The 45,849-nt window shown below is 62.7% G+C and carries 37 protein-coding genes, 1 tRNA gene and 1 pseudogene; 24 read left to right on the top strand and 15 right to left on the bottom strand.

The window, feature by feature from the left end; translation table 11 throughout:
• The first annotated feature begins 506 nt into the window (after positions 1 to 506).
• The gene (locus tag QZY44_RS17520) at positions 507 to 1,172 is read left to right on the top strand and encodes a response regulator transcription factor (protein WP_295449029.1); all 666 of its coding nucleotides are present in this window, start codon (positions 507 to 509) and stop codon (positions 1,170 to 1,172) included.
• On the opposite strand, the gene QZY44_RS17515 is transcribed toward QZY44_RS17520, so the two are convergent.
• From QZY44_RS17515 to QZY44_RS17505, 3 genes are all read right to left on the bottom strand, one after another.
• Positions 1,134 to 6,272 (bottom strand): AAA family ATPase, encoded by a 5,139-nt coding sequence (locus QZY44_RS17515; RefSeq protein WP_295449026.1) that lies wholly within the window; start codon positions 6,270 to 6,272, stop codon positions 1,134 to 1,136. The two genes, QZY44_RS17520 and QZY44_RS17515, sit on opposite strands and share 39 nt — an antisense overlap.
• A gap of 49 nt (positions 6,273 to 6,321) precedes the next feature.
• Entirely contained in the window at positions 6,322 to 7,392 is a 1,071-nt protein-coding gene (locus tag QZY44_RS17510) for a linear amide C-N hydrolase (RefSeq protein ID WP_295449023.1), read from the bottom strand.
• A gap of 935 nt (positions 7,393 to 8,327) precedes the next feature.
• Positions 8,328 to 8,415 (bottom strand) — tRNA-Ser (locus tag QZY44_RS17505).
• Positions 8,416 to 8,645: 230 nt separating this feature from the next.
• Between QZY44_RS17505 and QZY44_RS17500 the strand changes: the two genes are divergently transcribed.
• Together QZY44_RS17500 and QZY44_RS17495 are read left to right on the top strand one after the other, a co-directional pair.
• Entirely contained in the window at positions 8,646 to 9,314 is a 669-nt protein-coding gene (locus QZY44_RS17500; RefSeq protein WP_295449020.1) for a Bax inhibitor-1/YccA family protein, read from the top strand.
• A gap of 250 nt (positions 9,315 to 9,564) precedes the next feature.
• A complete protein-coding gene (locus tag QZY44_RS17495; protein WP_295449017.1) occupies positions 9,565 to 10,488 on the top strand; it encodes an NAD(P)H-binding protein in 924 nt (307 codons plus the stop codon).
• A 116-nt stretch (positions 10,489 to 10,604) separates the two neighbouring features.
• On the opposite strand, the gene sbcB is transcribed toward QZY44_RS17495, so the two are convergent.
• The 7 genes from sbcB to gvpA form a co-directional block, all read right to left on the bottom strand.
• Entirely contained in the window at positions 10,605 to 12,047 is a 1,443-nt protein-coding gene (gene sbcB / locus QZY44_RS17490) for an exodeoxyribonuclease I (protein WP_295449014.1), read from the bottom strand.
• A gap of 167 nt (positions 12,048 to 12,214) precedes the next feature.
• A complete protein-coding gene (gene rplS, locus QZY44_RS17485) occupies positions 12,215 to 12,559 on the bottom strand; it encodes a 50S ribosomal protein L19 (protein WP_295449011.1) in 345 nt (114 codons plus the stop codon).
• A gap of 24 nt (positions 12,560 to 12,583) precedes the next feature.
• Positions 12,584 to 13,327, bottom strand: a complete 744-nt coding sequence (trmD, locus tag QZY44_RS17480; protein WP_295449008.1) for a tRNA (guanosine(37)-N1)-methyltransferase TrmD — start codon at positions 13,325 to 13,327, stop codon at positions 12,584 to 12,586.
• A gap of 57 nt (positions 13,328 to 13,384) precedes the next feature.
• Positions 13,385 to 13,912, bottom strand: a complete 528-nt coding sequence (gene rimM / locus QZY44_RS17475) for a ribosome maturation factor RimM (protein WP_295449004.1) — start codon at positions 13,910 to 13,912, stop codon at positions 13,385 to 13,387.
• A 98-nt stretch (positions 13,913 to 14,010) separates the two neighbouring features.
• Entirely contained in the window at positions 14,011 to 14,283 is a 273-nt protein-coding gene (rpsP, locus tag QZY44_RS17470) for a 30S ribosomal protein S16 (RefSeq protein WP_295449001.1), read from the bottom strand.
• 406 nt (positions 14,284 to 14,689) lie between these two features.
• On the bottom strand, positions 14,690 to 15,124 hold the full coding sequence (locus QZY44_RS17465; RefSeq protein WP_295448998.1) for a hypothetical protein: 435 nt from the start codon (positions 15,122 to 15,124) through the stop codon (positions 14,690 to 14,692).
• 186 nt (positions 15,125 to 15,310) lie between these two features.
• Positions 15,311 to 15,529 (bottom strand): gas vesicle structural protein GvpA, encoded by a 219-nt coding sequence (gene gvpA, locus QZY44_RS17460; RefSeq protein WP_020503491.1) that lies wholly within the window; start codon positions 15,527 to 15,529, stop codon positions 15,311 to 15,313.
• A gap of 636 nt (positions 15,530 to 16,165) precedes the next feature.
• Here gvpA and QZY44_RS17455 point away from each other — a divergent pair.
• Entirely contained in the window at positions 16,166 to 16,729 is a 564-nt protein-coding gene (locus QZY44_RS17455) for a phosphate-starvation-inducible PsiE family protein (RefSeq protein WP_295448996.1), read from the top strand.
• 166 nt (positions 16,730 to 16,895) lie between these two features.
• Here QZY44_RS17455 and QZY44_RS17450 read toward each other — a convergent pair whose 3' ends face one another.
• From QZY44_RS17450 to QZY44_RS17435, 4 genes are read right to left on the bottom strand one after another with little or no spacing between them, the layout of a single operon-like run.
• Positions 16,896 to 17,306, bottom strand: a complete 411-nt coding sequence (locus QZY44_RS17450; protein ID WP_295448993.1) for a hypothetical protein — start codon at positions 17,304 to 17,306, stop codon at positions 16,896 to 16,898.
• Between the two features lie 21 nt (positions 17,307 to 17,327).
• Complete coding sequence (locus QZY44_RS17445) at positions 17,328 to 19,037, bottom strand: VWA domain-containing protein (RefSeq protein WP_295448989.1); 1,710 nt, start codon at positions 19,035 to 19,037, stop codon at positions 17,328 to 17,330.
• Positions 19,038 to 19,094: 57 nt separating this feature from the next.
• The gene (locus QZY44_RS17440) at positions 19,095 to 20,300 is read right to left on the bottom strand and encodes a toxic anion resistance protein (protein WP_295448986.1); all 1,206 of its coding nucleotides are present in this window, start codon (positions 20,298 to 20,300) and stop codon (positions 19,095 to 19,097) included.
• A gap of 38 nt (positions 20,301 to 20,338) precedes the next feature.
• Positions 20,339 to 21,097 (bottom strand): hypothetical protein, encoded by a 759-nt coding sequence (locus QZY44_RS17435; protein ID WP_295448984.1) that lies wholly within the window; start codon positions 21,095 to 21,097, stop codon positions 20,339 to 20,341.
• 359 nt (positions 21,098 to 21,456) lie between these two features.
• Between QZY44_RS17435 and QZY44_RS17430 the strand changes: the two genes are divergently transcribed.
• The 3 genes from QZY44_RS17430 to QZY44_RS17420 are packed head-to-tail and all read left to right on the top strand — an operon-like array spanning position 21,457 to position 25,021.
• Positions 21,457 to 21,858 (top strand): hypothetical protein, encoded by a 402-nt coding sequence (locus tag QZY44_RS17430; protein ID WP_295448982.1) that lies wholly within the window; start codon positions 21,457 to 21,459, stop codon positions 21,856 to 21,858.
• On the top strand, positions 21,840 to 23,024 hold the full coding sequence (locus tag QZY44_RS17425) for a hypothetical protein (protein ID WP_295448980.1): 1,185 nt from the start codon (positions 21,840 to 21,842) through the stop codon (positions 23,022 to 23,024). Before QZY44_RS17430 ends, QZY44_RS17425 begins: the two co-directional genes overlap by 19 nt.
• Positions 23,021 to 25,021 carry a serine/threonine-protein kinase gene (locus QZY44_RS17420; protein WP_295448978.1) on the top strand — a complete coding sequence of 667 codons (2,001 nt, stop codon included), beginning with the start codon at positions 23,021 to 23,023 and terminating at the stop codon, positions 25,019 to 25,021. Before QZY44_RS17425 ends, QZY44_RS17420 begins: the two co-directional genes overlap by 4 nt.
• Here the strand turns inward: QZY44_RS17420 and QZY44_RS17415 are convergent.
• Positions 24,963 to 25,370 (bottom strand): hypothetical protein, encoded by a 408-nt coding sequence (locus QZY44_RS17415; protein WP_295448975.1) that lies wholly within the window; start codon positions 25,368 to 25,370, stop codon positions 24,963 to 24,965. The genes QZY44_RS17420 and QZY44_RS17415 overlap by 59 nt on opposite strands.
• Positions 25,371 to 25,474: 104 nt before the next feature.
• Here QZY44_RS17415 and QZY44_RS17410 point away from each other — a divergent pair.
• The 17 genes and pseudogenes from QZY44_RS17410 to QZY44_RS17330 all read left to right on the top strand — a co-directional run bounded on the left by QZY44_RS17410 (position 25,475) and on the right by QZY44_RS17330 (position 45,325).
• A pseudogene (locus QZY44_RS17410) lies at positions 25,475 to 28,687 on the top strand (sensor domain-containing phosphodiesterase).
• A gap of 162 nt (positions 28,688 to 28,849) precedes the next feature.
• On the top strand, positions 28,850 to 29,737 hold the full coding sequence (locus QZY44_RS17405; RefSeq protein WP_295448972.1) for a glycosyltransferase family 2 protein: 888 nt from the start codon (positions 28,850 to 28,852) through the stop codon (positions 29,735 to 29,737).
• 467 nt (positions 29,738 to 30,204) lie between these two features.
• On the top strand, positions 30,205 to 31,311 hold the full coding sequence (locus QZY44_RS17400; protein ID WP_295448968.1) for a DegT/DnrJ/EryC1/StrS family aminotransferase: 1,107 nt from the start codon (positions 30,205 to 30,207) through the stop codon (positions 31,309 to 31,311).
• 231 nt (positions 31,312 to 31,542) lie between these two features.
• On the top strand, positions 31,543 to 31,884 hold the full coding sequence (locus QZY44_RS17395) for a hypothetical protein (RefSeq protein ID WP_295448966.1): 342 nt from the start codon (positions 31,543 to 31,545) through the stop codon (positions 31,882 to 31,884).
• Positions 31,885 to 32,030: 146 nt separating this feature from the next.
• Positions 32,031 to 33,374, top strand: a complete 1,344-nt coding sequence (locus QZY44_RS17390) for an oligosaccharide flippase family protein (protein ID WP_295448964.1) — start codon at positions 32,031 to 32,033, stop codon at positions 33,372 to 33,374.
• 3 nt (positions 33,375 to 33,377) lie between these two features.
• On the top strand, positions 33,378 to 34,337 hold the full coding sequence (locus tag QZY44_RS17385) for a glycosyltransferase (RefSeq protein ID WP_295448961.1): 960 nt from the start codon (positions 33,378 to 33,380) through the stop codon (positions 34,335 to 34,337).
• Between the two features lie 154 nt (positions 34,338 to 34,491).
• On the top strand, positions 34,492 to 35,124 hold the full coding sequence (locus QZY44_RS17380) for a class I SAM-dependent methyltransferase (protein WP_295448958.1): 633 nt from the start codon (positions 34,492 to 34,494) through the stop codon (positions 35,122 to 35,124).
• 850 nt (positions 35,125 to 35,974) lie between these two features.
• The gene (locus QZY44_RS17375; protein ID WP_295448955.1) at positions 35,975 to 36,133 is read left to right on the top strand and encodes a hypothetical protein; all 159 of its coding nucleotides are present in this window, start codon (positions 35,975 to 35,977) and stop codon (positions 36,131 to 36,133) included.
• 531 nt (positions 36,134 to 36,664) lie between these two features.
• The gene (locus tag QZY44_RS17370; RefSeq protein WP_295448952.1) at positions 36,665 to 37,432 is read left to right on the top strand and encodes an SDR family NAD(P)-dependent oxidoreductase; all 768 of its coding nucleotides are present in this window, start codon (positions 36,665 to 36,667) and stop codon (positions 37,430 to 37,432) included.
• Positions 37,432 to 38,187: an SDR family oxidoreductase gene (locus QZY44_RS17365; RefSeq protein WP_295448949.1), complete on the top strand. Its 756-nt coding sequence runs from the start codon at positions 37,432 to 37,434 to the stop codon at positions 38,185 to 38,187. Before QZY44_RS17370 ends, QZY44_RS17365 begins: the two co-directional genes overlap by 1 nt.
• Positions 38,184 to 39,023 carry a transketolase gene (locus QZY44_RS17360; protein WP_295448946.1) on the top strand — a complete coding sequence of 280 codons (840 nt, stop codon included), beginning with the start codon at positions 38,184 to 38,186 and terminating at the stop codon, positions 39,021 to 39,023. The genes QZY44_RS17365 and QZY44_RS17360 overlap by 4 nt, the downstream gene beginning before the upstream one ends.
• Positions 39,020 to 39,988: a transketolase C-terminal domain-containing protein gene (locus QZY44_RS17355; RefSeq protein WP_295448943.1), complete on the top strand. Its 969-nt coding sequence runs from the start codon at positions 39,020 to 39,022 to the stop codon at positions 39,986 to 39,988. The genes QZY44_RS17360 and QZY44_RS17355 overlap by 4 nt, the downstream gene beginning before the upstream one ends.
• A gap of 45 nt (positions 39,989 to 40,033) precedes the next feature.
• On the top strand, positions 40,034 to 40,279 hold the full coding sequence (locus QZY44_RS17350) for a hypothetical protein (protein WP_295448940.1): 246 nt from the start codon (positions 40,034 to 40,036) through the stop codon (positions 40,277 to 40,279).
• A gap of 3 nt (positions 40,280 to 40,282) precedes the next feature.
• Positions 40,283 to 41,722 (top strand): AMP-binding protein, encoded by a 1,440-nt coding sequence (locus QZY44_RS17345; RefSeq protein WP_295448937.1) that lies wholly within the window; start codon positions 40,283 to 40,285, stop codon positions 41,720 to 41,722.
• Positions 41,719 to 42,870, top strand: coding sequence for an acyl-protein synthetase (locus tag QZY44_RS17340; RefSeq protein ID WP_295448934.1), 1,152 nt, complete (start codon positions 41,719 to 41,721; stop codon positions 42,868 to 42,870). Before QZY44_RS17345 ends, QZY44_RS17340 begins: the two co-directional genes overlap by 4 nt.
• A complete protein-coding gene (locus tag QZY44_RS17335; RefSeq protein WP_295448930.1) occupies positions 42,867 to 44,156 on the top strand; it encodes an acyl-CoA reductase in 1,290 nt (429 codons plus the stop codon). Before QZY44_RS17340 ends, QZY44_RS17335 begins: the two co-directional genes overlap by 4 nt.
• A 497-nt stretch (positions 44,157 to 44,653) precedes the next feature.
• Complete coding sequence (locus QZY44_RS17330; RefSeq protein ID WP_295448927.1) at positions 44,654 to 45,325, top strand: acetyltransferase; 672 nt, start codon at positions 44,654 to 44,656, stop codon at positions 45,323 to 45,325.
• Positions 45,326 to 45,849: the final 524 nt, after the last annotated feature.

The following is a 45,849-nucleotide window of genomic DNA, read 5'->3' as shown; positions in this document are numbered from 1 at the left end:
TAATACGAGTCGCTCTCACTTGGCAGACGCGTTTGGTATTAATTGCAGATACGCGCGTCGTCCGGGACGGCTCGACCAAGGATTTCCCGGCCGTCACGAATAGACGGTGCTGGAAAATGCGAGTTTCCTGTCAGGCACTAGGTAAACAGTTTCCTTGAGTTCCCGACGCCTGTAAATCGCATATTCATGGGGGGCGGCACCCGTCAACCAGCGCTTAAGGAAAAGTGATGGGTGAGGCCGGTAACGGCCATGGCGCCCGCGCCACCCCGGAAGATGAAAGTGGCGGGCGTCTTGGCCGTTCCCCTCCCCGGCCCTCCCCCAATAGGGGAGGGAGAATTGGAGCGCGCTCCCGGCGCGACTTTCACGGCAAAAGCAAGGCGCTTGCCAGGGCGATCACCGTCGCCCTATGATTCCCGCGGCGGAAACGCCACCCCTGATGAGGAGAAAACCCGCCTCCAGGGGCCATCGAGACAGTATCTGGTGAGCAAGTAACCATGGTGTCAACTGTGTCCCTCCCCGCGGTGCGACAGGTGTTGGTCGTCGAGGACGATCCTTCATTTCAGCGCTCCATCGCAGAGGCAGTGATTCAATTGGGGAACCAGTGGCTGGTGCATGGCTTTAAGACCGGGGCTGAGGCCCTGGCCTGCTGTAACGATCCCGCCGCGTGTCTGGATTTGGCCCTGGTTGATCTCGGGCTGCCGGATCTCGACGGTATTGAGGTCATCCGCGCCATCCATGACCGTTTCCCCGCGGTGCCGATCCTGGTGATTTCGGTCGTTTCCACTGAAACACGGGTGCTGGCGGCCATTCGCGCGGGCGCGCTGGGCTATATCTTGAAGGGCGATTCGAGTATTTCGATGACGCGCGCGATCGAGCAAATCATGCAGGGTAACTATCCGATCAGTCCGAAGTTGGCGCGCTATCTATTTAAACTGGCCGGGCGTGGGCCGGCGGCGGGCGTTCCCGAGCTGCCCCGGCTGACGAGCAAGGAGGCCGAGCTACTGCAACATCTGGCCAGCGGAAAGTCATACGGTCAGGCTGGGGAGGCGATGGGCGTGGCGCTGTCAACCGTCCAGTCCTATATCCGCAATCTCTATCGCAAGCTCGATGTCCACTCCCAGACGCAGGCCGTGTCACGGGCCCGGGAGCACGGGCTCCTGGTCAAAGGATAGGCTCAGGGAGATACAGGTGCCCGGTGCACGACGGCTGAAGTGGAGTCGGGCGCCAATGTCCCGTGCGCGGTGTTGCATATTGCCCATGCCGCGTCCTTGCTCGACCGCTTCCGGGATACCGATGCCGTCGTCCGCCACGGTGATGTGCAATTGCCCGTCCGCCTGATAGATCGCGTGTAAGTCGATCTGGCTGGCCTGGGCATGTTTGAGTGCGTTGTTCAGGGCCTCCTGCACGATGCGCAGGATTTGCAGGATCAGCCGCTGATCGATCGGCGGGCAGGCATCCAATACGATGTGCCAGTCGACCCGGACCGGTTGCTCGGACAACCGGTTCGCGCAGCGATAGCGATAATCGACGATGGCGTCGCGCAGGCTTTTCTCCTCATTGCTCATGGTGTCGACGACCAGATAGAGGTCGTCGAGGCATTCGTGCAACAAGACCTGGATTTGGGCTTGGGTGAGCTCACTGTGCGCAATGCGCAGCCGGGCGCTGGCCAGTTGGGAACCAAAGCCGTCGTGCATGTCCTGCAACAGCCGTTCGCGTTCGTCCGTGCGCGAACGTTCGACCTCAATGGCGGTGAGTTGCTCATAGGCGTGGCGCAGTGCCTGTTCGCGATCCGCAACCTGGCGTTCGAGTGACCCGTAGAGTCGGGCGTTTTCGATTGAAATCGCCAGCTGTCCGCACAGCATGGATACGGCCTCAATGCGTGCGGCGGTGAAGGCGGCGCGAAACAGCCGATTCTCCAGGACCAGAAAAGCCGTGAGCCGCCCATGGCCGAAGACCGGCAGGCCCAGCAGTGAGCATAGTGGCAGATCAGCGAAGTGTGGATCACCGGCAAAGCGGCGGTCGATCACCGCATCGTCGGAGACCACGGAGGTGAGCGTTGTCAGTGCCAACCGCAGCCCTTTGGCGGAGATGATTGCGCGTTGCGCGGCCTCCTCTACCGCCATGCGCCCCAACGATTCCCCGTGGTGTAGCCCACCTTCCAGGTGCCAGCGCCCCGCCTCATCGGCCATCAGTATTCGCACATCGGTGGCGCCGGTCAGTTGGCTCAGCAGTTCCACCACCCGCTCGACCAGTCGCGGCAGCGACCGTTCAGACGCCAGTGCCTGGGATGCGCGCAGCAGGGCCACCTGGTCGAGGGCATCGGCACCCATACTGCCGCTGCTGCCATACTCGCCCGAGTCCAGAAACGGTAGACTCATGCGCATCGCTCGCGCCTTGCCCGTCGCGCCCCACTGCCGATAGAGTGCATGCGCCCTGGTCAGCAGCGCGCGACCGGCGTGCTCCAACCCGTGCCGCATGAAGCAGTGTCCGGCGCGTTCGGTGATCAGCGCCTGGTGCCAGGGCCGCGCCTGCGCCTGGCGCATGGCCTGCTCGAACGCCTGGAATGCGTCAGCGGATTGGCCCAGGGCGTCCAGCCGCTGCGCCTCCACCAAGGTGGCGAGATGACCAAAGTTCATGGGCGCCGCTGCGGCGCGGTCCCCAAGCCAGGTTTGGTGGATGGCGAGTCGTTCCCCGAGCGCGGTGCGGCTGGCTTGCGGTGTGACGCGGATTTGCGCGATGAGCACCAGTGACTGCAGCACGCTGATCAATGCCGTTGCGTAATGACCGTGGATCGCTAGACTGAGCTTTACGGCCGGCTCGACATGGCAGGCCAGCGCCTGTTCATCGTGAAACAGACAGGCCGCCAGCGCACGGTAGAGGTGGAAGTAGCACAGCGCCTTCGGATTCTCCCGGGCGGCAAGCTGATACGTCGATTCGTCGAAGTCGGCGTCGGTGAAACTTCCCGGCCCGGCGGTCTTACCTTCCAGTGAGCGGATCAATTGTCGATAAGGCAAGTACGACTGCTCGGCATGCAAATTCCCGACCTTGTGCGCAAAGCTGAGTGCGGACGCGTTCTCTGCTTGTATGTCGGTAAGCCGGGCGCAGGTATCCAGTAGGGCGGCCTGCGTTGGGTAGAAGACGAAAGAGGCAAATTCCTCGTCGCCGGCACGCAATAATTCACGGAACGCCTGGCGCGCATGAGCGACATCCTCCTCAAGCGGGTGCAGCCAATGACTGATATAATTGGCATAAAAGAACAGGGCATGCGCGGTCTCGCGGCTGTGTTCCCGTACCCGGCCCACAGCGAGTACGATCCGTGCCAAGCGTTCTGCGGTGGCGAAATCGCGGCACATTCCAATCAGGGGCGAGCCCACGCAGGCCATTGGAAAGAGGGCTGCCGCACAATAGCCTTCTTCGATCCAAAGTCGACCCAGGCGCAGCACCAACCAAGCCGAGAGGATCGGATGACAGGCGTTGGCCGCGAGCAGCATGTTGTTCATGAGTTTGGCGGCACCCGCTAGGCGTGGGTCAGTCAGCTCCGCACGCTCCCCCAGGTGTTCAAGCGCGCCAACTGCGACATGACGATAGAAGGCCCCCAGTTCTTGTCCCAGGGCGGTCTCCGGCTGGATGGATGCAGTGGTTTCCCGGTTCGCCATACCATGCAGCACAAAGACGTCGGAAAACTCTGCGAATAACGTCTTGAGGCTGCGATCGAGGTCGTCCAGCGGGATCGTCAGGCCGTGTCGGGCGACGCGTTCGCATCCCAGCGCGATGGCCTCTCGGTAGCGGTTGCGATTGACTAGATTTGCAATTTGTATGCACGTGGGGTCAACCAGCAGTTCGGGGCCTGCGCTGTTCGCCAGGAGTTGTGCATAGACGGCGTCCGCCTCGCCTTGGCGTGCCTGGCTGTGGAGCGTGAGGTGCAACTCGGCATGCAGATCGAAAGCGGTCTGGTGTTCGCTGTGCCAGGCGTCCGTCGGCAACAGGTCCAGACTCAAGCGCACGAAGCGTTCGGCGGTGGTAAAGTCGCCGGCCCGGCGGGCCCGGACGGCGGCGGTGAGAAACAGGTCGCGGGCGAGTGCCCGTTCGGTCGTTGCAATAATCAAGGGGGCCGCGGCGGCATAGTGGCGGGCGGTGTGCATGCGCAGGCTTGGGTCGCCGCCGGGCTGGGCGAACCTTCTGGCCATGGCCAGATGGAGGCGATGCCGCCACGCGTCGTCGCGTAGCCCGTAGGCCGCCTGCTGCATCCGGTCGTGACAGAATCGCAGCGTAACGCCTCGATCGGCCTGATGAAACGCAAGCGCATTGGGCGTGATGAGAACCCCGCGCTCCAAGGCTGGCAGGAGTCGCCTGGTGAGCGTGTCCGGTGTCTGCGCGGTGGCGAGCGCCAGCAACGCCAGTGTGCATTCGTTGCCCAGGCAGGCGGCGGCGACCAGCGACTCCGCGGTCTCAGTGGCGAATTCGCCCAACCCTGCGGCGAGGAAGTCAACCACATTGTCACTGGCCCGGTGGGCCAGGATGGTCGCGATGTCCCAGTGCCATCGCCCCTGCTCCGGGTCGGGACGCAATGCGCCCTGCCGGTAGAGGGCATCTAAGAATGCAATGGTAAAAAATGGGTTGCCGTGGGTTTTGGCGAACAGGGCCCCGGTGAGCAGGGGCAACGCGGCGGCTGGCGTTTGCAGCATGTCGGCGAGTAGTGCGTTGAGATCGCTCACCGTCAGGCTGGTCAGCGTCAGCACCGGGGCAGGACTCCCGTTAGCGGTTGGCCGGTGCAGCAGCCGCAGGAGCGGATGGCCTTGCGCGGTTTCGTTGTCACGGTAGGCGCCGATCAGCAGCAGGCCATGGAGTCCGGGGTCCTCCAGCAGCGCCCCGATGAAGTCCAGAGACGGCTGATCGGCCCATTGCAGGTCGTCGAGAAACAACACCAACGGATGTTCGGGTGTGGCGATCTGGCGCAGCAGGGCGACCAGCAGGGCCCGCAGGCGCACCTGCGATTCCAGCGGTCCGAGCGGCGGCGGCGGCGTTTGCGCGCCGAGCAGCGCCTCCAGTTCCGGTATCACCTCGAACAGTGCGCCGGCGTCCGGGCCCAGGCCCGCCAGCATCCGCTCGCGCCGCCGTATGACTGCCGTCTCGGGTTCGGCCAACAGCAACTGGCACAATTGACGCAGGCTTTGTGCGGGCGCCAGAAAGGGGCGATCCCGTTGAAACTGCTCGAACTTGCCGCTGATGAACAGACCGTCGCCGAGTGTGACCGGGCGGTCCAGTTCGTGGATCAGTGCCGTCTTGCCGACCCCCGAATAACCGGCGATAAACAGTGCCTGAGTGCCGCCCCCTTGATCGTCAGTGCGGGTGACGCTCGCAAAGGCCGCTCGCAGTGCCGCCAGTTCCTGGCTGCGTCCATACAGGGCATGGGGCGGGCGGGGCCGCAGTGGCAGGTCGCGCGCCTGCAACTGCACCCGCGTGAGCGGTGCCTGTTCCGCGAGCGCTTGGCGTAATGCCCGCAGGTCATGGGCTAGCCCTGCGGCGCTTCGGTAGCGCTCGTCCGGTTCCTTGGCCAGTAGCGCCAGGATCAACTCGGATAACCGGGAGGGCAACCAGGTGGCTAGCTCCCCCGGTGGCCGCGGGGCGCGGGCCAAATGGGCATGGATCAGGGGCAGCGTGTCGGTCTCCCCAAAGGGGGGGGCGCCGGTCGCCAGGGCGTAGAGCGTGGCGCCCAGCGAATACAGATCGGTGCGGCAATCCACCGGTCGATTCATTCGCCCGGTCTGCTCGGGCGACAGGTAGGCCGGGGTACCCGGCAGGCGACTCAAGGGGTCGAACCCCGGGTGTTCTTCGGCAAAGGTGGTGGCCAGATCGAAGTCGATGATCTGCACTCGCCGGTCGTCCAGTCGTACCACGATATTGGCGGGGTTCAGATCCTTGTGGATCACGCCGCGCCCGTGGATCTCGGCCACCTGGTGCGCCAGGGCCGTGGCCAGGGTGAGGAAGCACTCCAGGTCGGGTTGCCCCAAGAGGCCCGCGTCGCTCAACGGTACGCCGCCGAAGTCCACCATCGCCAGCTCCGGGACGGTTGGGTCGTAGTGCACCAGGCGCGGACAGTCGGCGAGGCCCCGCAATTGCTTCAGGATGCGCTGTTCATTGTGTAGCGCGGACTGGGCCGTGAGCGCATTGTCGTTGTCCGTTCCCCGCTTGATGATCAGCGGTCCTGCCACGGGATCAACCACGCGGAACACCCGATGGTGTTGCCCCCGGTGAATTTCAGTTTCGATCACATTTACTCCGACGGCGATACGCAGGACGTCACGCTATGGTAAGCAGCGCTTAGTTGACCGGCACGGCGAGAAATTCAAAGGGCGCTTGGGGTGTGAATTGCGCGGCGACGTTACCGGCGTAGATGGCGCCGCCGGTGAGTGTGAGTTTTCCGGCCGCCGTTCCCGGGGTAAAATCGAGCTCTGCCAGGTTGACCCAGAAGACATTCGGCGTGCGGGTCGATTCGAAATAATAGCGCCGGTTCTTGTGGTCCGCGACCGTGCGCCACAGGGTCGATGAGATGTTGGGCTGACCCGGGGTGGAGATGCCCAGTGGCACCGACACATTGCGGATCACCGAGAAGGCACTGGCTACCGCCTCCGCGTTATCGGTCGTCTGGGGGATGGCGTTGATATAGAAGGAGGCGCGCACGAAGCGGTCGGCCGCGCGATTGGTGCCCGGCAGCATGATCGTACCGCCGATCTGCTGCCAGTAAGCGTCGAGCGCCAGTTGGTGCTGGTAGATCGGCGAGTTGGTCATCACCTGGTATTGACGGCCATGGTGAATCACCAGTTTGCCGCCGATATATTCAAAGACGGCCGAGTCGCCCGCCGCGTCCGAGATCGACACATGCACGTTGCCCGCTACGCCATCCGGCGAGGCCACGGGTACGACATAGAATGGCTCGGCGCGCAGCGCCGCCACCGCCTCGGCGACCGTGGCGTAGTTGTCGAGGAGGTATTGTACCCAGGCGGAAATCGAGAGCGGCAGGCGCGGATCGCCGGGTGCCGGTTGCACATAGTCTGCTTCGCTCAGATAAAGCAGGTTCGCGACCAGGCCCCGCTCGTTCATGCCGTCGGCAGTGGCGGCATCGAATGCCGTGGTGATGACGCTGCCGTATTTCGAGGTCCAGCGAATCGCCGTCGGTCCGGCAGCGCCATCACGCGCCATGCCGCGCGGGAATGACCAGAGGTTCGACCCCAGATCGGATTTCCAGTCCATGCTGCGCACGGTGATGATGGTGTCGTCGGGGCCCAGGTAGACGGCCCGAGTGCAGGCGTCGGCCGTGGGGATCGGCGTGAGCGCCACGGTCAGGGCGAGGGCGCCGCCGCCCAGTCGTTGATGTAATCGGTTGTTGGGCATGATGCCTATCCCCTGGGCTGAGAGGCCAAGTGTTGCATGGGCGAAGATACCTTGGGGAGAGGATGATGCCACGTTCAAGTGGCAACCGGGAGCCTGGTGAACTGGCGGCGGCCTGGCCCGGATGACTATTCCGGCCACCCCGGCCCGACCGTGGCATTGCGTCCACAAGCGCTGTGGCCGCTTCTGTGGATAACCTGTGTGCCCTGGCCGCAACACGCGGGTGGATAAGGATAAGGTGGCGAGCGGTCAGTCTTTGCTCAGGGGCGCGACGAACGCTCCACAGCCCCTGTGGTCAGCGCTGTGGATAGGCTGTGAAACCGGGGCGCAAGGGACTGGCGAACCTGGTCATTGTGACCGTTGATCACGTTGTGACCGGCGCTGGTCCGGCCCGGCCGCTGAGCGTCCTTGCCGGCCGACGGTCGGTGCTCCCGCGGGCCGCTGGCCTGGGCAAGGGTCCGTCAGGCGCAAAGACGGACCGCGCAAACGCCTGAACCGCTCGGCCTCGGGGTCCTGAGAAGTTCACCCACTCGGCGCGGGCCCCGTCCAGTCAGGGCTCCGGATTGGCGGGGCTTGGTGATCGCGGGCCAAAAGAAATGCCAATAGGCAAGGCTGTATCTATAAACCCCTGTTCTGATGCGCAAAAAACTCGTGAATATCATGAAAGTCATGTCCATGTGAAATCATTTCTGGTGCGACGAGGACGGCGGCGAGTCGGCCGAGTGGCCATTGATCCTGCCCATGTTCAGGCACTGCCGTCGGGTGGCGGTGCGTCACAGTGACAACGGGCGACCATCCCGCGGCAGGCGTACGGACTACCGTTCGTCGGCTGGTTGAAGCGAAAACAGGGCTATGCAGATCTTAGAAAGCGGGGCAGGCGGGAGTTCTCTCAGGCGGGGCGTGCTAAGCGGCTAACGGGAAAGGGTTTTTTCAGAGATTGGCGGAGAGGGAGGGATTCGAACCCCCGGAGGATTACTCCTCAACGGTTTTCAAGACCGCCGCTTTAAGCCGCTCAGCCACCTCTCCAGATGCGACAGGGGAGGGCGCCCGCCTTGTACTCGGCGCAAAGGACCCTACCTGTTGGGCTGCCAAGGATAACCGAATCCGCGCGGACACCCAAGCACTCATGGCTTTGCCTGCGGCCTGGGGTCCGGTATCCTTAACGCAACTCGGCCTTCGCGCCCGGGTCTGACGCGTCGCTCGTCGCCTTCGACGGTACCGTCACAACGCAATCTTTACCAGGAGTTGAGACCACCATGGCCTACCCCGACTACACCCTGATCCGCGGCGCCCAAGACGCCGTCGCGGCGAACAAGGTGCTAAAGAACACCTACCTGCTGCTCGCCGCTACCCTGGGCTTCAGCGCCCTGACCGCCATGCTGTCCATGGCCCTGCACATGCCGCCGATGGTTTACATGGGGGCGGTGCTGATCTCCATGGTGCTCGGGATCTTCGTGCTGCCCCGGACGGCGAACTCCGCTTCCGGCATCGGCGTCATTTTCCTGATCACCGGGCTCTTGGGCTTCGGACTGGGGTCCATCCTCAGCGTCTATCTGGCCATGCCCAACGGTCCCGGGATCGTCGCCACGGCCTTCGGCGGCACGGCGCTGATCTTTCTGGGACTCTCGGGCTACGCCCTGACCTCCAAGCGTGACTTCAGCTTCCTGGGCGGGTTTGTCTTCGCCGGTATGATGGTGGTGCTGGTCGCGAGTATCGCGAATATCTTCTTTGCCATGCCCGCCTTGGCGCTGGCCATTTCCAGCGCGGTGATCCTGCTGATGAGCGCCCTGATCCTCTTCGACACCAGCCGCATCGCCCGTGGTGAAGAGACCAACTACATCATGGCGACCTACAGCATCTATCTGAGCATCTTCAACCTGTTTATCAGCCTGTTGCAGTTGCTCGGCCTGTGGGGTGACGATTAACTCTGAACCCGCGGGCTTTCTGTCCGGATTGACGGTAAGACGAACCCCGACCTAGTGTCGGGGTTTTTTTTGGTCGACTCGGGCTCCCGGCCGCGACGCGTGTGGACATCGGCGCCACTGCCGAGGCGCTGGGGAAATTGACTGTGGGATGTCTGAGTCCCTCGCTGTTCACGGGTAAGCACCTCAGGTTGAGAATCGAGCGCCTGCCACCAATTTAAGGACATTGGTTTTAGGTTGCGGAGACAACGACATGAAGGTTGCAATCATCGGTGGGACCGGGTTCGTAGGGTCTTACCTGGTCGAGCGTCTGCTCCAGGACGGTCACACTCCCCGGCTATTGGTTCGGCCCGGTAGCGAGTCCAAGGTCGAGCGGTCGGACGGCTGCGAGCGGGTCGCGGGCGAGGTGAATGATGCGCGGGCGCTGCGGGAGTGTCTCCAAGGGACGGTGGCCGTGATCTATCTGATCGGCATCCTGCGCGAGTTTCCGGCCCGCGGCATCACCTTCGAGGCGCTGCAGCACCAGGGTGTGATCGATACCCTGACGGCGGCCCGCCAAGCGGGTGTCACGCGCTTCATCCTGATGAGCGCCAACGGGATTCGTGCCGACGGCAGCGCCTATCAGCGCACCAAGTTCCAGGCCGAGGAGGCGCTGAAGGCGTCGGGCCTGCGCTGGACCATCTTTCGCCCCTCGGTGATCTTTGGCGACCCGCGTGGGCGCATGGAATTCTGTGATCAGCTCAAGCGCGACATCATCTTGAGTCCGCTGCCCGCCCCCCTGTTCTTCCCGGGGCTGCTGCCGCTGAAGGCCGGCCAGTTCGAACTGGCCCCAGTGGCGGTCACGGATGTGGCGGCGGCCTTTGCCCTGGCCCTGACCGACCCGGCTACGGAGTCGCAGACCTACAGCCTGTGCGGGCCGGATCGCCTGAGTTGGAAGGCCATCCTCACCGCCATCGCCGCCGCCTGCGGTCGGTCCAAATGGATGTTGCCGGCGCCCGCCGGCGTGGTGAAGGCGGCGGCGGCCCTATTGGAACGCTACCCCTGGTTCCCCATCACCCGTGGACAGATCGAGATGCTGCTGGAGGGAAATGTTTGTACCGGGGACGACGGATTTGCGCGACTGGGGATCACGCCGCGGCGATTCGCACCGGAGACCCTGGGCTACCTGAGGAACTGAAGCGGTGAATGTCCTGCGGACCGGGTTTGGTCTGCGGGCGTAGGGGCGGGTTTCAAACCCGCCCCTACTACGGCGAGTCCCGATCGGATGGCCGGGGCGAATGGCTATCCCTGTCGTCAGTCCCCGGCGTCCATCAGTGTCTCGGCCCAGGCGGTCAACGCATCGATAATCTTCAGCTTCGCCGGGTCGGCGGCATGAGTCTCACCGAGCGCGGCGATTTGCGCTTCGTACTGATCCAGCTGGATGCTGCCGCCGCCCTGGGGGTCGGTGAGCCGGGTGAGGCGCCAGGCGTCCCACGCTTCGCGCTCATCCGGCGTTAGGATCTCGGGCCAGTTACGGGCGCGATAGCGAAAGACCATCTCCGGCAGACGCGGATCGGCGAAGCGCGGTGTGGCGTCGGCGAGCTCCGTTGGGGGCCGCTGCCGGATACGCTCCAGGGTCCGGCGATCGGCATCCGACAGGAATCCGCCGCAGTAAAGCATCAGGTCCGGGTCGGTGTCCGTCTGGGCGTCCGGTGGTGCCTGATGCACGGCCTGGACGCGGCTGCGGATGGCGGCGGCGTGTTCCCTGACGAAGGATGCCCGCCGGACCACCTGGTCCGGGTCGATCGACCAGCGCCCGGCTGCGGCCGAGGGGAGTGTCTTCAGCGGGGCCAGCACGGGGGAGTGATTGACCTTGACGGTCTTGAGTGGGATGCGCTCGACCCCGGCCGGCAACTGCGCGCTGGGCGTGAAAAGCCGCATGCGCAATTCTTCCACCGTAAGGTCCAGCAGCAGCTGCGGATCGGTCCGCAGATCCAGGCAGATCACGCCGTTGTTGTTGGTTGGGTGCGGGGCTACCGCCACCACCGGGGCGATGCACCCCAGCGCAGCCGGGAAGCGGGCGGAGGCGTGCAGCAGGGGGTCGCCTTTCTCCAATAGGGTGCGCACCAGACGCTTGTCGCGCAGGGTCAGGGCGTAGTCATAGAGCCGGGGCTGGGCGCCGCGCAGCAGTCGGGCGACGGCGATGGTCGCCTGTACGTCGGCCAGGGCGTCATGGGCGCCGGTGTGCGGGATGGCGTTGGCGTTGGTCAGGTCCGTCAGGCGAAAGGAGGTGGTGCCGTCCTCGCGCAGCGGCCAAGTGATGCCTTCCGGGCGCAGGGCCTGGGCCAGGCGCAGGGTGTCGATGAGGTCCCAGCGCGAATTGCCGTTCTGCCACTCCCGGGCATAGGGGTCGCGCAGGTTGCGGTAGAAAAGGTGGCGGGTCACCTCGTCGTCGAAACGGATGCTGTTGTAGCCGGTCCCGCAGGTGTCTGGGACAGCCAGCGCGTCCGCGATGGCGGCGGTGAATTCGGCCTCGATCACGCCCTTTTCATTGGCAAGCTGGGGCGTGATGCCGGTAATCAGGCAGGCTTCAGGCTGGGGTAGCAGGTCTAGGGCGGGCCGGCAATAGAGCACCAAGGGCTCGCCGACCGGGTTGAGGTCGGCGTCGGTGCGCAGCCCGGCGAACTGGCAGGGGCGATCCCGCCGCGGATCGGCGCCCCAGGTCTCATAGTCGTGCCAGTAAAAGCTCGCGGTCATAAGACCTCAGCTGGTGGCGCTTTGAGGACGGTCGGTCAGGGTGCTATCCGAGAATCTGTCGCTGTGGGGAGGCTGCGGTCTGCGCCGGAAACAAAGTGAGGCAGACCAAGGGTCCGCCGCTCCTCATAGCCCCGGCACATGCCGCACCCTCGCGCGGCGGACCCTGCCTACAGCTTTTCCTTGATGCGGGCGGCCTTGCCGGTGAGCCCGCGCAGGTAGTAGAGCTTGGCGCGACGCACGTCGCCCCGGCGCTTGACCTGGATCTCGGCGATGATCGGGCTGTAGGTCTGGAACACGCGCTCCACCCCCTCGCCGTGGGAGATCTTGCGCACGGTAAAGGCCGAGTTGAGGCCACGGTTGCGCTTGGCGATGACGACGCCCTCGAAGGCCTGAAGGCGCTCGCGTTCGCCTTCCTTCACCTTGATCTGGACGACCACGGTGTCGCCCGCGGCGAAATCCGGAACCTGACGGTTCATCTGCTCGGCATCGAGCGCTTGTATGATATTGCTCATTATTTCCTAAGCTCCTGTTCTCGCTCACCCGGCCGTGTGGCGGGCCTGGATAAATTCATCGAGCAGCGCCTGATCCACTGGGTTCAGACCCCGTCGCGCCAACAATTCGGGCCGCTTGAGCCAGGTCCGGCCGAGTGCCTCACGGCGGCGCCACCGCGCAATCGCCGCGTGGTCGCCGCCGATCAGGACCGCCGGTACCGACCGCCCCTCCACCTGCTCCGGGCGGGTGTAGTGGGGGCAATCGAGCAGTCCGTCAGTATGCGAGTCCTGCGCCGCGGACTGCGCGTGACCCAGTGCCCCCGGCAGCAGCCGGATCACCGCGTCCATGACCACCATGGCCGCCAGTTCACCGCCGCTCAGTACGTAGTCGCCGATGGACCACTCCTCGTCCACCTCGCGCTCGAGCAACCGCTCATCGATCCCTTCATAGCGTCCGGCGACCAAAATCCAGCCGTCGGCCTGCGCAATCTCGCCCATCGCCGCCTGATCGAGCAGGCGCCCCTGGGGCGACAGGTAGGCCACCCGACTGTTGGGGGCCTGGGCGCGGGCCGCGCCGATCGCGTCCCGCAACGGCTCCACCTTCATAACCATCCCGGGCCCGCCGCCGTAGGGGCGGTCATCGACGGTACGATGCACGTCGCGGGTGTAATCCCGCGGGTTCCAGAGGTGCAGCGCGGCGATTCCGCGGGTCAGGGCGCGACCGGTCACCCCCTGATCCAGCAGCATCCGGAAGAGATCCGGGAGCAGGGTCACCACATCGAAACGCATGGGGGTCATCCGCTCAGTGCCCAGGTCGACCGGCGCCAGACACCAACGGTGCCGGCACTAGAAATCCGGGTCCCAGTCCACTTGAATCAACCGCCGCTCGAAATCCACTGATCGGACCACCGCGTCCCAGGTGAAGGGCAGCAGGCGCTCGCGCTCACCGACCACCACCAGCACGTCATTGGCTCCGGTCGAGAACAGGTGGCTCACCTGTCCCAAGGCCACGCCGTCCAGGGTCTCGACGGCGAGTCCCTCCAAGTCGATCCAGTAAAATTCGTCCGCCTTGGCCGGGGGCAGGCGGTCGCGGGTGACCGCGATTTCCTGGCCCACCAAGGCTTGCGCCTGATCGCGATCGTCGCAGCCCTCCAGCCGCACCACCACGCCCTTACTGTGCGCCCGTCCCTCCGCTACCCGGCGGGGCTGATCGGAGTTGCCGAGCAGCCAGGGCGAATAGCGAAGAATGCCTTCGCGCGGCATGGTCTCGGAAAAGACCTTGACCCAGCCGCGCACCCCGTAGACGCCGTCGATGTGCCCGAGAACCAGGCGCTTGACCGCGGGACACTGCCCATCGGGGCCGCTATCAGGCATGGTCGGTGCGCTCGGGTAAAGGACTGGTCGGACGCCCGGGCTGAACGTCCGGTCGTGCTTTTAGGTGGGTGGGCTGGGTCGCAACCGGGGGTCGCGCGCTAGGCCGCCGCAGGGATCGCTGCCGCGGCTTCGCGGGCCGCCTGACGCAGCAGCTGACGGACGCGGTCCGTCGGCTGGGCGCCGTTCTTGATCCAGTGGTCCGCGCGGGCGCGGTCTACCCGCAACGGCACCTCACCGCCGCGGGCGGTGGGGTTGAAGAAACCGATACGCTCAATGTAGCGCCCATCACGGGGCGAGCGGATGTCGGTAACGACAATCTGGTAGAAAGGGTGCTTCTTAGCACCGCCGCGAGTCAAACGGATCGTGACCATGGTCTGTCCTAGCTAGAGACGAATAGCCCCCTGAACACGCAACGCAACCCATTGGCTGCCGTTCAGGCCCTGTTCAGTCGGGGGGCGCGAAAAAAACACGGTGCGGAGCCGGCCCCGCAGTAAACGCGCAAGTATACAGAAATTCGGTCCAAACGAAAGTGCGGAGTGCGCAAATCAAGATCGGCTCAGGGGCGGTGCGGCGAGCGACGCAAGACCGGGTCGACGAGGCGGCGGCCGCGTACAGCCAAGCTTGCTCTTCGAGCGCTTGACCTTGATGTTTCGAAGCGCAGTTGCCGCCCGTGACCTGCCGTAACTGCACCGCAGTCTCAGCAAGTCCGGGCGGATCAAGTGTACCGTCTTCTAGGGTGCAACGGCGCGGTTATTGCCGGCGCTGCGGTGGGACCCGTCACCCGTGCTTCGCCGCGCCCGCGGCGCCCTTTACCGGCGGCTTCTGTTGGCCGGCAGTCTTGTGCGGGGTCTTGTGTGCAGCCTTGGCCTGGGCCGGGGACGCGGCGGTCCCCCGCCAGGCCTGAGCGCCTGCGCTGCGCTCCTCGGCCAGTTCGGTGACCAGTGCGACCGTCTGGCGCTGGAGGTCAGCGACGCTGCTGCCGAGTTGGGCGAGGAAGGCGTTGCGATCAGCCCGTGCGGCTTCGGCCATGTCGGCATGGGCCTCACGGAAATCGGCCTGCAAGGTTTCTACGGTGGTTTTCAGGTCACTGATGAAGGCCTGTGCGGCGTCGGTGATTTCCTGGCGCGTGTCGGCGATCAGTGTTTGGCGGGCGATACGCTCGGACTCGATCTCGTCGCGCAGTCGTCCCATGTCTTCGGCAAAACGGCCCATTGTCTGTACCTCATATCTCGTTGCGAAAATCGCACCGGGAGTCAGGCCAGTCCGCGGACCGTCGCCACTGCCGGGGGCGGCGCGGTTGGCCACGTGACCCGGCGCAGGATGCCGCCGTGGGCCGCTGCTGGCGGGCAGCGGGGCGGCATCCCTCTTGGAGCTAATGAAGCTCGCTCAAGCCCTCGATCAGGCCGGGGCCGCCGCCGGGGCGGTGAGGCCGATCGCTTCGGCATACTTCAGGTAGGTCTCGACGGAGGCGATGACCACGCGGGCTTCGACGGCGAGCAGCTCGATACCGACCAGGGAGACCTTCAACCACGCGTCGATCACGATGCCCTTGTCCAGGATGCGGTCAACGACTTCGGCCAAGCTGGAGGAATCGGTGGAGTTGGCGACTTTTGCCATTTTATTTACCCTCTGAACGTCGGAACGAAATGCACATACTGTGCGCTGTCAGCGAACCTACCGGGCCTTGCGGTGGCATCGTGTGTCGATGTGCACCCGCCGCGCCGATCGCCTCTCCTGGACCGACTCCAGTTACGCAGTGGAGGGCTCAGGGTCTTGCGGTGTGGCGTCCTGCCGGCTCGGTTGCTTGCCAGAGATAGGGCATCGGACGTGCCAGAAAAGTGTTGCCGCCACCGTGATTGCGACCTTCATATAAAACAGTGGCATGCAGTTTTTCGGTCCACTCTGTGGCCGGCCTTGCGAGGGACTCGGCATTCTGGGCTATGGAATGGGTTCCATACGTCTGGCGCCGACACCCTAGCGCAGCAGGCCAGCGGCCGACGGATCCTGCCGCTGCCCGGGCGGGATCGCCTGGCGTCTCAGGTGCTCGCCACGCCCGTAGCCGTGTCGCGTCTCGCCCGCACCGCCCGGGTCCGCGTCTCAAGTCGCGCCGCACGACTTCCACCTGAATGCACTCTGATCCGCGTTGTCAGCGAATCCTCAACGCCGGCCTGCCATCCTGATACCTGTCCGCGGCGCCGTGCCGCTCGCCACCGGCGCTTGATGGCAAACCATCTTTGAGAGGAGTAAAGACCCATGGGTCCGAATACAGTAGAAAACGCACTTCCCGCCGATCGCGCCGCGCGGCGGCCCAATCTGCACGCCGCCGGCGCGTCCGGGGGTGCGCTTGGCCCGACAGCCCCTGGCGAGAGCCCGTCCACAACGGCGACCGGCTACAGCCCGCGCATCCTGGACCTGGGCGGCCGTATGCTCGGCCATTTCGAATTGGTTTTTCTGGCGGTGATCAGCATTGCCACCGTGATCGCCAGCGCTCAGGAGGTCGTCGCGATGGTCGGTCGGGGGCAGGTCGCCCTGGCCGATCTGCTGTTGCTGTTCATTTATCTCGAAGTGCTTTCGATGGTGGCGGTCTATCTGGACTCCGGCGCCTTGCCGGTGCGTATCCCGCTCTACATCGCCATGGTCGCCTTGGCGCGTCACATCATCTTGGACATGAAGGAGCTCACCGAGTTAGGGATCGCCGCCTCGGCATTCGCCGTCCTGATCCTGGCCGGTGCGGTGTTGATGGTTCGTTTCGGTCAGGTGCGCTTCCCCTATCAGTCGCGCACCCGCAGCGGGCGGCGTGAGCCGGGTAACGACTAGTGCAACGAAGCAGAGATTTCGAGGCCATCTCCAAATCGTTGTCGTTGTCGACGTGGTCTCGGATCACAACGCTCCTGCCGCTCGATTACGACAACGATAACCGCCGGAAGCGGTCTCGGAATTTGCGCCCTGCTGCGCTAGTCATGAGGGCCACCTGAAGACTGGGCTAAGGCGCCAGTCGCAGCACCGTCCAGCCTCCTCCGCTCGGCAGCTCGCCCGGCGTGGCATTGGTGATGAGGTCGACCTCCTGGGCCTCCCTGCGTTCGTCCACCGGCAGACGCTGCCACAGGTCGGTGAGTTGCCTGGGGGCATAGGGGCTGGCGGGGCCCAGGTCCAGGGTGGGCTGCCACCCGTGAATCAAACCCTTGTCAGTCGCCAGTGCAAAGACGCTGTAACGCCTCCCACTCAATGACTGGAGCACTGGGGGGACCCGGTCCCAGACCCGGCCCATGGGATAGGAACTGTCCACGACCACCAGCACCTTCTTGGGCGAGGCGAGCAGGTAGGCGTGGTAGGCCCCGGCCGTGAGTCCAAATAGACCACAGGCCAGGACCAGCCATTTGCTGAAGGCGCTCATGAGTCGGTACGCCTGCGCTGCCTACATCTGGGCATTGAGCAGGGCGCTCAACTTGTAACGCAGGTCCGCTTCCGTGGCGTTGAAGCTGGCCGCCTCCACCAGTGCGGACAGCCGCGCCAGCTCTTTGATATCGGCATCGAACCCGATGGTATAGACCGGTATACCCAGCGTATGGATAACCGCCTGCACCTCGCCGAAGTTGAGCCCTTCATTGGTCTGTCCATCGGTTAGCACGAACAGCATCGGGCGCACATCGGGGTTCGCCTGGCGATAGTCCTCGAGCATCTGGAGGGCGACAACGATGCCGTTATACATGGCCGTTCCCCCGTCCGCGGCCAGTCGCCCGGCGGCCGTTTGGTAGGCCGCCTTCTGCAGGAGTTGAAAGGGCCGGATCGGGAGCTGGATCGTCACGTTCGATGAAAAACTCGCGAGCCCGATCGCGTTGCTGGGGGCAATGAAGCCGCCGCCGTCGATCAGTGCCCGGCGCAATTGTGCGATCTTGGTCCCGCCCATGGAGCCGCTGACATCCGCCAGAAAGACGGCGGCGATCGGTCGACCAGCGTTCTTTTTCTGTTTCCACAGCCGCTGGGCCTCGATCGCCGTCTTGCCGGAGGGGTCCTTATAGGGTGGGGTCCAGTCGAGCGTAGGGTTGAAGCCATAACGCGTCGCCAGCGCCTGGGGCCCGGGACCGGCGGCAAACCGGGCGAAGCGCTCCAGGACCTCCCGTTGCTCGGGGCTCAGCGGACCCACCGCAAAGAGCGGGTTATCGTGGCGCTGGCCGAAGGGGACGAAGACATAGCCCGAGCTCAGGCTCGGGGTTTGTGCATAGATCGAGTAGCCGAGTACAAAGGCCTCCAGTGAGCCGTCCTGTTCCACCGAGTCGCGCAATTGCGGGGTGGTCATCGCCACGAACGGTACGCTCTTCTGGAATTGTTCCAGCGCACTGGCCACCGCCGGGGAGAGCATGGCCGACTCATCGCCGTGGGCGAAGGTCTGGAGCACGGTCAGGAGGAAGGTGAGTCCGCTGGCCGAGGCGAATGGGTTGGTATAGCCGAGTTGCAGCTTGCCCTGGATCGTGGCATTGACGATATCGGTGATGTCGATGGCTGGCTTGCCGGCCTTGAGCCGCTCGGCCACCGCGCTCTTCATCACCACCCCCGGCACGTCTCCCACCAGGCGCTCAGCGACGACATCGATCTGTGCGCCCTGGGCGCGTGCCATATCCGCCCAGATGGTACTGGAAGGGCTGTAGCCCGCGGGCCGGTATTTGCCGGAGGCGATGTACTCATAGCCGGTCCCCGACGGCATCCAGCGCACCGCAATCTGCGCCGTCTTGCCGCTCGCGAGCGTCTGGCGGGTGGCGTTGAACTGTTGGCCGACCTCGACCATCCAGCCGTCGCGCCCGGTCCCCGACTTGTCGACTGAGACAAAGACCTCCGCCACCACGCTGCGCTCATCGCGGGTCGGATTGACGGGCAGCGCAAAGGTGGCGATGTCGGGGAGAGTGTCGGCGGCATTCGCGGCGCCCGCCATCGTCACATCCACCTGACCCGGGGGGGCGTTGGTGACGGCAATGTTGCCGCGCAGTTGCGCAAGCTTCTGTTTGGCTTGGTCGTAGGTAAGGGGGGAGGAGGGCGATGGACCGCATCCCCCGGCCAGGGTGAGGAGGGCGATGACGGCGCACAGCCACCACGACCGCGGGCCGATGCCGATTGGATTCTTAGACCTCATGGTGTCCTCGCAGCGTGTGATTGGTGTCAGGTGCCGATGTTAAGACCCGTCAGCCGGTCAAGGCGTCGACTCCAGGTCGAGGGTGAGCCGCGGTGCCGCCTGCTCGGCGCTCTGCGCGCGGGCGATGCGTTGGGCGGCGTCCCTGGCCAGCGCGTCGAACTCCAGGATGGTCTTGGCCATCTGCGGCAGGGCCTCCTGGCGATAGCGCGTGATGTCGTCGAGTGCCGTGGCGACATCGGCAAAGGCCTGTTTCAGGGTCCCGATATCCAGGGTCGCGCTGGTCGCCTGCCGGTGGATCGCCGCGCCCTGGTCACGCAGGCGCTTGGCGGTCTCGCCAATCAGGTTCGTGGTCGTCTGGTTAAGTGCGGCCACCTGATCCAGCACCAGCCGCTGGTTGGTCAGGGCCAGGGCCACCACCACCGCGACCTGGAGCGCCGACAGCGTGGTGTCCAGCGCCCGGTTGACACCGCGGACCAGTTCCTGGTTGTTCTGCACGATCAAGGCGATGGCGATCGCCCCCTGGCGGTTCACCGCGAGCTGCGTCTGGAGGTCGATGATGCGCTGGCGCAGCGGGAACAGCAGGTCCTGTTCGATAAAGGCCCGCCGCGGGTCGCCCGCCGGGACTTCACGGTCCAGGAGATATTGGAGCTGAACATCCACCAGTTCGCCGAGCTGAACTTGGCGCTGCAGCCGACCGCTGAGCTCGTGCATGGCGCGCTGGTCCTCCCCGAGCGTGATGTTGTCGCGCTTGAGCTGATCGCGGCCGCGCTCCAGCGCCGCCACGGTGGCGTCGATGGCCGTCTGGGCCGATTCGAATTGGCCGAAATAGCGTCGGATCGGGCCGCCCACCCCGGGCACCGCACCCACTACCCGGCCGAACCAGCCCGGCGTGAAGTTGAACCGGGACGGGTCGAGTGACTCGACCCGCTCGCGCAGTTCCAGCAACGACTTGGCCACCGGACCACCGTCCTCGCCGTTCCTGGCCAGGGTCCGCAGCGGCTGCTGTAGCATGGTGCTGCGCCGCGCCGACTCGCTTTGCAGTGAGCGCCCCATCGACTCGACGGCGGTCCGCGCCGCGTCCGCGTCCGCTGCCGGGAGTGCGACCAGTCCCTGTGCCAGGGTGCGCGCCTGTGCCCGCAGTGCCTCGTCCACCGGCTCAGGCGTCGGGGCGACCTCCTGACTCGGGGCCGGCGTGTCGGGGACCAAATCCAGGCTAAGCATAATGTCGGTTGCGCGGGACGTTGGCGTGGGCGAGTCATTCATCGGTTAGCATCTCCAGCGGTCACGGGGTTTGCGCTGCATCAGGTGGTCCGGGCGGCATAGCGCCCGGTGCGATCCGCCAGTTCGGCCAGGTCTTTCATGGCCTCCTCAATCGAGGCGTCGGTCAGCCCCCGGGCCGAGCGCACCCCGGCGAGTGCGGCACAGGTGTGGTCCAGTGCGGTCATCGCCGCCTCGGTCTGGGAGAGCAGTGTGCCGATGCGCTGGCGCTGCGACTGGTAAAGGGTGCGCCGCTCCTCCACCGCCCGAATGGCCTCGGGGACTGGGAAGTCGGTGCGCTGGCGCAGGTCCTCCAGGCGCAGGGCCAGCGCCGCGGGATCAATGGTGCTGATGCTGCGAAGCCCGATGGCGACGTCTTGCAGGTTTTCGACCGCCGCCAGATAGACCCGCTCGGCCATGCCCAGATAGCGACCGTAGGTCACCTCGCCGGCGTCGAGCCGGCGGCCCAGGACGTCCGCCAGGTTGCGGTATTTCTCCCCGAGCATCTCCAGTTGTTCGGCGCCCTCGGTGAATCCCAGTGACCCGAGCTCGCGCAGCAAGGCGGCTACCTGCTGGGATTCGTCCTGGCCGGCCGCCGCGAAGGTGTCGCCGTCCGGGGCGGGGGGTAGCGCGCGGGCGAAATAGAGCGGCCACAGGGCAAAGACCCCCACGGCCAGCAGCCCAGTTGCCAGGCGCATGGTCCAGGGCGGCGAGAACCAACTCCAAAAGGCCCAAACGAAAAATAGGCACACCAGCAGCGCCATCGCCGCCAAGGTCATCCGCCTGAGGTTCTGTATTGACACCTGAGTTCTGCGCCGGCTACCGAGTTTACGCCGAAGTGTAGCACGGCCTTGCTGGCCCTCCTCGGTGGTCCGGCGCGGCGTTGGCGTGGAACCCACGGCCAATGGCCCGCTCATGGTGTCGTAGCGGGCTTCCCGGCTCGGTTAAGTTTCAGTTAATAATAGGAACCTGCGTTAGGATACCGGTAGACCTATCCCCCTGCCCTGAGTGAGCCGTAACGACGATGGCGGTCAAGCCAAGACCGGTGACTGGGGTTTCAAAGGCACTGCGAGCGCAACCCATGACATCCTAAGTACACGTTCTGGGCATTGATGTCAGCGAGACCGAAATCCACCGGGGGCGCTACCACCGGGTGCTACGCGTGGTCGATCCGGTCGCCGAGCAGACGGGACGGATGAATCGGCCGGTCGACTACCGCACCGACCTCTATTCGCTCGGCGCCACCCTCTATGCCCTGGCGACCGGCGGGCCACCCTTCACGGACAGCGATACGCTGAGCCTTATCCATGCCCATCTGGCCCGCACGCCGGCGCCGCCGGGAGAGCGGGCGCCCTGGTTGCCGCCCCGCGTGGCGGAACTGATCCTGACCCTGCTCGCCAAGGAACCGGACGACCGCTATCAGAGTGCGGCGGGACTGGCCCATGACCTGCATCGGTTGCGCACCGCGCTGACCATGCATCAGCCGCTCGGCGCGGTCCGGCTAAGGGAACGCGACCTGCCGCTCACCCCTTGGAGGACAGGGCGTTGCGTGGTCGCTTGTTGATCGGCGCCTTCCGCGACCACGAGGTCGACGCGGCCCACCCGTTGCGGCGTTTGCTGTGCCAACCGACGTCCATGGGCGCCCCGGTCCCGGTCCCGGTCCTGACCCTGGCCAGCCTGACGGCGGGCGATGTGACCGAGTTGCTGGCGGACATGCTGCACCGGCCGCCGGACGGCGTGTCGCCGCTGGCCGCCGCCCTGTACGCCAAGACCAGCGGCAACCCCTTCTGCACGATCGCATACCTTCAGGCATTGCACCGGGAAGACGCGCTGCGAGCCGATCCGCAACGGGGCCGTTGGCACTGGGACCTCGCCGCCATTGCCGCCCACCCCGCCAGCGCCAACGTGGTCGATTTCCTCGCCACCGGACTGCGCGAGCTGGCGCCTCCGACCGCCGACGCCTTGGTCGCCGCCGCTTGTCTGGGCAACGCCTGCACCCTGGGGTTCCTGGCGCTCGCCACCGGCAAGGACCCGGGGGCACTTGCCGACCGGCTCGGACCCGCGTTGGAACGTGGGATTCTGGTCACTCCCAACGCGCTGGCGATCCATCAGGCCGACCGGGGTGCCGCGCTGGCGTTCTGCCACGACCGGATGCAGCAGGCGGTGTACCAACTGCGCGCTGACGCCTGGCGCGGGCGGCTGCATCTGGCGATGGCTCGGCGCCTGGCCCAGGCCGGTGCCGCTCCGGGGCATTCCTTGCGCGCTGCCGAACACTATGCGCTCGCCGCGCCGCTGATCGTCGAGACCGCCGAACGGGTACGCGCCCGCGCACCGATGAACTTCGGTCATCTCTATGACCTGGTGGAGGCCGAGCGGTTCGACGCCCTGGACCAACCCTGGGACGCACTCCAGACCTTTGAGCGGGCGCTGCGCAGGGCAGGGGCGCAGCGGCGCCCCTGGCACCAGGCACTGATCACCCAGCGGGCCGGATACTGCTACCTGCGGCGCGGACTGGAAGACGCTGGCCGGGCCCTGCTGGCGCACGCGCATGCCCTCTATCGGCACTGGGGGGCACTGGGTAAGGCGCGCGCGATGCGCGACGCCTGGCCTTTCCTGGACGCGAGCCAGCCAGGGGAGCCATTGGGGCGCATGACGGCGGACGAGGCCGCGCAACGGGGAATCGTCGCCGCGACCGGGCTGCCGTTGTCACTAAGTCGGACCTTCATGTGAGCGAGACCGAGATCCACCGGGGGCGCTACCATCGGGTGCTGCGGGTCCTCGATCCGCTGGCCGGGGCGCTGATCGTCAAGCGGGTCCTGGATGACCGTGATGGCGCGGCCGCCCGCACCGCGCTAAACAACGAGCGGCGCATCCTGGAGCGCTTGCAGGGTCTGGCCGACTGTCCGCGACTGGTGCGTGGTGATTCGGCTCAGCGGGACTTGGTCGTCGATGATTTCGGCGGCCTCACCCTGCACGCCTCTGGCCTGTTGGGTGCCATCGACCTGGCGGGTTTCCTCGTTCTGTCCGCGGCCCTGGCGCACCAGCTCGCGTTGATCCATGGGTGCGGCGTCATCCACAAGGACCTCAACCCGGCGAATATCCTGGTACGCCGCGACGATCTGCGCGTACAGATCATCGACTTCGATCTGGCCACTACCTTTGCCGAGGAGCATCCGGAGTTTGGTCATTCCAGTCGGTCGCTGGGTACCTTGGCCTATCTTTCCCCCGAGCAGACCGGGCGCATGAATCGGCCGGTCGATTACCGTACCGATCTCTATTCACTGGGTGCGACCCTGTATGCGCTGGCGACTGGCGTGCCACCGTTCGCGGAGACTGACCCGCTGCGTTTGCTCCATGCCCACCTGGCCCGCGCCCCGCAACCACCCCACGAACAGGCTTCATGGTTACCGCCGCGCCTGTCAGAGTTGATGCTGATGCTGCTGGCCAAGGAACCGGATGACCGCTATCAGAGCGCGGCGGGCCTGGCTTACGATCTCCAGCAATTGGGGCAGGCGCTAACTGATGGGCGGCCATTGGCTGGTGTGCGTCTGCGGGAACGCGATTTGCCCCTTGCGCCGCGCTCACCGCGTCGTCTGTACGGGCGTGACGCGGAACTGGCGACGCTGCTGGCGGCCTTTGCGAGCGTGACCCAGGGGGGCTTCCGGAGCCTGTTCGTCGCCGGTTACTCCGGGGTCGGCAAGACCTCGCTGATTGCCGAAATTCACCGACCGGTGACCCTGGCGCAGGGACTGTTCATCACCGGCAAGTTTGAGCAGTATAGCCGCGACCGCCCCTTTTTGGCCCCCGCCCAGGGGCTGTGTCAACTGTGCCAGCTGCTGCTGGTGGCACCCGCAGTGGAGCTCGCGCATTGGCGCGCGCGGATCTTGGCAGGCGTTGGTCCGGACGCGGGTGCGCTGTTTGATGTCGTCCCGCAACTGGAGGGGCTGCTCGGCGCGCAGCCGCCGGTGTCGGAACTTGGTCCCATCGAAGCCCAGGTCCGATTACGCACCCTGTTGGTCGCCTTGGTGCGTCAGGTTGCCGCGCCCGCCCATCCATTGGTGCTGTTTCTCGACGACCTGCAATGGGTCGATGCGCCGTCGTTGGACTTTATCGGCGCCCTGCTGGATGAGCCGGCGCTCAATGGCCTGCTGCTGATCGGTGCCTACCGCGACAACGAGGTTGACACCGCCCATCCGCTGCGGCGGCGGTTGCGCCGCCCAACCGCGACGGGGGCGCCACCGCCGGTGCTGTCGCTGTCCAGTCTGACGGTGGAGGACCTCGATGCACTGCTCGCCGACATGCTGCGTATCTCCCGCCGTGAGGCACGCCCCCTGGCTGCCGCCCTCTACGCGAAGAGCAATGGTAACCCATTTTTTACCATCGATTTACTCAATACGCTGCATCGCGAAGGCGTGCTTTGTCCTGACCCGGAGCTCACGGGGTGGCGGTGGGACGCGGCCGCGATTGCCGCCTACCCCGTGAGCGCCAATGTGGTGGATTTCCTCACGCAACGCCTGTCTGAATGGGCGCTGCCGACGGCCGAGGTGCTGGTCGCCGCCGCCTGCTTGGGTAACGCCTGCACCCTGGGCGTGCTGGCGCTGGCGACCGGCGCGCCGCCGGTTGAACTGATCGACCGGCTCCTGCCGGCCCTAGAGCGTGGGATTCTTGTCACGCCCGACGCCGTCGCGTTTCATCAGGCCGAACCTGGCGTGACACTGCGCTTCTGATCGGATGCAGCAAGCGGTGTACCAGCTGCGCGACGACGCCTGGCGCCAACGGCTCCATCTGGCGATGGCCCGCCGGTTCGTCCAGGCCGGGGGCAACCCGGCTTATGATTTCAATGCCGCCTATCGCTTCAGTGCCGCGGAACACTATGCGGCGGCCGCCCCCTTGCACATTGATCGCGCTGAGCGGGCGGTGGCGTGTCGGTTGTTTCTTAACGCCGCGGTCCAGGCCCGCCGGTCCGGTGCGTTTGCGACGGCGGAGCGCTTGTTGCGTCTGGGTATTGACCTGCTGACCCAGGGTTGGAACGGTGAGGATGCCGATGCCGCGTTCAGTCTCCATGCCGAACTGCACATGGTTCTCTACAGCCAGTCCCATCCTTTAAGGAGCCCAGGCTGGCATTATGGATCGCGCTGCGGGTACTGCGCCTGTCGATTGAGAACGGATTCTGTGCGGCCATGTTGTACTCCGCCAGTTCGGTCATCGTCGGCACGGTGGGGTTTCGTGGCGACTACGCGACGGGCTACCGCGCGGCCGGTATGGCGTTGGCGGCCGGCCTGGCCCGTGAGCGCGGGATCGAAACCGCGCGTGTTCAATATGAATTCGCGTTACTCAGTAGCCACTGGTTCAACCCGCTGAGTGAGGATGTGGCCTATGCCCGCGCTGCCTTTGATGGGGTCGTGCGCGGCGACGATCTGGAGATCGGCTGTTTTACCTTTTTCGCCACGCAACCGGCCCTGTTGGATACCTGCGCCCAGCTTGCCGAGACGGACGCGGAGCCGGCCGCCGCGCTCGGTTTCGCCCGCAAGACCGGGAATCGCCACGCCGAGCAGTGCTACCTGAGTTTCCGGCAACTGGTGCGCGCGCTGCAAGGTGCGACGGTGGCATGGGGGAGCTTCGATGACGCCGAGTTCGACGAGCCCAAACATGCGGTCACGATCCGCAACAGCGCGATGGCACAGTGTTATTTCCACATCTACCGGGCGCTGTCGGCGGCGCTGTTCGACGACGAGGCGGCGCTGATCTGCCATGCGCCAGCGGGCGTCGCGCTCACCGCGCACATTGCCTGCTTCTATCCCACCGTGCTGGCCAACCTGCTGCACTCACTGGCGCTCATTGCCCTGATCCGGGCTGCGTCCGACGGTGAGCGGCCCCCGCTGCTCGCGACCTTAGCCGACAACCAGGACTGGCTGCGTGCCCGCGCTGCCGACGCACCGATGCATTTCGGCCATCTCCACGACCTGGTCGACGCCGAGCGGTTGGATGCCTTGGGGCAGCCCTGGGAGGCGCTTGAGCGGTTCGAGCAGGCGATGCGCAAATCCCAGGCGTACCAACGCCCCTGGCACCATGCGCTGAGTACCGAGCGGGCTGGCCGGTTTCATCTACGTCACGGTCAGGAATACGCCGGACGCGCATTGCTGGCGCGCGCCTATGATCTCTATCTGGACTGGGGCGCGGCCGGCAAGGCGCGGGCGATGTACGCGGAGCTCCCGTTCTTGGGCGCACTGCCGGTGCGTCATACGGGCGACAGTCAGGGGGATGCGCTGGACCATGAGGCGCTGCGGCATGCCTCCCCGGCGCTGGCCTTTGAGACCTCGTTGCCCCGCTTGGTGGAGCGCTTCCTGGCGCTGGTCGGCCAATTGAGCGGTGCGACCGATGCGTGGCTACTGGTCATGGACGAGACGGGGGGCTGGTGCCTGGAAGGCGGCATCCGCGGGGCCGAGACGCTGGGGCGCATGAGCCTGGCGGCGGCGCAGGACGGGGGGCTGGTCGCCGCCAGTGTGCTGCGGTTGGGGTTGAGCACCCAGTTGCCCCTGGTATCGGATGATGCGGTCATCGACAGCCGCTTCCAGGGTGATCCCCACTTCGCTGGTCTGGCGTTGTGTTCGCTGTTGGCGGTACCGGTGATCGCGCAGGGGCGGGTCAGCGCCTTCCTGGCGCTGGCGAACCGGTTGCTGCGCGCGGCGTTTACATCCGCACGGGTGGAGACGGTCTCCATGCTCTGCGGACAGTTGGCGGTTTCGATCGAAAACGTCCGGCTCGGCCACCACAAAGAGGCCGCGGCCCTGGCCCGACGGCAGGCCGTGACCGATCGTCTGACCGGGATGGCCAATCGGCTCGGCTTCGAGCAGCGACTGCGGGACTTTGCCGACCGCTGCGACCGCGATCCGCGCGATGCCTTCGTGCTGATCCTGATTGATTTCGGCGATTTCAAGCGGGTCAATCATGTCTTTGGCTGGGCGGCGGGGGACGCGATCCTAAAGGACACGACCGGTCGGTTGGCCGCCCACCTGAAAAGCAGCGTCCTGCTTGCCCGGCTCGAAGCGGATCGCTTCGCGCTGGTGGTGTCGATGCTGCAACGCGGCCCGGAGGCGCGGCACTTGGCGGAGCGGATCCTGCGGGCACTGTCCAAACTCTATTTTGTCGCTGGTACACCCATGACGCTGAGCGTCAGCCTGGGCATCACCGCTTATCCTGCGGACGCCAGGGGGGATCTCTCGGTCTTGTTGCTGGATGCCGACCTGGCGCTGGCCCAGGTCAAGGCGGGGGGCAGCAACGGCCTATACTTTTTCGACCCGGTGCTGGCGGCGGCGGCGGATCGGCGGCACCGTCTGGAGAGCGATCTGCGCCAGGCCATTGCGCGAGGCCAGTTGGTCCTCTTCTTTCAGCCCATTGTCGATCTGCGGGAAGGCCGGCTGGCGGGCGCCGAAGCACTGATCCGCAGGCGCCATCCCGAACGTGGCCTGGTCCTGCCGGACGAGTTCATCCCGTTGGCCGACGAATCGGGCCTGATCGACGAGATCGGGCGGTGGGTGCTGGAGGCGGCCGGTGGCCAACTCGCGCACTAGCGGGCGCAGGGCGAAGCGTTGTATCTGTCGGTGAATGTCTCCGGACGCCAAATTCCGGATGGCCTGCCGCCGCTGGTGTTGCACCAGACGGTGACCTGTCACGGCTTCGCCCCGGCCGCGCTGGCCCTTGAGATCACCGAGGGGATCCTGTTGAATAATTTCGACAATGCCCGGAACTGGCTGACGGCCGTGCGTGAACTGGGGGTGCGCGTGTATCTGGACGATTTCGGTACCGGCTATTCATCCTTTTCTTATCTAAAGCATTTTCCGGTCGATTGCATCAAGATCGACCGCAGCTTCGTGCGCGACATGACCAAGGATGTGAATGACCGTGCCTTGGTGGAGGCCGTGGTGGCCATCGCGCGCAGTCTGCGGATTGATGTCATCGCCGAAGGGGTGGAAGCGGCGGACATGTGCGGCTGTTGCACGCGCTGGGCTGTTGCTACGCCCAAGGCCATTATTTCTCGCGGCCGGTGCCGATCGAGGCCTTCCCGGAGGTCTGCGCGCGGATTCCCGGTCTGCTGCGGGACGCGCTCGCCGCTGCGCCGCCGCCGACATGAGCCGAAACGGTGCCGTCCTCACGCAAAATCGCTAAGGGAATACCGCGCGCTACCCGCGGCGTGCATGCAGCCCGCGGATAGATGTGGGAATACGGAGTGCCGTTGTTGTTGTGGGCGTTGTGGCGTGGACGGTGCCCGGATTCAGGTTGATCGGCAGGGCTCGCGCGGGCGCATCCACCGCAACCGTGGCGTTGCATCGTCGATGAGCGCTGTGGCGGCAACCGACAGTTCGAGTATGCTGTGCCCCGACAGTCGGGGGTAAAACGGCTTCGCTTATTGCGGTAGGATACCTGAACCCAGGGCCAGGATGGCGTCTGTCCTCCCGGCCAGTATCGGCATGATTGACCGGTGCGGGCGGGACGGGTCGTCATCGCACGGATCGTCCGGTCCACTGCCCTGTACACGTAACATCGACGGAGCCTGCGTGCCTTCCAAGATCAGCATCATCCTCCCTTGCCGCAACGAGGCGGTGCCGCTGCAAGGGCTGCTCGCGCGCATCCGCCAGGTCCTGCCCGAGGCGGAGGTCTTGGTGGTGGATGATGCCTCCACGGACGCCTCGGCGGCGGTCTGTACCGCGGCGGCTGTGCGGCTAATCCACCATCCTTACCAAAAAGGCAACGGCGCCGCCATCAAGTCCGGCGTCCGCGCGGCCACGGGCGATATCCTGGTCTTCATGGACGCCGACGGCCAACACGATCCCGCCGACATCCCCCGTCTGCTGGAGCGACTCCACCAAGGGTTCGACATGGTGGTCGGCGCCCGCCGCTCGGCCTCCCAGGCCACGGTTGCCCGGGGTCTCGCCAACCGTATCTACAATCAGCTCGCGACCTACATGACGGGGCAGCCGGTGTTGGACCTCACCTCCGGCTTCCGCGCCGCCCGTGCCGAGCGGTTTCTGGAGTTCCTCTACCTGCTGCCAAACGGCTTTTCCTACCCGACCACCAGCACCATGGCCTTTTTTCGCGCCGGGTATGATGTCAGCTATGTCCCAATTACCGCCGGGCAGCGCACCGGCAAGAGTCACCTGCGGCCCTTGCAGGACGGCGTGCGCTTCCTGCTCATCATCTTCAAGATTGGGACGCTGTACTCGCCGCTGAAGATTTTTGTACCGGTCTCGTTACTCTTCTTTCTGTTGGGGGTCGGATATTGGGTTTACACCTACACCCTGGCCCTGCGGCTTTCTATTATGACCGTTTTCATGCTCACCACGGCGGTCGTCGTATTCTTGATTGGACTGGTTTCGGAGCAGATTACTCAGCTCATGTATCGGCCGATCAACGCGCCAGAAAAGCCACGTGCTCCAATGCCCTAAGGCGCTCGACTGGCAGAAACGCTGCCTGCCAAGGCGGTGTGCCGGCATGCTTGGCGGCGGTCTGATGCTAACTAGCCGCGCTTTGGTGCGAGCGTTGCGTTACCGTTGCCTGATACCCCTGCGCGCGTTGCGTGAAGATTCGCGTCTAGTGCGGGGGCTCGCTACGTGTTCGCGATGCACCCGTGCCGCTGTGCCGCCCGCGCAACGCGGGGGTTCGCCTCACCCAGAGCAGCCCTTCCTTGGCGCGATCGAACCGGCAAATTTGGATGCCGGCCCGCACGCAGGGGCTGAACGAAATCGGCGGCTTGCAAGTTTCCAGCTGACTCCGCAAGATGCCGACGTCGGCGATCTGTCGCGGCGCCACGGCCAGCAAGCCACCAGAAAGAGATCGATGAAAACCTGCAAGATGATATCGTGCCCTAGCCGAGCGAGCAGACCTGCCCGATGTCAGGTGCGAGCCTCGCACGATGAGTGAGCCCATTTATGTCACCCAGCCATTTCTGCCGCCACTAAGGGAATTGCAGCCTTACCTAGAGCAGATCTGGAAGAACCGCCAGCTCACCAATGCCGGTCCTTTCCATGAGCAATTGGAACAGGCGTTGTGCAATTACCTGGGCGTGGACCATATCTCACTCTTCGCCAACGGTACCCTCGCCCTGGTTACTGCCCTGCAGGCGCTGCGTATTGCCGGCGAGGTGATCACTACGTCCTACAGCTTTGTCGCCACTGCGCATTCATTGCTATGGAACGGCATCCAGCCGGTATTCGTGGACATCGATCCCGAGTCACTGAATCTCGACCCCGCGAAGATCGAAGAGGCCATCACCCCCCAGACCAGCGCTATTCTGCCTGTACATGTCTATGGTCGCCCGTGCGATACCGCTAAGATCCAGCAAATTGCAGATATCTATGGCCTCAAGGTAATCTACGACGCGGCCCATTGCTTCGCGGTCCAAGACCAGGGCGGCAGTGTACTGCGTCACGGCGATCTTTCCATCCTTAGCTTTCACGCCACCAAAGTCTTCACCACCTTCGAGGGCGGCGCCATTGTTAGTCCGGACGCCAAGACCAAACAGCGGATCGATTTCCTGAAGAATTTCGGATTTGCCGACGAGGTCACCGTCGTGGCTCCCGGCATCAACGGAAAAATGAACGAGTTTCAGGCCGCCCTGGGCCTTCTTCAGCTCAAATATATCGACGACGCGCTTAAGCAACGGGCCGAGATCGATTGCCGCTATCGTGCCGCATTGTCCAGCCTGACCGGCATACGCTGTTTGTCGCTGCCGGAATCCAAGCGCCATAATTATTCATATTTTCCGATTATGGTGGAACCTGAATACCCTATCGGCCGCGATGCACTCTATGACAGACTCAAGAATAGCAACATTTTTGCGCGCCGCTATTTCTATCCCTTGATAACAGACTTTCCAATGTATCGCGGTCGGCCGAGCGCGCGGCCGGAACGGCTTCCAGTCGCCATGGCAATCGCCGGCAAGATACTCTGTCTGCCCATCTATCCTGAACTAACCGAACCCCAGGTCGCGCGTATCGCGGAAATCATCGCGGATGTTTGAGATGGGCGCCTATTCCGATCCCGATCTTCGTGACTGGGGTCCGCCGACGGCGGCGAGCGTGTTCGTATATCACGCTCCTCAGCCATTTATGGGGCCGCGAATCTGCGGCCACGATGCGATGCCCGGAGCGACGACGTCGGTATCCTCTCGGCGGATAGCGCCGGACCTAATTTGAGTAACTTTATTCACCTCGCTAGCCATGCCTAGCTGATCGGCTATGAGCGAATCGCCATGGATAACTTTTCAACAATGTCTTTCCGCGTATCCGTATCTTCCAGCAGTGATTACCATTTGGCTAGCTACCCGACGCATCCCACCGTCCGCGAAGACCTGAGCGGCGTGGATCGCCGGCGAGCCGTTATTGCCTGGCATGCAATTTTCGGGCGTCGCAGCGTGATGCTTCCCGGTGTCACGATTGACAAATGGGGTGGCGTTGGGGGATTGCGCCCGATCCTCGGGTGCTACTCGGGTTTCCGTGTCGATGCCGAGATTCCGGCCCGCCGCACGGCGGAGCGCCAGCGCGACCTACTGACCCTGGATTTGCAACTGCGCCAACGTCTTGGTGCGGGCTGAGTCTGGTGGCACCGCAATTACTCCTGAGTGCTCTGATCCAAGGCTACATCGCGCTATTGGCTATCGCTCTGATGCCCATATGTCTACGCCTCATGGGGGCTGAGGCATTCGGGCTGGTAGGCTTTTTCGCAATCCTGCAGGCAGGGATGCAGATCCTCGATCTCGGGCTCTCTCCCACCCTCTCACGTGAGCTGTCGCTGCACCGGGCCGGGACCTTGAGCCTCGCCACTGCTCGCGCACGCCTGCGCTGTTTGGAGTGGGTCATCGGCACACTGGCGTTGCTGGCTGTTCTGAGTCTGACCATGTCCAGCGACTGGATCGCCCGAGATTGGCTTTCTTTTTCCTCGCTGGAGGTCGGACAGGTTCGTTTATCAATTATTGCGATGGCGTATGCCGCCTGCCTACGCTGGGTGATGGGGCTTTATCGTTCCGGGTTGATAGGATTGGAAAAGCAGAGCGCTGTCAACGCTGCCGGCTTCGCTTTTGCAACGCTACGGTTTCTTGGCGTGATTGCGCTTTTGAATTTTTGGTCGGCAGCTGCAATTACGTTTTTCGCTTACCAAGCCATTGTCGGTCTTATCGAATGTTTGACTCATGCCTGGTTACTGTATCGATACTTGCCAAGCTTGCCCGGAATAACGAAGCCGGATTGGTCAGGCATGCGGTCCATGTTGCCTATCGCCGGTGCCATGGCCTTTATGTCCGGCATGTGGATTTTCCTCACCCAGATCGATAAGTTGATCCTTTCCAAATGCCTGTCGCTCCAATCATTCGGCTACTTTACCCTGGCGGCGGCGCTGGCGGGCGGGGTTTTAATCCTGGTGCCGCCACTCAACCAGGTGCTGCAACCGCGGCTGACTATCCTTGTAGCGGCGGGGCGGGTCGATGCCTTGCGCGAGTTGTATCGTCTGTCGACGCGGCGCGTGACCGCAGTATTCGTCGCTATAGGCGGAACCTTGGCGCTTTTTTCGGAGCCTCTTGTGCGGATGTGGGTCGGTAGCCCCGATGCAGTGGAGGCAGCCTCACCGATCCTGTTCTGGTACGCGCTTGCCTATACCCCGATCGGCGTGCTGACGTTACCCTTCATGCTCCAGTTCGGTTTCGGCTACCTGCGCCTTCACGTCGTCGGTAACCTGCTCGTTGCGATGACGTTGCTGCCCACGCTGATGTATGCTTCCGCCCATTTTGGCGGTGTCGGCGCTGGTATAACGCTGCTCTGTGGCAATGTACTTTTTCTCTTCCTCTGGGTCCCCTTGGCGCATCGACGTCTGATGCCCACTCTGGTCTGGGTTTGGCCGTTTCGCGACGTCCTCTTGGTCGCACTGCCGATCATCGCCTGGCTGACGTTGGTGTCCAGAATCTTACCGTCGTTCGCCAGTCCCATCGAAACCCTGCTGGTCGTCGCGCTGGTGCTCGGTGCCGCGCTACTCGTCGGATTTCTGGCAGGCGGAGGCAGAGTGGGTGACCCACTTGGAGCAGTGAGGAGGTAGTCTATGAAACAGCCACTAATATCGGTCTGTGTTGCCACTTTCAATCACGAGCGCTACATCAGTGATTGTCTGATGAGTATCATCGCTCAAGAGGTTCCTGGTACGCTGGAGATTCTTGTGGGAGATGATAACTCCGGGGACGCAACCAAGGAAGTCGTAACCGCTGTCGCCAATCGCTTTCCCGATGTTATCTTTTACCGATGCCATCAGCCGCAGCTCGGTGCCGCCGCCAACTATCAGTCCCTGGTCCAGCAGGCGCGTGGTCGGTACATCGCACATTGCGATGGCGATGATTTCTGGCTTCCGGGTAAGCTTAGCGCCCAAATCGCATTCATGGAGAACCATCCCGACTGCCCGGCGGTTTACTCGAACACGTTTACTATCGCGGACGATGGCTGCCCACTTGGGGTATTCAATAATTTTCAACCGGCGCGCTTCGGCATTGCCGATCTAGTGCGACATGGCAACTTTCTTAACCAGAGTTCTGTGCTCTACCGCGCCGTCCTTCGTGAGGTGGTACTGGCATTGCCAGCGCCATTTATCGACTATCGTATGCATCTCAGATTTGCCCGTAGCGGGGCAGTCGGATATTTGAACCGTGCGCTGGTGGGCTATCGGGTAGGATCGACCAGTTCGATGGTGATGAATGCTGGTGACCAAGTACGACAACTGTATTGGGATGCGTTGTTAGATGTGCCGGCCGGATCTGTACCCGCGATCGATCGTGCGCGCGGCATGGCCGACTTTGCCCGGAGCGCGGCATTTGCGGCAGTGCGCCTTCGGAGTTTGGTGTTGGTCCGGAAATGGCTTCCGATCGTATTTCGGAGTAGTCCGGTTGGCGGTATTCGTATGGCCTGGCTCATTACCGCTGTGATCGCCAGGGCGGGCGTGCGACGGATCCTGGTCGGCGTGTGTCAGCGGGTTGGGGGCAATGCCCCGTACGTTCTCTACCGACGACCATAGGATCAACCCTGGCATCGCTATGAATCTTCTCCGGATTGGTAAAACACTTCTCTCCCGGGCGTCACCGCGCCGGCGGCATCTGTGTATCCTGTGTGGGCGACGGTTCGGCTATTTCCTACCGTATCGGGGGGGGTGGCGGGCGGCGCCACCCCTGATGCGTGCGCTGGATGTGATCGGAAGCGACCCCGACCGTTTCGCGTGTCCATGGTGTGGGGCAACCGATCGCGAGCGCCACCTGTTCCTGTATTTCCGTGCCTCCGGCTTTCTCGCCGACCTGGCGGTCCGCGAGGTGCTGCATTTCGCACCGGAGCGGCGGCTATCCATCGTGTTTGCAAGGCAGAAGCCACGGCGCTATATTCAGTGTGACCTCTATCCCAGCGTGCCGAATGTCGAGCGGGTAGATATGCTTGCCATGCCCTACCCGGATAGGACCTTCGATCTCGTCATCGCAAACCATGTGCTGGAGCATGTAGCCGATGATCAGGCCGCGATCCGCGAGATCGCACGGGTCTTGAAACCGGGCGGCTATGCCGTGTTGCAGACTCCGTTTAGCGCCGTGCTCACGAATACGTGGTCAGACCCTGGCGTTGATACCGACGCGGCGCGCCTTCAGGCTTTTGGCCAAGAGGATCATGTTCGGCTGTTTGGTCGGGACATCTGTCAGCGCTTCGCGACCTTCGGTCTGGTCTCGCGGATGAGCGATCATTCGGAACTGCTGTCGGGTATAGATGCCTGCCAGTACGGAATCAATGCCCGAGAGCCGTTTTTTCTATTTCAACGGATGTAGATCGCTGGTCGTAGACGCTGTCTAGGACTCGGCGCTGGCCATTTCGGGGGGCTTCACCTCTGGGGTCGGTAGCTCGGCCGAAACCCGTTGGCCTGCCCAAACAGTCAGCATCACTTCTGGACTGAGCCTAAAACTCCGCCCCGGACCAAGACAATGATCCTGGCGTTAAGCTGAGCCATCGTGCCAGCTTGCTCCGGTTAAGTGGCAAACCCAGAAGTGGAAAATAGAATAGCAATAATAAAGTCTTACGTTTTTCCGTGCATAGATTAATCTTGTCTCTTTGGAGCAAGTAATGCCTTCGCTTTTTTGGTAAAAAATCCATTACACAAGAGGGTGATAAACATAAATCATATTCTTATGAGCGGGTCGTCTTATCGGTTCACAATACCTCCGTCGCATGCAACGCGAAATACGTTGATTTGGGATCTGGTCAGATACGCCCTATCCACTGCCCCTTGGTGGGTACCCAGTACCACCGCTCGGCCAGCGAAGCGACTCGATGTGCCCCGGGAAGGCTCTGCGCGGCATCCACCCCGCAGGCGCCCGCGGCCCGCTGGCTATGCGAGTGATGGAGTTAGTTGTGCTGATCCAGTCCGCAGTGCCTGCCAGCCGTCGGTGATTGCCGTCGCCACCCGAGCAACGACGTCTGTCACCACAGGGATGCAGCGAGGTCGTCGCGGCATCGGTGATCGGCCGCATTCGGCATCGGCCGAACCCTTTCGGTTCAAGCGTTTCCGCGGCGATGTCGGTTAGGACGCTCTTGCCATGGGCGTGTCCGCCGGGCAGCCCCTCCTTTTTCCCGCCTATGAGGGTCTCGTCGACATCCACCCTGCCGTGCAGTTGATGGAGCATGGCCCATGCGGTCTGTCAGGAGTCGATCGCGAGCGTCCGTTGCCGGCTCGACGCCGAGGCCCGGTCTTTGCCGGCGGCAAAGTGCCAGCAGCCGGTGAACCACCGTCAATGGCGTCGCGTTCGTTCGAAGATCGTGCCGGCGGTCGTCGACGTCTGACCAGTGTGCCCGACGCGCATGATATAGACCATCGCCCAGGCCCCAGCCGCCATCGTGGCCGAAGGCCGGACAGCCAAAGCCCACAGGCCACCGGAGCCATTTCAGGTCGTCTAGACGGTCCCCATCGGTTCCGAAACACGCCTGAAACTTGCCTGCCGAGTGAGGATAATGGATGCCCGCATGGGGGTTATTCGCCGCCTCAGTTCACTTCGGCTAAGTGGAGAGCCCAGACTTGGGAAGCAGGACTATCAGTTAGGCGCCAACGGGGGCAGCTGGGATAATAGGGCATAAACCCTTGACCTAGATATTTTATCTCTTGTAGAATTCGAACATACTTGTATTTTTTTGATTCTGGGCCGGTTAGACCGCTGCCGATGGGTGCTGCCTTTACCATGTTGCCTGCACGGCTTCGGGTCTATCGGCACCCCGGCGAGACGCTGGCGCCAATGCCGCCAGGGCACTTCCAGTCCTCGCTACGCTATGATGTGGCCAGTAGCTCCTGATGCAGCGTCCAAGTAGGGTAATAAGAAGATGGCCAAGAGTTGGACCCAGCATCGTGAATACTTTTGTGGGCGACATGTCGTCGTCACGGGCGCACACGGTGGAATTGGACAAGCCACGGCGCGGGCCTTTGCGGATGTCGGAGCTAACGTTATCGCTATCGACAGAACGCTTCGTGATGCCAGCGAGATCGCGGACTTACTACCCGTTCCAGTCGCTGGCTCGGTGCATTCAGCAGTTGCCATGGATTTCACGGTCCCGGGCTCGGTTTCCGAGGGTTTGGGCGAAATACGCTCGATCTCGCGTGATATCGCAGCGTTGGTGAATGTTGCCGGGATAGCCGAAGACGCACTCGTTCACATGGTCACGGCGGAGTCTTTTCGACGTCACATGCAAATCAACCTCGAAGGTCACATTCAGATCACGCAGTACTTAACCAGGCTGATGATGCGCACTGGCGGGGGATCTGTGGTCAACGTTTCGAGCGTAACTGCGATCGACGGGAATCCCGGTCAGCTTGCGTATGGGGCGTCGAAGGCCGGGATGCTGAACGCCACCCGCATATTCTCCATGGAGTTAGCGTCAAAGGGCATCCGGGTGAACGCAGTGGCTCCTGGCGTAATCGACACGGAGATGAACAGGCGCATGGACGGGGCCGCGAGAGAGCGCCTGCTTGATCGCGTGGCCATGGGAAGGATCGGCAAGCCTGAGGAGGTTGCTTCGGTTATTCTCTGGCTGTGTTCGCCCGCGGCATCATTCGTGACCGGACAGACCTTGCGGATAGACGGGTGCATGTGATGAGTGACCGCATTCTAAAGGGGCAGACGATCCTCGTTACCGGCGCTAACCGCGGCATAGGCTGGGCCACGTGCCAGTCGCTTGCTGCCAATGGGGCTTATGTGATCGCTGCTTCACGTAGTGGCGGCGACGAGTTCTCCGTTCGACTCCAGGCGCTGGCTGATGCGTGCGGCGTCGTGGCATCTGCTGTGAGCCTCGACCTGACAGACGGCGAATCCATCAGGGAAATGATGTTATTTGTGCGGAAACTCGAAAGACCGCTTACCGGGTTGGTCAACAATGCGGGCGTGACCTACAACGCTCTGTTTCAGATGTCAGAGATCGATACCGCGCGCGAGGTATTTGAAACCAACTTTTTCGGGCCGTTTAGCGTGATGCAGGGTTGTGCGCGGCTGATGGCTCGGCATCGCAACGGAAGCATTGTGAACATATCGTCAACCGCCGCAATCGACGGCAATCCGGGTCGGTCGGTCTATGGCCCATCCAAGGCCGCACTAAGCACGCTGACCAGGGCCGCCGGGCGCGAGCTAGGCCCGTTCGGAATCCGCGTGAACGGCATAGCTCCCGGCATGACCGACACTGAAATGCTGGCGAGTATGACCGATGAAGTCATTACGGGTGTTGAGAGAAACACGGACCTCGGCCGACGCGGACAGCCCAGTGAGATTGCCGAGGCAATCTGTTTTCTGCTCTCGCCATTGGCGTCCTACGTCAGTGGTCAGGTCCTGCGGGTGGACGGCGGGATGCGGGCGTGAGTGCAGAAGGCTTAACCGACGAGGCATTGGCCGCGATAGCCGGTCGTTGCCGAAAGTGGATTGTGAGCATCGGACATAACGCTGGTGGCTATGGCGCGCACTTCGGGCCTGCGCTGTCCCTTGTGGAGATCATGACTGTCTTGTACGGTGTCGGCGTCAGGCAGTCCCCAGATCAGCGCTTAAACAGCGAGCGTGACCGCGTGATCTTGAGTAAAGGCCACGGTAGTCTGGCGTTATATGCCGCACTGCACGAATTCGGCTACATAGATCAGGAGCTTCTGGTCTCCGCCGAAAGGGACGGAACACTCCTGCCGGGGCAGCCGGTCAGAAACCGGGAACTCGGTATCGAGTTCTCCAGCGGCACCCTCGGCATGGGGTTGTCCTTCGGTGTTGGACTGGCGCTATCTGCTCGCATGATGAAGAGTGAGAGAGGGGTGTACGTGCTGATGGGCGACGGCGAAACCAACGAGGGTTCAGTCTGGGAAGCCGCCATGTCTGCAGCCCACTTCGGTCTGTCACGGTTGATCGCTATCGTTGACGTCAATAGACTACAGTCTGATGGCCGTACCGCGGAGATTATGTCGTGCAGTCTCCGTGGGATGTGGGAAGGCTTCGGGTGGGACGTAATCGCGCTCGACGGTCATTCGATCCCGGGGCTACGCGTAGCCCTTCAGACTCCAATCTCTACGAGACCGCGCTGTATCTTGGCAAGTACGGTGAAGGGCAAGGGCGTATCGTTTATGGAAGATGCCGCGGAGTGGCACCACGGGCTTATGACCGAGGGACAGTTTGAGACCGCCTGCGGCGATGTCGGTCGTCGGGCATCGGCGCCATGAAGATCCCATCCGGTAGGGGGCTCTCGCGGCTCGGTCCTAGGGGCACTTTCGGAATGGCCCTTCTCGATGCCGCCAAAGAGAGCGACCGCATCGTCGGCCTTACCGCGGACCTAGCCATTACGTCAGGCATGGAGCGGTTCAGGGTCCAGATGCCTGAACGATTCTTCAACGTCGGGATAGCTGAGCAGAACCTGGTGGGCATCGCCGCAGGTCTTGCTGACGACGGCTGGATTCCCTTCGCCACGACCTTCGCGAACTTCGCTGCGATGCGAAGTTGCGAGTTCGTTCGACATCACCTCGGTTACATGCAGCAGAATGTGAAGATTGTCGGAATCGGGGCTGGGTTCGCCATGGGGCAGTTCGGTAACACCCACTACTCCTTGGAGGACGTTGGCGTACTCCGGTCGATCCCGAATCTTACGATCGTCAGTCCTGCGGATTGCAGTGAGGTTTACGCGGCAGTCTACGCAATCGCTGCGTCTTTCGCCCCAACCTACTTACGGCTGAGCGGGGTGCCTTCGATGCCTTGCGTCGACCAAGAGGGGACAAGTTTCAACCTCGGGGAGGCACGGGTGCTCCGATCTGGCACAGACGTCACCTTCATTGGTACTGGCAGCATGGTATCTGTAGCCGTCCGCGCTGCCAACCAGTTGACGGCGCGAGGGCTATCGGTAGGCGTCGTGAACATGCACACCCTGAAACCGATCGACGAGTTGGTGCTCAATGGTCTTGTCGGACAGACGGCTGCGCTCGTGACAATCGAGGAACACTCGGTGATCGGCGGGCTGGGTAGCGCGGTCGCCGAAGTCGTGGCCGCCGTTATGGCGGCACCTCCGCTGCTTCGGCTCGGCGTCTGTGATGCGTTTCCCAAGGTAGGCTCATATGAGTACGCTCTTGAGCAATGCGGTTTAGTTGACAACGTTATCGCCACGGCCGTCGAGCGATGGGTTCGTGGTGCGGCGTAACGACTGGTTTTGCACTCATCTGATCAATAATGGGAAAAGAGTTAAGTGACAGCTGAAGACACTCTCAAGCAGGCATTCATCGAGGGCTTGGGCATAGACGGAGATGACGTGGATTGGGCAGTACTGGCCTATCGAAGCATCCCCCAATGGGATTCGGTTGCACACATGCAGGTGGTTGCTCAAATCGAAGATGCATTCGATATTATGCTGGAGATCAAAGACGTAATCGGTATGTCGAGCTTCGAGATAACCAAGGAGATCCTCACCAATTACGGCGTCAGCTTCTCGTAAACTATGCTCCTGGACCACCTTGATAGTGACCACGAGGTGCTTATTGAGGCGTCCTCGGGTAATGTAGTAACGGTTGGGGCGATTCGTGATCGGGGTGAGCCGATAGGGGAGATGCCCCGAGGGCTTGCTTTCCTCCTTGCGGACGGCACAATGGACGCTGCATTCTGGTTCCTCGCGCTCTTGGAAGCACGATTTCCGGTTGCCTTGATCGACGCTGGCAGCGAATGGCCCACAGTAGCTCGTCTTATAGACCGGTACCGGCCTGACATGATAATCGATCCTGCCGGTAGGCACTTGGGCGAACATCTCGCCTCGCCGCTTGGGCCGAGCGGGCGGATCATTGAGCAGTCGGTCTGGCTCGCCTCCGAGTTCGGACCTGAGCTACATGGGGATCTTGCGGTTCTACTGACCACTTCCGGATCGACGGGTAGCCCAAAGTTCGTGCGTCTTTCATCAGCGAACATCCGGGCGAACGCCGAACAGATCGTTCACTCTCTCGGCATTATTGAGACGGATAGGGCCGTGACGGTGCTTCCCCTTTTCTACTCCTTCGGCATGTCCGTGATCACTTCCCATGCGTTGGCAGGATCATCGGTGCTAGTCACCTCGTCGAGCGTCATTGAGGAGGCCTTCTGGTCCAGTCTTCACAGGCATGGAGTGACCTTCCTGCCCGGAGTGCCCACTACCTACACTATGCTGAAGCGGCTGGGTTTCGAGTCGCGCGAGCTTCCCAAGCTTCGGGCGCTCATTCAAGCCGGTGGGCGGCTTGCGCCGACGCTCATAGGTTTCTTCCACGATGTGATGGCGCGCCGAGGTGGACAGTTTATCGTGATGTACGGCCAGACAGAGGCCTCACCCAGGATGTCGTGTATGCCCTCGACTAATCTTCCGACGAAGCTTGGCTCGGTCGGGCTGGCGATGAGAGGTAGTGAGTTCGTGGTCTGTAGCCCAGGAGGGGAGGAATTGGCCACCGGGCAGGTCGGTGAGGTTGTCTACTGCGGTCCAAACGTGATGATGGGCTATGCCGAGGGCCGGGATGATCTGACCCTGGGGGCAACCCATGGTCGGGTCCTGGTAACGGGAGATCTTGGCTACTTGGACGATGAGGGGTTTCTCTACTTGACCGGCCGGTCCAAGCGCATCTGCAAACTTGCGGGTTCTCGCGTCTCCCTAGACGAGATCGAACAGATTGCGGGCGGCTTGTCCGTCGTTCCTAGGGAGATTATCGCTGTGAGCTGCGACGACGAAAAGGTGGTGTTGTTCGCAACGGGAATCGACCCTGCTGAGGCGTCCGATTTGAGGAAGGGGCTTGCGGCTCAGCTTCGGGTCCCGCCCATGCTTATTGAGGTGCGCACCATAGCGGCGATCCCGTTACTGCCCAGCGGCAAACCCGACTACACCGGCTTGGCGCGATCAGCCGGCGCAAGAGCTGATCGCATATGACTGCGACGAGGCCGGGGGCCGCAGCGGATTCGAAGGCGGCAGGTACCCTGATATCGGCCGGGCTCAGCGAGCTCTTCACCAGGCCCCAGTTCTCGATCCCGCAGGATGAGAAGCAGCAACTGCTTCTTTCGGAGTTTGAGCGGATGACCTCGCAGCATAGGATCGCATGCGAACCGTACCGAAAGATTATGGACGCCTTGGGCGCGCCCCAATCAGGCTATACGTCCCTTGAGGCACTGCCCTATCTTCCCGTCTCATTGTTCAAGACGCACCGCCTGTCTAGCGTTCCCGAAGATCAGGTCTTCAAGGTGATGACGTCTTCGGGCACGACCGGCCAAGCTGTCTCGCAGGTCATTCTGGACCGGACGACGGCTGACCTGCAGTCTAAGGCGCTTGCGGCGGTGATGGCGCGTGTCCTGGGTAACCAAAGGCATCCGATGGTCATCATCGACACTCCCAATGTGGTGAAAGACCGCAAGAGGTTCTCGGCCCGTGGGGCAGGGGTCCTGGGGATGTTACCTTTTGGTCGCCGCCACTTTTATGCTCTGAATGATGAGATGGAGCTCGACCTACCGGGACTCGAAGCGTTTCTCGCGCGCCATGCCGAGGAGCCGATACTGCTCTTCGGCTTCACCTTTATGGTTTGGCAGTACTTCCTGCGGGCGCTGACCAGCGCCGGCGCCTTTCCGAATTTGTCAAACGGGACACTTATTCATTCCGGGGGTTGGAAGGCACTGGCCGAAGAGGCCGTTGGCAACGTAGAGTTCAAGTCTGCGCTCAAGGAGGCAACCGGGCTTGGTCGTGTCCACAACTTCTACGGCATGGTCGAGCAGGTCGGCTCGGTATTCCTCGAAGGCGACGACAACTTCCTATACCCGCCGAATTTCGCGGAAGTGATTATCCGAGATCCGCAGACGTGGGAACCGGCTCCAGACGGAACGCCGGGAGTCGTCGAGGTGCTTTCGGTTCTCCCGCGCTCCTATCCCGGACACGTTTTGCTGACAGAAGACCTTGGGGTTGTGCATGGAACCGGAGACCCAACGAGTGGTTGGGCCGGGAAGCGGCTACAAATACTCGGTCGCGTGCCCAGGTCTGAGCTCAGAGGTTGTTCGGACACCCATGCCTCGGATCGAGCAGGCAGACGATGACTACGCTGGGTCAAGAAGAAAGCCAATTGTGCGATATACCCCGCACGAAGCGCCCACTTCATGTGCAGGAGGTTCTCCCGGCGCAGCGGTCGGTAGACCTGAGCGAAATTCTGGATCGCCTGAATCAGGCGCCGGTAGTCACTCCATTCGATCAGTCGCGCACGGAGTTCATTGCCGACCTGTCCCGCAGGCTGGCACGGGCGGGCCGCGGTCTTGCGGAAACGCAGGCGCTGGCCTACTGGATGAGGAAGGCAGAAATCCATCGCATGAACGTAGCGTTTTCGAAACTCGAGTCCGAGGGTTTCGTTCTGATGCCCCGGGGCACAGTGTTCCACATTCCGCCGTCTAATGTAGATACTCTATTCGTATACTCTTGGGTGCTCTCCACGTTGGTTGGAAACCGCAACATCGTCAGACTCTCTTCGCGCGCAACGGAGCAGTCTAACCTGATAATCGAGACGATCTGTGAAGCCCTAGTCAATCACCGGACCGTCGCCGACTCGTCGGTCATGGTCACTTACGGGCACGATGATTCTGTGACTGCGGCGATCTCTGCCGTTTCCGACACTCGAGTCATCTGGGGTGGCGATGTTACTGTCAATAGGATTCGGTCAATCCCGATTCCTCCGCACGCTACCGAAGTGGTGTTCGCCGATCGTTTTTCGATGGCAGCGATTGGGATCGAAGCCTATCAGTCACTTGACACACGGGAGCGCGGACGGCTCGCGGATTTGTTCTTCAATGACGCTTACTGGTTTGACCAGCTAGGTTGCTCTTCGCCGCGGTTGCTTCTGTGGGTCGGCAAGCGGGACCCGGGGCCGTCCGCTAATGACTTCTTCAGCCGTGTTCGCGGGGTAGCGCATGCGAAGGCCTACTCAGTGGATACTTCAACCGCCATCGCCAAACTTGGGCAGTCCTATAGCACAATGATCGACGCCGAAGTCTCTGGCTACAGTGCGCAGGACAACACATTGACCGTTCTCGACATGTCGTCGTTCCCCGACGTGCGCGGGGAGTTCTGTGGAGCGGGGCTTTTCTATCAGCTCCACGTTTCGCAGTTGAACGAGATTGTGAGTCACGTTAGACGTGCCGATCAGACACTCACAACCTTCGGGATTCCTGAGCAAGAGATCACAAAGCTGGTCAGCGATCTTCGCGGGCGAGGAATCGACCGCATTGTTCCGTTCGGGCAGGCTCTGCGGTTTAGTCGGTTCTGGGACGGCTACGACCTACTTACAGAGCTGACTCGCAAAGTTACGATCTCTGTAAGGGGGGCACTGGGGTGAATGGCTTATTCCTTGATATTGAGCAATTCTCGAACCTCTTGAGCGATCTTGACCAGACTCCGGGAGTGGGAGTCGACATTGATGTGGTAACTAGGTTTGCGCAGGGCGATCTGCGGCTACTCTCTGTCAAGGACACCGCGCATTGTGACAGCTAAGCCCCTTCGTCGGAGAGTCGTGCTAGGCGTTGGTGACTCAAGGCGGCGGCCAAGGCCTGCTCCAAGAGCCTGCGGCTGTCATTGCTCGAGATTGAGATAGGGACAGGGTCCTCCGGCCGCCCCCTAATAAGTGCCTCAGGCTTGGTGAGTGAGTGTTGGGTGGTAGTGGATGTGTCAATCGCACACCGTGGGGCGCTTGCCATTGCTATGGCTATTGATGGAAATCGGCCTCGGTTGGGAGCAGAGGAAATCCTTAGGGCGACATTGATAGGCGGGGCGATGCCCTGATAAGGCCATAAATTTTCAATAGTACAGTTTGATTAAAGCTATGAGGAGTCCAGCATGGGTAGAAGCCTGGTCATCGTCGGTGCAGGCCCGATGGGCCGTGAGGTGTATGCGTATGCGCTGGATCAGTTGGCGGATGGCCGTCAAGCCAGCTTTGACCGAGTTGCGGGCTTCATCGACTTAGGTCAGAAACCGGGCGACCATATCAGTGCATTCAATCTCAATATCGACTTTGTTGACGCACTCGAAAGTCACAAGCCTCGATCCGAATTCGCCTATGTGACGGGTATCGGAAATCCTGCTGAGAAGCGGAGATCTGTCGCGCTCCTCTCCGGTGTAACGCATTGGACGAACGTCATTCACCCGACAGCCTACGTTGCGTCCTCAGCCTCGCTTTGCGCCGGAATTGTGATGGCCCCATTTTCCCTGACCGGAATAGACTCCAGCCTTGGAAACCATGTGACGCTCAATGTATACGCGTCCTGTGGTCATGACGCGCATATTGGGGCCTTCTCAACCTTGTGCCCATACTCCGCGATCACTGGCTGCGTGGTGCTTGAGGAAGAGGTCTTTCTGGGAACTCATGTTGGTGTGAATCCAGGTGTCAGGATCGGCACGCGGTGTCGTGTCGCTGCTGGGTCTACTGTAACTCACGACGTCGAGGCTGGATCACTTCTAGTTGGCAATCCGGCCAAAGGGCGCGTAATGTACCTCCTCGATAATGGCTGAGATGATGATTTCGACGTCACTACCCAGGTCTGCCGGAAGCGCCTGGCATGTTTCGCTTGAATACGATGCGCGGAAGCGGATAATCAAGAGTGCGGAATCTTTGCGCGATTTTGATTGTACTTGGCAGATTCATTCCAAGGCCGCAGCAGTCCTGCGGGCGTGAGAATCGTTGTCCTGCTTCCGCCGCCTCTGGCGCCTGGTGATGATCTCCGCCGAGTCTTCGGCGGTGAGCCGGCGACGGGGTAGCAGACGGCGCAGGGCCATGACCAAATCGTTGAACGAAAGTATCGACCACCGCGTCTGACGCTGGATTTTCTGTTTGACCAGGAACAGACGTACCACGCACGGAGATCAGTGCGGCGCGCATGAACCTAAGTGCTTAGTCATTATAACGGCAGATAAGTACCTCAACGGAAACGTTTGTAGAGCACCTGGCTTCGCAATCTATTTCGCAAATTCAATTCTAAACTCAGTTCCCAACGACTCAATTATTTTGTGAAGTCCGCAAGCTAATGCAGTTATAC

The sequence above is a fragment of the uncultured Thiodictyon sp. genome (assembly GCA_903837595.1).
In the GTDB taxonomy this organism is placed as follows: domain Bacteria; phylum Pseudomonadota; class Gammaproteobacteria; order Chromatiales; family Chromatiaceae; genus Thiodictyon.
This window is presented reverse-complemented; position numbering and strand designations above follow the sequence as displayed.

Bases quoted from the DNA above. Each gene is read 5' to 3' on its own strand.
- QZY44_RS17330 (WP_295448927.1), top strand. From the start codon at position 44,654: ATGGGTAGAAGCCTGGTCATCGTCGGTGCAGGCCCGATGGGCCGTGAG.
- QZY44_RS17365 (WP_295448949.1), top strand. From the start codon at position 37,432: ATGAGTGACCGCATTCTAAAGGGGCAGACGATCCTCGTTACCGGCGCT.
- QZY44_RS17335 (WP_295448930.1), top strand. From the start codon at position 42,867: ATGACTACGCTGGGTCAAGAAGAAAGCCAATTGTGCGATATACCCCGC.
- QZY44_RS17450 (WP_295448993.1), bottom strand. From the start codon at position 17,306: ATGAGCGCCTTCAGCAAATGGCTGGTCCTGGCCTGTGGTCTATTTGGA.
- QZY44_RS17370 (WP_295448952.1), top strand. From the start codon at position 36,665: ATGGCCAAGAGTTGGACCCAGCATCGTGAATACTTTTGTGGGCGACAT.
- QZY44_RS17495 (WP_295449017.1), top strand. From the start codon at position 9,565: ATGAAGGTTGCAATCATCGGTGGGACCGGGTTCGTAGGGTCTTACCTG.
- rpsP (WP_295449001.1), bottom strand. From the start codon at position 14,283: ATGGTCACGATCCGTTTGACTCGCGGCGGTGCTAAGAAGCACCCTTTC.
- gvpA (WP_020503491.1), bottom strand. From the start codon at position 15,529: ATGGCAAAAGTCGCCAACTCCACCGATTCCTCCAGCTTGGCCGAAGTC.
- QZY44_RS17400 (WP_295448968.1), top strand. From the start codon at position 30,205: ATGAGTGAGCCCATTTATGTCACCCAGCCATTTCTGCCGCCACTAAGG.
- trmD (WP_295449008.1), bottom strand. From the start codon at position 13,327: ATGCGTTTCGATGTGGTGACCCTGCTCCCGGATCTCTTCCGGATGCTG.
- QZY44_RS17395 (WP_295448966.1), top strand. From the start codon at position 31,543: ATGGATAACTTTTCAACAATGTCTTTCCGCGTATCCGTATCTTCCAGC.
- QZY44_RS17340 (WP_295448934.1), top strand. From the start codon at position 41,719: ATGACTGCGACGAGGCCGGGGGCCGCAGCGGATTCGAAGGCGGCAGGT.
- QZY44_RS17465 (WP_295448998.1), bottom strand. From the start codon at position 15,124: ATGGGCCGTTTTGCCGAAGACATGGGACGACTGCGCGACGAGATCGAG.
- QZY44_RS17375 (WP_295448955.1), top strand. From the start codon at position 35,975: ATGGCCCATGCGGTCTGTCAGGAGTCGATCGCGAGCGTCCGTTGCCGG.
- QZY44_RS17445 (WP_295448989.1), bottom strand. From the start codon at position 19,037: ATGAGGTCTAAGAATCCAATCGGCATCGGCCCGCGGTCGTGGTGGCTG.
- QZY44_RS17455 (WP_295448996.1), top strand. From the start codon at position 16,166: ATGGGTCCGAATACAGTAGAAAACGCACTTCCCGCCGATCGCGCCGCG.
- QZY44_RS17345 (WP_295448937.1), top strand. From the start codon at position 40,283: ATGCTCCTGGACCACCTTGATAGTGACCACGAGGTGCTTATTGAGGCG.
- QZY44_RS17500 (WP_295449020.1), top strand. From the start codon at position 8,646: ATGGCCTACCCCGACTACACCCTGATCCGCGGCGCCCAAGACGCCGTC.
- QZY44_RS17510 (WP_295449023.1), bottom strand. From the start codon at position 7,392: ATGCCCAACAACCGATTACATCAACGACTGGGCGGCGGCGCCCTCGCC.
- rplS (WP_295449011.1), bottom strand. From the start codon at position 12,559: ATGAGCAATATCATACAAGCGCTCGATGCCGAGCAGATGAACCGTCAG.
- QZY44_RS17390 (WP_295448964.1), top strand. From the start codon at position 32,031: ATGCAGATCCTCGATCTCGGGCTCTCTCCCACCCTCTCACGTGAGCTG.
- QZY44_RS17385 (WP_295448961.1), top strand. From the start codon at position 33,378: ATGAAACAGCCACTAATATCGGTCTGTGTTGCCACTTTCAATCACGAG.
- rimM (WP_295449004.1), bottom strand. From the start codon at position 13,912: ATGCCTGATAGCGGCCCCGATGGGCAGTGTCCCGCGGTCAAGCGCCTG.
- QZY44_RS17380 (WP_295448958.1), top strand. From the start codon at position 34,492: ATGCGTGCGCTGGATGTGATCGGAAGCGACCCCGACCGTTTCGCGTGT.
- sbcB (WP_295449014.1), bottom strand. From the start codon at position 12,047: ATGACCGCGAGCTTTTACTGGCACGACTATGAGACCTGGGGCGCCGAT.
- QZY44_RS17440 (WP_295448986.1), bottom strand. From the start codon at position 20,300: ATGAATGACTCGCCCACGCCAACGTCCCGCGCAACCGACATTATGCTT.
- QZY44_RS17355 (WP_295448943.1), top strand. From the start codon at position 39,020: ATGAAGATCCCATCCGGTAGGGGGCTCTCGCGGCTCGGTCCTAGGGGC.